The sequence below is a fragment of the Pontibacter lucknowensis genome (assembly GCF_900156415.1).
Classification (GTDB): Bacteria; Bacteroidota; Bacteroidia; order Cytophagales; family Hymenobacteraceae; genus Pontibacter; species Pontibacter lucknowensis.
The window spans coordinates 346,028-403,698 of sequence record NZ_FTNM01000005.1 but is presented as its reverse complement, the minus strand read 5'-3'; the positions used below and the strand labels follow the sequence as shown (position 1 = coordinate 403,698).

51 protein-coding genes (2 of these 51 running past the window's edge) are annotated in these 57,671 nt (G+C 50.1%); 19 read left to right on the top strand and 32 right to left on the bottom strand.

Annotated elements, in window-relative coordinates; translation table 11 throughout:
• From sov to BW972_RS16605, 14 genes are all read right to left on the bottom strand, one after another.
• Positions 1–3,003, bottom strand: the 5' portion of a protein-coding gene (gene sov, locus BW972_RS16670; RefSeq protein ID WP_076422981.1) for a T9SS outer membrane translocon Sov/SprA. The gene continues 4,128 nt to the left of window position 1, outside the view; the window shows 3,003 of its 7,131 coding nt (coding positions 1–3,003); the start codon lies at positions 3,001–3,003; its stop codon lies beyond the left edge, outside the window.
• A gap of 72 nt (positions 3,004–3,075) precedes the next feature.
• Positions 3,076–3,669 (bottom strand): Holliday junction branch migration protein RuvA, encoded by a 594-nt coding sequence (gene ruvA, locus BW972_RS16665; RefSeq protein WP_076422936.1) that lies wholly within the window; start codon positions 3,667–3,669, stop codon positions 3,076–3,078.
• The gene (locus BW972_RS16660; RefSeq protein WP_200805488.1) at positions 3,670–5,943 is read right to left on the bottom strand and encodes an NADP-dependent malic enzyme; all 2,274 of its coding nucleotides are present in this window, start codon (positions 5,941–5,943) and stop codon (positions 3,670–3,672) included.
• Between the two features lie 295 nt (positions 5,944–6,238).
• Positions 6,239–7,750, bottom strand: coding sequence for a lytic transglycosylase domain-containing protein (locus BW972_RS16655; RefSeq protein ID WP_076422935.1), 1,512 nt, complete (start codon positions 7,748–7,750; stop codon positions 6,239–6,241).
• A 6-nt stretch (positions 7,751–7,756) separates the two neighbouring features.
• Entirely contained in the window at positions 7,757–9,193 is a 1,437-nt protein-coding gene (gatA, locus tag BW972_RS16650) for an Asp-tRNA(Asn)/Glu-tRNA(Gln) amidotransferase subunit GatA (protein WP_076422934.1), read from the bottom strand.
• 1 nt (position 9,194) lies between these two features.
• A complete protein-coding gene (locus BW972_RS16645) occupies positions 9,195–9,407 on the bottom strand; it encodes a twin-arginine translocase TatA/TatE family subunit (RefSeq protein WP_007654420.1) in 213 nt (70 codons plus the stop codon).
• An 18-nt stretch (positions 9,408–9,425) separates the two neighbouring features.
• Positions 9,426–9,635 carry a Sec-independent protein translocase subunit TatA/TatB gene (locus BW972_RS16640; protein WP_007654419.1) on the bottom strand — a complete coding sequence of 70 codons (210 nt, stop codon included), beginning with the start codon at positions 9,633–9,635 and terminating at the stop codon, positions 9,426–9,428.
• Positions 9,636–10,364: 729 nt separating this feature from the next.
• The gene (locus tag BW972_RS16635) at positions 10,365–11,600 is read right to left on the bottom strand and encodes a murein hydrolase activator EnvC family protein (protein WP_076422933.1); all 1,236 of its coding nucleotides are present in this window, start codon (positions 11,598–11,600) and stop codon (positions 10,365–10,367) included.
• Between the two features lie 83 nt (positions 11,601–11,683).
• Entirely contained in the window at positions 11,684–12,427 is a 744-nt protein-coding gene (locus tag BW972_RS16630) for a lipoprotein insertase outer membrane protein LolB1 (protein ID WP_076422932.1), read from the bottom strand.
• Positions 12,420–14,189: a tetratricopeptide repeat protein gene (locus BW972_RS16625; protein WP_234986425.1), complete on the bottom strand. Its 1,770-nt coding sequence runs from the start codon at positions 14,187–14,189 to the stop codon at positions 12,420–12,422. The genes BW972_RS16630 and BW972_RS16625 overlap by 8 nt, the downstream gene beginning before the upstream one ends.
• 12 nt (positions 14,190–14,201) lie before the next feature.
• On the bottom strand, positions 14,202–15,209 hold the full coding sequence (locus BW972_RS16620; protein ID WP_076422931.1) for a sugar phosphate nucleotidyltransferase: 1,008 nt from the start codon (positions 15,207–15,209) through the stop codon (positions 14,202–14,204).
• Positions 15,210–15,351: 142 nt separating this feature from the next.
• A complete protein-coding gene (gene dut, locus BW972_RS16615) occupies positions 15,352–15,801 on the bottom strand; it encodes a dUTP diphosphatase (RefSeq protein WP_076422930.1) in 450 nt (149 codons plus the stop codon).
• 16 nt (positions 15,802–15,817) lie between these two features.
• Positions 15,818–17,311 (bottom strand): lipopolysaccharide biosynthesis protein, encoded by a 1,494-nt coding sequence (locus BW972_RS16610; protein WP_076422929.1) that lies wholly within the window; start codon positions 17,309–17,311, stop codon positions 15,818–15,820.
• Between the two features lie 101 nt (positions 17,312–17,412).
• Positions 17,413–18,195, bottom strand: coding sequence for an enoyl-CoA hydratase/isomerase family protein (locus BW972_RS16605; protein ID WP_007656829.1), 783 nt, complete (start codon positions 18,193–18,195; stop codon positions 17,413–17,415).
• A gap of 200 nt (positions 18,196–18,395) precedes the next feature.
• On the opposite strand from BW972_RS16605, the gene BW972_RS16600 reads away from it, so the two are divergent.
• Positions 18,396–19,355: a DUF3078 domain-containing protein gene (locus BW972_RS16600; protein WP_076422928.1), complete on the top strand. Its 960-nt coding sequence runs from the start codon at positions 18,396–18,398 to the stop codon at positions 19,353–19,355.
• A gap of 153 nt (positions 19,356–19,508) precedes the next feature.
• A complete protein-coding gene (locus BW972_RS16595) occupies positions 19,509–19,793 on the top strand; it encodes a hypothetical protein (RefSeq protein WP_234986424.1) in 285 nt (94 codons plus the stop codon).
• A 316-nt stretch (positions 19,794–20,109) separates the two neighbouring features.
• Here the strand turns inward: BW972_RS16595 and infB are convergent, their stop codons facing one another.
• The 3 genes from infB to BW972_RS16580 form a co-directional block, all read right to left on the bottom strand.
• The gene (gene infB, locus BW972_RS16590; protein WP_076422927.1) at positions 20,110–23,181 is read right to left on the bottom strand and encodes a translation initiation factor IF-2; all 3,072 of its coding nucleotides are present in this window, start codon (positions 23,179–23,181) and stop codon (positions 20,110–20,112) included.
• Between the two features lie 119 nt (positions 23,182–23,300).
• Positions 23,301–24,554 carry a transcription termination factor NusA gene (nusA, locus tag BW972_RS16585; RefSeq protein WP_076422926.1) on the bottom strand — a complete coding sequence of 418 codons (1,254 nt, stop codon included), beginning with the start codon at positions 24,552–24,554 and terminating at the stop codon, positions 23,301–23,303.
• A gap of 7 nt (positions 24,555–24,561) precedes the next feature.
• Positions 24,562–25,035: a ribosome maturation factor RimP gene (locus BW972_RS16580; protein WP_234986423.1), complete on the bottom strand. Its 474-nt coding sequence runs from the start codon at positions 25,033–25,035 to the stop codon at positions 24,562–24,564.
• 309 nt (positions 25,036–25,344) lie between these two features.
• On the opposite strand from BW972_RS16580, the gene BW972_RS16575 reads away from it, so the two are divergent.
• The 3 genes from BW972_RS16575 (at position 25,345) to BW972_RS16565 (ending at position 29,084) form a co-directional block, all read left to right on the top strand.
• Positions 25,345–26,475 (top strand): endonuclease/exonuclease/phosphatase family protein, encoded by a 1,131-nt coding sequence (locus BW972_RS16575; protein ID WP_076422924.1) that lies wholly within the window; start codon positions 25,345–25,347, stop codon positions 26,473–26,475.
• Between the two features lie 115 nt (positions 26,476–26,590).
• Positions 26,591–28,081 (top strand): cysteine--tRNA ligase, encoded by a 1,491-nt coding sequence (cysS, locus tag BW972_RS16570; protein WP_040574230.1) that lies wholly within the window; start codon positions 26,591–26,593, stop codon positions 28,079–28,081.
• Positions 28,071–29,084 carry a M28 family peptidase gene (locus BW972_RS16565; RefSeq protein ID WP_076422923.1) on the top strand — a complete coding sequence of 338 codons (1,014 nt, stop codon included), beginning with the start codon at positions 28,071–28,073 and terminating at the stop codon, positions 29,082–29,084. The genes cysS and BW972_RS16565 overlap by 11 nt, the downstream gene beginning before the upstream one ends.
• A gap of 45 nt (positions 29,085–29,129) precedes the next feature.
• Here the strand turns inward: BW972_RS16565 and BW972_RS16560 are convergent, their stop codons facing one another.
• Positions 29,130–29,795: a hypothetical protein gene (locus tag BW972_RS16560; protein WP_076422922.1), complete on the bottom strand. Its 666-nt coding sequence runs from the start codon at positions 29,793–29,795 to the stop codon at positions 29,130–29,132.
• A gap of 294 nt (positions 29,796–30,089) precedes the next feature.
• Here BW972_RS16560 and BW972_RS16555 point away from each other — a divergent pair, with 294 nt between their 5' ends.
• The 4 genes from BW972_RS16555 to BW972_RS16540 all read left to right on the top strand — a co-directional run bounded on the left by BW972_RS16555 (position 30,090) and on the right by BW972_RS16540 (position 34,217).
• A complete protein-coding gene (locus BW972_RS16555; protein WP_007657144.1) occupies positions 30,090–31,148 on the top strand; it encodes a class I fructose-bisphosphate aldolase in 1,059 nt (352 codons plus the stop codon).
• A gap of 172 nt (positions 31,149–31,320) precedes the next feature.
• Complete coding sequence (gene accD, locus BW972_RS16550) at positions 31,321–32,220, top strand: acetyl-CoA carboxylase, carboxyltransferase subunit beta (RefSeq protein WP_051017757.1); 900 nt, start codon at positions 31,321–31,323, stop codon at positions 32,218–32,220.
• A 251-nt stretch (positions 32,221–32,471) separates the two neighbouring features.
• Complete coding sequence (locus BW972_RS16545; protein ID WP_234986422.1) at positions 32,472–33,233, top strand: YiaD family glycine zipper/OmpA-like lipoprotein; 762 nt, start codon at positions 32,472–32,474, stop codon at positions 33,231–33,233.
• Between the two features lie 318 nt (positions 33,234–33,551).
• Positions 33,552–34,217: a YiaD family glycine zipper/OmpA-like lipoprotein gene (locus BW972_RS16540; RefSeq protein WP_076422921.1), complete on the top strand. Its 666-nt coding sequence runs from the start codon at positions 33,552–33,554 to the stop codon at positions 34,215–34,217.
• 65 nt (positions 34,218–34,282) lie between these two features.
• Here BW972_RS16540 and BW972_RS16535 read toward each other — a convergent pair whose 3' ends face one another.
• Positions 34,283–34,900 (bottom strand): DUF2238 domain-containing protein, encoded by a 618-nt coding sequence (locus tag BW972_RS16535; protein WP_234986421.1) that lies wholly within the window; start codon positions 34,898–34,900, stop codon positions 34,283–34,285.
• A gap of 134 nt (positions 34,901–35,034) precedes the next feature.
• On the bottom strand, positions 35,035–35,727 hold the full coding sequence (locus BW972_RS16530) for an MBL fold metallo-hydrolase (protein WP_007657132.1): 693 nt from the start codon (positions 35,725–35,727) through the stop codon (positions 35,035–35,037).
• 190 nt (positions 35,728–35,917) lie between these two features.
• Here BW972_RS16530 and BW972_RS16525 point away from each other — a divergent pair, with 190 nt between their 5' ends.
• On the top strand, positions 35,918–36,625 hold the full coding sequence (locus BW972_RS16525) for an endonuclease III domain-containing protein (protein WP_007657130.1): 708 nt from the start codon (positions 35,918–35,920) through the stop codon (positions 36,623–36,625).
• 71 nt (positions 36,626–36,696) lie between these two features.
• Here the strand turns inward: BW972_RS16525 and BW972_RS16520 are convergent, their stop codons facing one another.
• Both BW972_RS16520 and BW972_RS16515 read right to left on the bottom strand, forming a co-directional pair.
• On the bottom strand, positions 36,697–37,254 hold the full coding sequence (locus BW972_RS16520) for a hypothetical protein (protein ID WP_007657125.1): 558 nt from the start codon (positions 37,252–37,254) through the stop codon (positions 36,697–36,699).
• Positions 37,255–37,280: 26 nt separating this feature from the next.
• Entirely contained in the window at positions 37,281–38,180 is a 900-nt protein-coding gene (locus BW972_RS16515; protein WP_076422918.1) for a S66 peptidase family protein, read from the bottom strand.
• 167 nt (positions 38,181–38,347) lie between these two features.
• On the opposite strand from BW972_RS16515, the gene BW972_RS16510 reads away from it, so the two are divergent.
• Positions 38,348–39,880, top strand: coding sequence for an AbgT family transporter (locus tag BW972_RS16510; RefSeq protein ID WP_007657120.1), 1,533 nt, complete (start codon positions 38,348–38,350; stop codon positions 39,878–39,880).
• 94 nt (positions 39,881–39,974) lie between these two features.
• On the opposite strand, the gene BW972_RS16505 is transcribed toward BW972_RS16510, so the two are convergent.
• Together BW972_RS16505 and BW972_RS16500 are read right to left on the bottom strand one after the other, a co-directional pair.
• Positions 39,975–40,577: a porin family protein gene (locus tag BW972_RS16505; RefSeq protein WP_076422917.1), complete on the bottom strand. Its 603-nt coding sequence runs from the start codon at positions 40,575–40,577 to the stop codon at positions 39,975–39,977.
• 209 nt (positions 40,578–40,786) lie between these two features.
• Positions 40,787–41,179, bottom strand: coding sequence for a RidA family protein (locus tag BW972_RS16500; RefSeq protein ID WP_076422915.1), 393 nt, complete (start codon positions 41,177–41,179; stop codon positions 40,787–40,789).
• Between the two features lie 168 nt (positions 41,180–41,347).
• On the opposite strand from BW972_RS16500, the gene BW972_RS16495 reads away from it, so the two are divergent.
• Together BW972_RS16495 and BW972_RS16490 are read left to right on the top strand one after the other, a co-directional pair.
• Complete coding sequence (locus BW972_RS16495) at positions 41,348–42,331, top strand: radical SAM protein (RefSeq protein WP_076422914.1); 984 nt, start codon at positions 41,348–41,350, stop codon at positions 42,329–42,331.
• 126 nt (positions 42,332–42,457) lie between these two features.
• Positions 42,458–42,976, top strand: a complete 519-nt coding sequence (locus BW972_RS16490) for a gamma carbonic anhydrase family protein (protein WP_076422912.1) — start codon at positions 42,458–42,460, stop codon at positions 42,974–42,976.
• Positions 42,977–43,024: 48 nt separating this feature from the next.
• Here BW972_RS16490 and BW972_RS16485 read toward each other — a convergent pair whose 3' ends face one another.
• Positions 43,025–44,362: a hemolysin family protein gene (locus BW972_RS16485; protein ID WP_076422910.1), complete on the bottom strand. Its 1,338-nt coding sequence runs from the start codon at positions 44,360–44,362 to the stop codon at positions 43,025–43,027.
• Positions 44,363–44,551: 189 nt separating this feature from the next.
• On the bottom strand, positions 44,552–44,863 hold the full coding sequence (locus BW972_RS16480; protein WP_007657101.1) for a hypothetical protein: 312 nt from the start codon (positions 44,861–44,863) through the stop codon (positions 44,552–44,554).
• A gap of 403 nt (positions 44,864–45,266) precedes the next feature.
• Between BW972_RS16480 and BW972_RS16475 the strand changes: the two genes are divergently transcribed.
• Positions 45,267–47,507, top strand: coding sequence for a protein-disulfide reductase DsbD family protein (locus tag BW972_RS16475; protein ID WP_076422908.1), 2,241 nt, complete (start codon positions 45,267–45,269; stop codon positions 47,505–47,507).
• A 156-nt stretch (positions 47,508–47,663) separates the two neighbouring features.
• On the opposite strand, the gene BW972_RS16470 is transcribed toward BW972_RS16475, so the two are convergent.
• From BW972_RS16470 to BW972_RS16460, 3 genes are all read right to left on the bottom strand, one after another.
• Positions 47,664–48,272 carry a superoxide dismutase gene (locus tag BW972_RS16470; RefSeq protein WP_007655267.1) on the bottom strand — a complete coding sequence of 203 codons (609 nt, stop codon included), beginning with the start codon at positions 48,270–48,272 and terminating at the stop codon, positions 47,664–47,666.
• A gap of 89 nt (positions 48,273–48,361) precedes the next feature.
• Positions 48,362–48,811, bottom strand: a complete 450-nt coding sequence (locus BW972_RS16465; protein ID WP_262502671.1) for a nucleoside deaminase — start codon at positions 48,809–48,811, stop codon at positions 48,362–48,364.
• 101 nt (positions 48,812–48,912) lie between these two features.
• Positions 48,913–49,464, bottom strand: coding sequence for a hypothetical protein (locus BW972_RS16460; protein WP_007655264.1), 552 nt, complete (start codon positions 49,462–49,464; stop codon positions 48,913–48,915).
• A gap of 212 nt (positions 49,465–49,676) precedes the next feature.
• Between BW972_RS16460 and BW972_RS16450 the strand changes: the two genes are divergently transcribed.
• On the top strand, positions 49,677–50,108 hold the full coding sequence (locus BW972_RS16450) for a hypothetical protein (RefSeq protein ID WP_007655260.1): 432 nt from the start codon (positions 49,677–49,679) through the stop codon (positions 50,106–50,108).
• Between the two features lie 565 nt (positions 50,109–50,673).
• Entirely contained in the window at positions 50,674–51,090 is a 417-nt protein-coding gene (locus BW972_RS16445) for a GtrA family protein (RefSeq protein ID WP_234986420.1), read from the top strand.
• Here BW972_RS16445 and BW972_RS16440 read toward each other — a convergent pair.
• Positions 51,087–52,709 (bottom strand): glycosyltransferase family 39 protein, encoded by a 1,623-nt coding sequence (locus BW972_RS16440; RefSeq protein WP_040574021.1) that lies wholly within the window; start codon positions 52,707–52,709, stop codon positions 51,087–51,089. The two genes, BW972_RS16445 and BW972_RS16440, sit on opposite strands and share 4 nt — an antisense overlap.
• 122 nt (positions 52,710–52,831) lie before the next feature.
• Between BW972_RS16440 and BW972_RS16435 the strand changes: the two genes are divergently transcribed.
• The 3 genes from BW972_RS16435 (at position 52,832) to aspS (ending at position 55,712) form a co-directional block, all read left to right on the top strand.
• Positions 52,832–53,701 (top strand): glycerophosphodiester phosphodiesterase, encoded by an 870-nt coding sequence (locus BW972_RS16435; protein ID WP_234986419.1) that lies wholly within the window; start codon positions 52,832–52,834, stop codon positions 53,699–53,701.
• Complete coding sequence (locus BW972_RS19925) at positions 53,694–53,867, top strand: hypothetical protein (RefSeq protein WP_155800709.1); 174 nt, start codon at positions 53,694–53,696, stop codon at positions 53,865–53,867. The genes BW972_RS16435 and BW972_RS19925 overlap by 8 nt, the downstream gene beginning before the upstream one ends.
• 87 nt (positions 53,868–53,954) lie before the next feature.
• Positions 53,955–55,712: an aspartate--tRNA ligase gene (gene aspS / locus BW972_RS16430; RefSeq protein ID WP_076422904.1), complete on the top strand. Its 1,758-nt coding sequence runs from the start codon at positions 53,955–53,957 to the stop codon at positions 55,710–55,712.
• A 129-nt stretch (positions 55,713–55,841) separates the two neighbouring features.
• Here aspS and BW972_RS16425 read toward each other — a convergent pair whose 3' ends face one another.
• Positions 55,842–57,233, bottom strand: a complete 1,392-nt coding sequence (locus BW972_RS16425; protein WP_076422903.1) for an NADH-quinone oxidoreductase subunit N — start codon at positions 57,231–57,233, stop codon at positions 55,842–55,844.
• A gap of 29 nt (positions 57,234–57,262) precedes the next feature.
• Positions 57,263–57,671, bottom strand: partial view of a complex I subunit 4 family protein gene (locus BW972_RS16420; RefSeq protein ID WP_076422902.1) — the 3' end only. 1,052 nt of this gene lie beyond the right edge of the window; only the last 409 of its 1,461 coding nucleotides appear in the window; the start codon falls outside the window, past its right edge — the gene reads right to left on this strand; it ends in the stop codon at positions 57,263–57,265.

Genomic DNA, 57,671 nt, shown 5'->3' with positions numbered 1-57,671 from the left:
TTCGTTGCTTACGATCGGGTTGCCGTTGGCATCTTTCCGTCCGTTCGGTCCTGTCAGGAAAGGATCCATGAGCCAGAACTCCACATACTCCACGTTGGCGTTGTCAAAGTCTGTATCAAAGGTAATCTCACGGCTGATACCGCCCCAGTTCTTGCGTGGGTCGCCCTGCAGTCTGCCCTGTGCGTCCAGGTTGGGATTGTAGTTGTACTGCCCGCGCTCCCGTGGGTAGTAAGCCATATCGAAGGTATACTCATAGGCGTTGGCAATCTCACGGTCACGGCCAGGGAACACTTCGTAACGGGGAACAGGGCGCACATAATGGTTCCGGAGTTCTTCGTCGTTGATATTGCTCGGGCGCAGGCCTTCGCTGTCGCGGTAGAAGATCTGGTCGATAGTATACCAGGCCACACGGGCACGATTGTAGGCATGCTCCAGGCCATCCCCCTGCGCCAGTGGTGCAGGAGTGGCAGCTAATCGCCAGGTAGTGTTGTTGAAGCCCCCCAGACTAAACGGTGTTTCGGCGCCTTCAAAGTCATCCAGGTATGAGGTGCCGTCTTCGTTCACCGGCGACTTGGACGGTGAGGGTACCAGATGCGCAAACTCACCGCTGAAGGTCACGCTCGACGGCACTTTAGTCTGGATGAACGGAATCATATCCGTCATCTTCGTCAGGAAGCGCGACTCTCGGTTGAAATTCACGTCCAGACCATAAATTGTGTTGTTGGTTGGCTCGTCGCCGATACTCACGCGGTTGATGTAAGGCCGTTCGTTCAGGTGGAGCACGGTACCGCCCAGATTCAGGTCATTGTTCAAGCGGTAGTCAAAGCGGGCGCCGAGCAGGGTGCGAGGCTGAATATTGAGCAGTTCGGCTTTTTCATAGGTCACACGCAGGTCACTGGCAGAAGCGATGTAGCTTGGGTTCAGGATCTTGATGCGGCCCAGGTCATAGAACACCTGGTAGTCGGTGCCTTCCTCCAGGCGTGTGCCACCGGAGTATACCGCTACCGAACCCTCGGCGATACGGAAACCTGGCAGCATGATTTCGTCTGTGGAGCTAGCCTGGAAACGACCTTTGAGGAAGAACTTTGCCTTCAGTGTGTTCTGTTGGGCATCGGTCTGGGTCTGTTCGTAGAGCTCCTGAAATACGTAGCGTTCGATTAAATCCTGCCGTCCTTCAAATTGGCTGGCCAGGTATGAGCCAAACGGCTCCACCACCGGGAAGATGATGCGCCCGGTCTCGGGGTCAATGGTTATACCTTCCAGGAAGTCGAAGTTGCCATCGCGTGGTTTGTCATTGTTCGTATTCACGTTATCCAGGTTGAGCACCTCGATCAGCGGGATGTTCTGGATTGGGCTCGGCTCTTTCAAGCTCGTGATATCGACGCCTGTTTCGTCGTCTTTGTATACGATCTGAAGTTGGAAGTTCTGACGGTTCACCTGTGTCGCATCCAGGCTGTAGACGTTTTTCATCATCAGATCCCAGGTCGGATACTCCAGGGCCGGGTTGGTGGCCTTCAGCAACTTCATGTGGATAACCTGGTCGTCACGCAGGTTCTGATAGTCCTCCATCAGCTCACCTACCTTGTAGGTCTGGCCATTATAAGTATACTCAAAGGCTACGCCTAGTACCTGGTCAGGTAGCAGGGCTGTGGTAAGCGAGATATAACCCAGCTGTGGGTTGAACTTATACTCACGCGGGTCCAAACGACGGGCGCGCACATGTTCAAAGTCGATGGCTTTCTGCAGACCCAGGCTTCTCAGGTATGCGTCTACCTGGTCGTTGTTACGGGCGCTGGGGTTATTGGCGATCTGGCCATAAAGTCCGTTGGCATTGTTAGCGGCCGGAGCCAGTGGGTTGCGCTCAAACTGATTGCGGAATGGGTCCGCCTCCCCGAGGTCCATGTAAGCCACCATGTTACGCAGGTTCTCAGTGCCGCGGTTGTTGTTGGTCACGTACAGTTCCAATCGGCGAATCACGATACCGGAGTTCACCAACGGCAGGTTCTGCAAAGTACGGTCGTAGCGGCCCCTGAAGAATTGCGACAGGAAGAAGTGGCGGTCACGGTCGTAGTTGTCGGCCCTGATCTCGAATGGCTTGTTCTGTGCCCCGTTCTGGATCACCACTTCGTCGTTACGTCCGCGCACGTTGGCGGCAATGGTGGTTACGCCCAACCGGCCGAACTGAAGCTGTGTTTTCACACCGAAGAGGTTCTGGGCGCCGGTGATGAGGGAGTTGTTGAGCGGCAGGCTCACGTTACCGGCCTCTATCTTGCGAATGATCTCCTCCTCAAAGCCGGTATAGTCCAGCTTCATGTTGTTCTCGAACTCGAAGTTGGCGTTGTTGTCCCAGTTAAAGTTCAGGCGCATTTTCTCACCGATCTTACCCACCAGATTGAGCGAGATGTTCTGATCGAAATCAAAGTCACCGGTGCGCTGCTGTCGAAGGGGGATGGACGGGTTCTCGTTGCGGTTAAAGCGGGCTCCGAATTTCAGGTTGACATTACCGTTCGGCTGAATGTCCACAAAGTTTCCTCCGAACACGCGGTCAAACACCGGGCTGATGTAGATCTTGGGTACCAGGCGGCGACCGCTTACTACGCTTTCACCATCCAACCCAGCGGACTTGCTGCGCCAGTAATCGCGTATAGCCTGTTGGCGCTGGTAGCGTGAGTACTCCTCCCATGACATGGTAGATGGCAGGCGGTAGTCCAGTTCACCCATGCGCTCGTTGATGTTGTACTGCTGCAGGCTGTCGTCAAGCTGTATCTCAAGCTCAATATTAGACGGCTGACCTAGTAGCAGGGGCGAAGAGCTTGGCCGGGTGCCAAAAGGATTCCCAAGCCGATCGCTCGGCGTAAAAGTCGGGCGGCGACTTGGGATATAGGGTTGTAGTCGGGCAGAGTCCTGCGGAATGGTATCCTGTTGGAAAAAATCTGAAAAAATAAGGGTTTGAAACCTGCTGTGTGAACGCAATGCTGCAGCCTGCGACCACCATGCCAGCATAGTGATAGCAGCAACCGTAGCAAACAGCAGGCTGTTTTTTTTACTTTTCCAGATCAAGTTGGGCTCTACCGATTAAGAAGACTTTAAGGCAAATTTTATAAGTTCCTCTACGCTAAGGCTTCTGTCCTCCCGCTTGATGATTGCATCGAGCGTTTTCTCTGCCACGTTCTTGGCAAAGCCTAGTGTAACTAATGCTGATAACGCTTCTGCCCGTGACGTATTGTGTGCAGAAACCGGAACTACTGTGCTACCAGCCAACATGGTTTCTTTCTTTATTTTGTCTTTTAATTCCAATATGATGCGCTGCGCAGTTTTGGCCCCGATTCCCTTTACATGCTGAATCGTGCGAACATCTTCCCGCACTATAGCCTGCTGCACCTCGTCTACCGAAAGTGATGACAAAATCATAAGCCCCGTATTGGGTCCTACACCTGATATGGAGATCAGGTGCAGGAAGGTTTCCTTCTCGGCGGCCGTGGTGAAGCCATATAAGGTATGAGCATCCTCCTTGATGTGCAGGTAGGTATGCAACTTGCAGCGCTCTCCCTCTGGCAGCGACGAATATGTGCTGAGGGAGATCCTGATCTGATAGCCTATGCCATTGACGTCAACAATGACATAGGTTGGATCTTTTACGGCAAGCTTGCCATCAATGTATGCAATCATCTATATATGTTTATTATTATAGTTTTGAGCATCTACGACAGCAATGGCCACCATGTTAACGATTTCACGGATAGAACTGCCCAGTTGTAGAATATGCACAGGTTTGCGCATACCCATCAATACCGGGCCAATCGCCTCAGCACCACCTATTTCCTGTAGCAGTTTGTAGGCAATGTTGCCCGATGTAAGCGTCGGGAAAATAAGTGTGTTCGCTCCTTTGTCCGCTAGTTCGCTGAATGGATAATGCTCCTTCAGCAGGTGTCGGTTCATGGCCGTATTCGCCTGCATCTCGCCATCTATCATCAGGTCAGGGTAGCGCTGCTTTGCTTTGCGCACTGCCTCAGCTCCTTTGTTAGGTATGTCACCCTGTACCGAACCAAAGTTAGAGTACGACAATACGGCCATGCGAGGCTCTGTGTCAAAGAAACGAACAGCACGGGCTGTCAGGCCAATGATATCTACCAGTTCATCGGCAGTCGGGTTTACGTTTACGGTTGTATCGGCAAAGAAATAAGGCTCTTTTTTGCTCAGGATGATGTACATACCTGCCACTTTGTTTATACCTTCTTCAACCCCTATTATCTGTAAGGACGGTAGAATGGTTTTGGAATAGTCGCGGGTAAGACCTGAGATAAGTGCATCTGCTTCGCCGGTTTCGAGCATCATGGCACCGAAGTAATTGCGGTCGCGCATCTGGCGGCGGCTGTCAAACAGCGTAAGGCCTTTGCGCTGGCGCTTTGCGTAAAGGAGTTGGGCAAACTCTTCGCGCTTTTGCTCTTCTTCGTATGGGTCGATGATCACGCAGTCGTGCAGGTCCAGGTTGGTTTCCTCAATGATTGCGGCAATACGTGCTTTGTTGCCCAGCAGGATCGGGTTGGCAATGCGCTGCTCTTTTACGATCTGAGCCGCTTTCAGGATCTTGTAATGATCTGCCTCGGCAAATACTACCGTTTTCGGGTTCTTCTTGGCCTGGTTGGTAATACGGGTCATCAGCTTCTGGTCGATGCCGATGCGCTCCTGCAGTTCTGTCTCGTAAGCCTCCCAATTGGTGATCGGGTGCTTGGCGACACCACTCTCAATGGCTGCCTTTGCCACCGCCGGCGATACCGTGGTGATCAGGCGTGGGTCGAGCGGCTTAGGTATAAGGTAAGTGCGGCCAAAAGAAATGGTGTTGTCACCATAGGCCTTGTGCACCATCTCCGGAACAGGTTCTTTCGCGAGGTCCGCCAAGGCGCGCACAGCAGCTAGTTTCATCGCTTCGTTGATCTCAGTGGCGCGCACATCCAGTGCTCCTCTAAAGATATAGGGGAAGCCAAGAACGTTGTTTACCTGGTTCGGATGATCTGAACGGCCTGTTGCCATGATCAGATCCTCACGGGTTTCCATTGCCACGGCGTAAGGAATTTCCGGGTCTGGGTTAGCCAGCGCGAATATGATCGGATCGTTCGCCATCAGTTTCACCAGCTCAGGATCCAGCACGTTACCAGCCGAAAGTCCGATGAACACGTCAGCACCTTTCATGGCCTCAGCCAGGGTGTTGATTTTGCGCAGCGTTACAAACTGGGCACGGTAAATATCAAGGTCGTTACGCTCCGGACGGATGATACCGTCCTTGTCAAACATCACGATGTTGTCAAGTTTGGCGCCCAAAGCCACATAAAGCTTGGCGCAGGCAATGGCGGCGGCACCTGCCCCGTTCATCACGATCTGTACTTCTTCGATTCTTTTGCCAGCGAGCTCCAGTGCGTTCAGCAAAGCTGCAGCCGAAATGATGGCCGTGCCATGCTGGTCATCGTGCATGAGCGGAATATTCATCTGCTCTTTCAGCGCGTTCTCTATTTTGAAGCTTTCAGGAGCCTTGATATCCTCCAGGTTAATGCCGCCGAAGGTCGGCTCCAGCGATTTCACGATTCGGATGAATTCCTCAGGGTCGGTGCAATCTATCTCAATGTCGAATACATCTATACCTGCAAATTTTTTGAACAATACACCTTTTCCTTCCATTACTGGCTTAGAGGCGTCAGGACCAATATTTCCCAAGCCCAGTACTGCAGTTCCGTTTGAAATTACCCCTACCAGGTTTCCTTTTGCGGTATATTTATAAACATTCTCTTTGTCAGCGGCTATTTCTTTGCAGGGCTCAGCTACTCCAGGAGAGTAAGCCAGAGCCAGGTCATGCTGTGTGCTCAGCATTTTAGTCGGCACTACTTCTATTTTGCCGGGCTGGCCCTGCATGTGGTAGTTAAGTGCGTCCTCTTTGTTTACTTTGATCATGGTATGCGTTGTTGTGTTATCTCGTGTTATGTTCCCTCGCACTTTTAGCTTATGCCAATGAGGCGAAAGCTAAAAGCCAATTTGATAAGATTTTATGGTTTATCAAAGCCGTAATCGACAAAGATACGTTCTGAAAAACCTTCATCTATCAGAATATTGTGTTTTTTATCAGACAGCTGATAATCTGAAGCTGGCAACTGTGACGTATTGCAATAAATTGATAATACAAGCAGGCTATAAACGACGAAACACCCTTCAGTTGGAAGAGTGTCTCGCTGGTTTTATACCTATCAGCTTAACCTAGAATCAGCTGTTGCCCAGGTTTGATTGCGCTGTTTTTTAGTTTGTTCAGCTTCTTTATTTTTTCGACTGTCACCCCTTCGTGACGTTGGGAAATAGTCCAGAGTGTATCGCCTGGCTGCACATGATAGACGCGCTCTTGTTGAGTTTTACTTTGAGCTGGCTTAGCTTTAGCTGGTGCGCTGGTTGCTTTGTTGGTATTGTTTCCGGCAGATGCTAACAAAGCCGGACTTGCTTCCGGGGCGGGCTGCCATACCAGTAGTTTGTCCTGTACTCTGATAGAAGAACCATCAAGCTTATTCCATTCTTTCAGGTCCTCTATCGAGACACCATACTTGCGGGCAATACCGAACAGGTTGTCGCCACGCTGCACAACATAGGTTGCCTGCACCAAACTATCTTTAGAAGCTTCCTGGGCAGAGTTAGAAGCCAGCATAACTGGTGACTCGGCTGGCGGTGCAATATGTTTGGCAGGTGGAGGCGTTGGAGCCGCAGCTAACAAAATACAACTTTGCTCAGCAGCCAGCAACTTGGTCGCCTGTGCCGGAATGCGCAGCTTGTAATTGCGCATAGTAGCGGGGAGTGTCGTCTGCTTTAGCTCGGGATTTAAGGCCACCAAAGCCATGGAGTCTACATGAAGTTCGGTAGCCAGTTTTTTCAGGTCCAGCGCCTGGTTCACTTCCAGATAGGCATATTCAGGTGCATAAAGAATGGAATCAGAGAAGATATTATGCTCTGGTGCATACTTCATGGCGTAGATCACGGCAGTCATGGAAGGCACGTAGCTTCGTGTTTCCTTTGGCAGGTATGGGAAAATCTCCCAAAACGTCTTTTTGCCACCGCCTGCTCTTCTGATCGCTTTGTTTACATTACCCTGGCCACAGTTGTAAGCAGCCATAGCTAGTTCCCAATCGCCATACGTACGATAGAGCCTGCTCAAAAAGCGCATCGCCGCATCTGTGGACTTCTCTATGTCCATGCGCTCGTCAATGTACTGATCCTGGTTCAAGCCATACTCTTTGCCAGTTGACTTGATAAATTGCCAGGGGCCAACCGCACCAGCCCAAGAGGCTGCTTTCGGGTTCAGGCCAGACTCTACAATGGAAAGGTACTTGATGTCCTGCGGCATGTTGTACTTCTTCAGGTACTTCTCGTAGATCGGGAAATACACATTTTCGCGGGAAATCATGGTGCGCGTATACTTTCTGTTACGGACAGTGAAGTAGTCGATGTGGTTGCGCACAAATTTGTTGAACACCAATGGTATGTCAGCCTCAATACAGCTCAGCCTGTCCTGAATCACCTCGTCGGGCTCATAAGGGATGTACTCTACGAGCAGGGCCATTTCCTCTTCTGAAAGGAAAGTGGTGTCTGCTTTTAGTTTTCTTAAAGAATCCTCTGCTGTGTGCCTTTCGAACCTGATCGTATAGCCAGAAGCCTGGGCATGGAAAGCCCATATACTTCCAACCAGTGCTGCAAGTACTGTAAAGAGTCTAAACTGCATCATTATATTTTATGCTTCAACGGTTAGCTTGTCCAGTATGTAATTTGAGAAGGCCAGCAATTGCGGCTCCTCAAATGAGCGGGTCATTAATTGTAACCCGATGGAAAGGCCATTGGCATCGCGACCTACCGGAATAGAAATGGCAGGAACACCAGCTAGCGAGGCCTGAACCGTAAAGATGTCAGCCAAATACATGGCCAACGGATTCGCCGTATTCTCCTCTAGCCTGAAGGCTGTAGTAGGAGCGGTAGGCAATATAAGAAAATCATAATTTTGCAGCAACTCGTCCGTCTTCTCTTTTATGAGACGACGCACACGCTGTGCCTTGGTATAATAGGCGTCGTAGTAATCGGCACTCAGCACGAAGGTGCCCAGCATGATGCGGCGCTGTACCTCCGGCCCGAAGCCTTCGGCACGCGTTTTTTTGTAAAGGGAGGTAAGATCGGTTGCGTTCTCGCTGCGGAAGCCATACTTCACGCCATCAAAGCGACCCAGGTTTGAGCTGGCCTCCGCTGTGGTGAGAATGTAATAAGTAGGTACCATGAAATCCAGGTATGGGAATTCCACGGCTTCAACCTGGTGACCTGCGTCTTTGAGCATATCTATCACGCCCAGGATGCTTTCTTTTACCTCGGTGTCCAGACCTTCGCTCTCGAAGCAGTCACGGATATAACCAATTTTGTACTTTTTATCTGACTCCAGCATCTGACTGTAAGCAGGTACCGGGCGATGACTTACTGTGCTGTCATACTCATCGCTGCCTGCCATTACTTCCAGCAGCAGTGCTGCGTCTTCCACACTCTTTGAAATGATACCAATCTGGTCGAACGAGGAGGCATAGGCGATCAGGCCATAGCGGGAAATGCGCGAGTAGGTAGGCTTTAAGCCAACTACACCACAAAAAGAAGCAGGCTGGCGCACAGAACCGCCCGTGTCAGATCCAATCGAAGCCAAGCAAAGGTCTGCCTGCACGGCTACGGCCGAACCACCAGACGAGCCGCCCGGTACGCGGGTCGTGTCATCGGCATTAAGCGCAGGTCCGAATGAAGAGTTCTCGTTAGAAGCACCCATTGCGAACTCGTCACAGTTCTGTCGACCGATGATAATAGCATCTTCTGCAAGCAGTCGCTGCACGGCTGTAGCTGTGTAAAGCGACTTAAAGCCGTCAAGAATCTGGCTGGATGCCTGCAGGGAGTGACCTTCGTAAGCAAGCACGTCCTTTAGGCCGATTACCATACCTGCCAGTTTGCCGGCATGGCCTGAAGCGATTTTCTTGTCTACGGCGTCAGCCTGGGCAAATGCTTCGTCCTCGAATATCTCCAGAAAAGCATTTAGCTCAGGTTTCTGCTTAATGTTATGAAGGTAGTGCTCTACCAGCTGTCTGCACGAAAGTTGCCCGTTGGCAATATCGCTGCGAATGTCACGTAGTGAATGGTATGGTTTCAAACTATTCAGGCTTTTTTATGTCCTTGATGGAGCGTTCGAGCTCGTTCTGGATTTCGTTTTTGGCATCGTTAAAGCTACGGAGACCGCGGCCGGCAGAACGTGCCATGCCTGGAAGTTTATCGGCGCCAAAAAGCAGAAGTACTGCGGTTAGTACAACAAGAATTTCTCCTCCTCCCAGGTCTGCCAGGAAGAGGAGAATTGCACTAAGTATCATAAAGCGTTATGCCGGAAATTACTTTACAGGAGTATCCTTTGTTGAGTTTTCCAGATCGTCTTTGATCTCTTTGGTCGCATCTCTAAACTCGCGGATACCACGGCCCAGACCTCTTGCAAGCTCTGGAATGCGCTTTGCTCCAAAAAGAAGCAGAATCACCACAAGGATCAGGATTAACGAACCACCCCCAATGTTCTGGATAAATGCTAGTGTGTTGGTAAGTACCATAGTCTTAAAATTTTAAGATGAATTGCTGCAAAAATAAAGCTTATATTTTAATTAAACCCACATTTGGCTACATTAGTTTACCAGCATGTCAATATCTTGAATTTCGCGCTGGAGTTGTATTCTTGTGGGGCAATTATAATGTTATCAGGCTCTTTGCAAGTTGGTTGCAACTTCAGCTGGCCGAAGGCGTATAGATTGGCAAATAAATTTCAGATTCTCCCGCAGACGCCATGTTTCTGAGCTATTTTGGTATATCTTTTTCCCAAAATGGAAAAATGGTTTCCTTTGGAGGGAAAAATTGGGTTGTGCGATACATGACTTAAGGCTGATAATCAGCCAGTTGGTTCTTTTGATATTTTTGGCAAGCTACTTGTAATATGCCTTACGCAGCCGAATCGCACTGAATCACCCAACCGGGGTAGAAATGAAGTCGCAATCTAAGAAGAAAACAAATATTAAGTTTTTTTAATCTTCTGTTTGCAAGTGTAATTTAAAGGTTGTAAATTAATCCTAGAAATTTAACACCGTCCTTCCATACTGGGAGAAAGTGTCTGAATATAATTTTAAGTTTGTTTTCATAGCTTGGAAAGGCACCCTGCTTTGTAGGGTGTTTTTTCTTTATAGGGGTATAGAAAGTGAACCTATAAAGTAATTAGAAGCTAAAAAGCGCAGTGGACACCTTAAATGGTAATCCGCTGCGCTTTTTTTATGGCAGATATAACATGAGGTCTACTTTGGTCTGATCCAGCTTTCAGGGTTTAGATTGGTGTTGTTTTTCCAAAGCTGGAATTGAAGTTCAGTAGTGCCGTTGGCATCCGTGTACACTGTGCCAATTACATCTTTCGGCTTGACATCCTGTCCCTCTTTAACACTGACCGTACGCAGCTTGGCGTATACCACAAAGTACTCTCCATGCTGCACCATCACAATGTTATTCATGCCCGGCACACTGGCGACTGTTAATACCTTGCCCTCAAAGATTGCACGCGCAGGTTCTCCCTGGCTGGTCTGTATGTCGATGCCATTGTTTTGAGTGACCACTCCTTTTAGTACCGGGTGGTTGTGGCGACCGAATTTCTGAGATATAAAGCCACGATCCACAGGCCACGCAAGACGTCCCTTATTGCCAGCGAAAGATGATGAAATCAGGGCCGCCTCCGGGGTGAGGGTGATCTTGCTTGCGCTTCCGCTGGTGGCGCGGCCTTCTTCACGAGCAGCTCGGGCGGCACGGGCCATTTCTTCCTTCACAATATCGGCGATCAGGTTATCGAGCTTTTTAACTGCCTGCTGGCGCTGGGCCACTTCTCTCTTAAGCTGCTCTTCCTGCTTGCTCAGTTTTTGGATCATGCCATCCTGCTGGGTGCGGAGCGATAGTAGATTTTTGTTCTCCACCATCTGCTTGTCAAGCAGACTGCGTTTTTCTTCCCGCTGCGATTCCAGCGTACGGAGCTGGCCGGTGAGGGCGGCCTGTACCTTGTTTATCTGCTCCACCTGTTTCTTGCGGGCCTCAGAGTACTGCTGCAGATAGCGCAGGCGTCGCACCATCTGGTTGAATGAATCGGCTGCGAAAACGAACATGAGCTTGTTGTAGCTGTTGGCGGTTTTGGAGGCGGCGTATACCATGGTGGCATACTCAGCTTTCAGGCTTTCCAGGTCGGCTTGCAGCTCACCTACAATGCCTTCTGTTTCCTTCATGCCTGACTCTAATAGCTTTATTTCGCGTGAAATAGTGCTGATAACACCTTTCTGAACAGTTATTTTTTCCTGAATGGCATTGAGCTGGCCAATAGAAGCTTCTTTCTGCACTTTGGTTTGCTGCAGAATGCGGTTCGCTTCTTTGATACGGTTTAGGTTTTCCTTTTTCTCTTTCTCGAGCTGCGCCTTCGATTTTTGTTTCTGGGCTTGGGTAATCAGCGGCAACAGCAGAACGATCAGAAAAAAGGCTGATTTGTAAAGGGCCTTCATCAGAAATAGGGGTATACTACACTTAGCTTACAAATATGGCAAAACTAAATGGCTCGAACCAGAACCCCGAAGATTTTATTCGGCTAAAGGCGCTTGTAACCAGAAGGAACGCTGAAGGGGAACTCCAGTACATCTTCAGAAACGGTGACTTTACTGTGGTTCAGATTGAAATCAGAAATCTGGCCTGACTGCAGTATCTGGGCCAGCATGTTGTGCGCAAAAGGGACTTTGCCCAAAGGCTGAAAGCCCTCATACTGTACCACAATGCTATTGCCGGAAAGCTGGTCTTTTACGTTGAGCTGCTGCAGCTTCAGGTTTTCGGAGCTGATGAAGTAGTCGAAGAGCAGGTTCTGCCGCAGCTGCTGCACATGTTGCATCTGCCCCTGGTTAATTGCTTTTTCGGAGCCGTTAGCCTGGTAGTTGCCCAGCAAAATAGCCTGTACTACCTGAAAGTCAAGGGCTACATTAAACCGCTTGCTCAGGAAAGCATAGTCAGTGGCGGCGTACTCGCGCTGAATGCGGTTCATCATATGCACGGAGTCTGGCGTGAGCTTGATGCGGGCTGCTTCTATACCTAGCCCCGGCAGCACCGAGATCCAGATCACGCTGTCTTTCTGCATGCGCAGGGCATAGCCTGAGGACGTGCTCTGGCCTTTGTCATCAAAGGTAAGCTGGCCACGGGCATTCAGGTAAGTGAATTCCAGATTTTGGACGGTGACATTACCAACTGTTTCAGTGGCGGCGGTTGCGGCAGAAGGGATCGTTTCTTTTTTGCAGGCGGAAAACAGGACTATGCTCAAGAGGCATAGCAGAAGCTGTTTATTCATAGAGTTTCTTTTCTTTTATCTTTCTGTCAAGGAAAGCGGAGGCTTCTCCCTTAAGCTTGGCTTTTTCCCACTGCCTGACAGCCTCGTCACGCTTGCCGAGTTTGAATAGCACATCACCGTAATGCTCCACGATGGTAGCGTCCTCGGAATAGGCGATGGCCTGCTCCAGGTATTTCAGAGCGCCTTCGTAGTCATCCATCTTGTACAGCACCCAGGCGTAGGTATCCAGGTAGGTGGGGTTGGCAGGATGTTTCTCTACCAGTCGCCCGGCCATAGCTTTGGCTTTGGGCAGCTGCTCGCCACGCAGCGACAAAAAGTAGCTGTAGTTGTTAAGCACATGCTCGTTGTCAGGATCGTGCGAAAGAACAGCCTCATACGCCTCGTCCGACTTTTTATATTCTTTTATGGAGTTGTAAGCGTCTCCTAGCTGGGCATTGAATTGTGCCACCAACTCGGGCTCACTCGCTGAAAGGCGCTTGCCATGTTCCAGAGATTTGGCAGCACGGTCAAAGTTTTTCTCGATCAGGTGGCCGGTACCGTTATAGAACCAGAACACAGCCTGGTTCGGGAATAGCTCCAGCGCCTGTTCGGAGTGTTGCACCAATTCTCCCGATTCGCCCAGCTCCGCATCCAACAGCACGATCTGCTGCCAGATTTTGAAGTGAGAGTCATCTAACTTCACAGCCTTAATGTAATTGCCGCGGGCCGACTCCTTTTTGCCAATGATCGTTTGCAAGTCACCGGCAACGGCATAAGCTTTGGCCTCCTCAGGATGAGATGCTATGGTGAGGTCAGCCAACTCAAGGGCTATACCTTCCACTGCAGGGTTAGGCAATTGCCTGATAAAGTCAACCAGGATGCGCACTTTGGTGTCGATGTCGAGGTCGGTGCTGGCGAATGCGATCTTCACCTGGTTTTCAGACTCCTGCAAATCACCTTTCTGGCGATGCAGGTCCGAGAGCATCAGATGCGCAAACGGGTTATTCGGCTCAATGCGCAGGGCACGGTTGAGCGTTTCAATCGCAATGTCTGGTTTTTTGCTGGCGTTGTACAGCTCAGCCTGGGCCAGCAGGTACCGGATTTCGGTCGGGTTGGCCGCAATCAGTTTTTCACCTTCAGCCAAGGCCTTGCCGATATTTTTCTGGCGCAGGTATATCTGCTGGCGGTTCATGGAGAGCTGCTCCAGTGCACCGTACTTTTTCTCAATGCGGTCATAGGTCTTGAGCGCATCGTCATACTTAGACTGAGCCAGGTATAGCTCGGCTAAGCTGAAGAGGTACTGCTCCTGGTCGGGCACATTGCGCAGCAGATCATTGTAAGCCTGAGCCGCCTCGGTGTACTGCTTCTGTTCGGTATAAAGCTGAGCGAGTAACAGGTAGTAGTAGGGATTTTGATTATCGCTGGCGATGGCTGCCTGTGCAAAAGAAACGCCCGCTTTCGGGTTTTCCATCAGCATGTAGGTTTCGGCCAGCTTGTAATTGAGTGCCGCATTGCCTGGCGTTACGGCATATGCTTTCTGAAACTGACTAAGTGCCTGCTTGTAGTCCTCCAGCATAAAATATTTCATACCCTCCAGAAACAATGCCTCGCTCAGCAGCTTTTCCTGCTCGCTGGGTTCGGGCTGGGGCGCAGGTATGGCTACCTGTGCTGTTTCGCTCTTCTCCTTGCCCTTCTTTTTTTTCTTAGACTGGGCCTGGCTTTCGCCGGTCGCGACCAGTGCAAGGCAGCAAGTAGCGAGCACAATGTTTCTGAATCGGGTCATAAAATGGGTATGCTAATCTTTAAGCGTATTGTAGTCGCCAATACTTAGGTCTGACTGGCGTCCTTCATAGGAAACAAAATTACCTATCATTGAGTTTGCTATGTTCCCGTTTTTGATGGTTGACTCCTTCTGAACGATGGAATTGCTCAGTATGGACTCCAATACGCTGGTATTGTCTCCAATAGAAACGTGCGGGCCTACCACTGAATTGTGGATCACGGCATTCTCTCCGATATACACGGGTGGGATGATCACGGAATTCTGGATATCAGCTGACGCGGCTACCAAACCCTTCTCATCTTTGATATATTCTAAATAGCGTTGATTCGTGAAAACTGTTGCATTTTTATTGCCACAATCGAGCCATTCTGAGATAACGGCAGGAATAAATTTCGTGCCTTTGTTTTTCATGTTCTCCAGCGCGTTTGTCAGCTGGTACTCTCCCTTGTCCTTGATGTCGTTATCAAGCAGGTACTGCAGCTCGTTGCGCAGGTAAGCGCCGTCTTTGAAGTAATAGATACCGATGATGGCCATGTCAGAAACAAACTCCTGTGGCTTTTCTACAAAGTCGGTGATCTCGTTATTTTCGTTGAGTTTGATCACACCGTAAGGACGTGGGTCCTCTACGCGCTGCACCCAAATGGTGCCGTCAGCGTTTGTGTCAAGCTGGAAGTCAGCTTTGAACAGGGTGTCAGCAAATGCCACTACTACCTTTCCCTCCAGCGAGTCCTGCGCGCACATGATGGCGTGCGCTGTACCCAGGGCTTCTTCCTGGTAATAAATGCTGCCCTTGGCGCCTACCGATTCAGCGATAGCTTTCAGGTCACGCTCAACGGCATCACCAAAGTGACCAATGATGAAAGCCACTTCCTCGATCGGCTCGTGGCAAACTTTGGCGATATCCTCTACCAGGCGCTGCACAATAGGCTTGCCTGCTATCGGTATAAGGGGTTTAGGAACAGTAAGTGTGTGTGGGCGCATACGCTTGCCCATACCTGCCATAGGTACAATAATCCTCATAGCTATTAGTTTATGGATTGAAAAATGTAGCCAGACGTGTTGCCTGGCCACTATTGGTTTTGATTAATACTGTATTTTGAATGTTTGGTTTTAGCCTGCTTTAAAAAGTGGGTAAAGGCAGGCTATACCTGGGGTGTAAAGACTATTTCGTGCCTGTGCTGCCATAGCCGCCAGCACCGCGCTCGGTGTCTGTCAGCACCTCAGCCTGCGCCCATGCCACACGCTCGTAGCGCGCTACGACCATCTGGGCCACACGCTCGCCATCCTCTACCACAAATTCCTGATCCGACAGATTAACCAGCAGCACCTTGATCTCGCCGCGATAGTCTGCATCGATGGTGCCGGGACTGTTCACGATAGAGATGCCATGTTTGTAGGCAAGTCCGCTACGGGGCCTGATCTGCGCCTCGTGTCCTTCGGGCAGCTCAATAAACAGGCCCGTAGGTATAAGGGCACGCTGTAGCGGCTTAAGCGTAACAGGCGCCTCTAAGTTCGCGCGCAGGTCCATACCTGCTGAGTGCTCCGTCTGGTAAGAAGGGAGCGCATGCTTGGATTGGTTAATGACTTTAACCGGTAAGTTCGTCGTGTTCATCTATTAAAGATAAAGATTATTTTTTAGTTAGAAAGTAGGCCCACTCCCTGAACCAGACCACCGCCAGGAAAACGCCCGAAAGTGACAAGTGGTATCCATGGCGCAGCCAGAAGTTATCGATAGGCACCAGGAAGGCGGCCAGCACAAGTATCGTGGCAAATAAGATGTACCCTAGAATGGTCTTGACAGGGTAGGGGATCGGGTAGTGCACGTTGCCTAGCAGGTAAGTAGCCAGTGCCATACCCACATAGCAGATGAGCGTAGCAATAGCAGAGCCCATGTAGCCCAGCACAGGTATAAGCAGCAGGTTGAAAACGATGGTAATAGCGGCGCCACCGAAGCTGATATAAGTGCCAAAGTGTGTTTTGTCTGTGAGCTTAAACCAAACAGTCAGGTTATAATAAATACCCAGGAACAGGTTGGCCAGCAGGAGCACCGGCACCACCATCAGACCATCATGGTATTCAGGGCCAATGAGCAGGGCAAAATCCTCGAGGTTAGTGGAGATGAACAGGTAGATGAAGGCGCAGGCGATTACAAACCATTTCATGACCAGGGCAAAGGCCTTTGGCGATTCTTTTTCTTTAGCTTGTGAGAAGAAGAATGGCTCAGCGGCATAGCGAAAAGCCTGTATGGTGAGCGTCATGAAAATGGCCAGCTTATAGCAGGCACTGTATATACCTACGGCTGCCATGTTGCTAGTGCCCGGGTAAAAGCCTTCGGGCAGGTAGCGCTCCAGCAGAATACGGTCAATCACCTCATTTACCATACCTGCCAGGCCCATAAACAGGAGCGGCCAGGCGTAGCGCAGCATAGGCTTAAGCTGCTCCACATCCAGTTTGAAGCGGAAGATGCGCAGCTCTTTCCAAAGCATCGGTATAAGCAAGGCATTAGCCACCAGGTTGATCAGGAAGATGTAGCCTACTCCAAAGTCAGGGTTGTAGAGGGATGTAGCCAGCGGCTGAAGACTCGTGAGGTATTGTCCTTCGTAGATGTGCCGCAGCAGAACCAGAAAAAACAGATTGGCACCCACCGTCAGCAGGATGTTGGCCAGTTTAATGGAAGCGAACTTAATAGCTTTGTTCTGATGCCGGAGCCAGGCGAAAGGTATAGCCACTAGTGCATCGATCGCCAGTACCAGCGCCAGCCAAACGATGTACTCCCGCTGCTCTGGGTAGCCAATGTAATCTGCGATTTGCTGCGTAAAAAGGAGCAGTATACCTGTAAAGATCGTGCTGCTGACCAGAATAGCGCTCAGTACCCTGTTGTAAACTGCTTTCGGGTCTTGCTCAGGTTTATTGGCGAAGCGGAAAAAAGCCGTCTCCATGCCGTAGGTATACACGATGTTGAAGAAAGCCACAAAGGCATACAGGTACGACACCACCCCATACTCCTCGGGCAGGAACACACGGGTATAAACCGGTACAAGGAGGTAATTGAGCGCACGGCCTACAATACTGCTCAGTCCGTAGGCAGCGGTTTGACCGACCAGTTTTTTGGCTATGCTCATGCGTTTGTTTGGGGCAGGTAGGTATTAGTGTCAGCTGAAAAACACAGAACGCGCTATACCTGCTTTTTATGATAGGTATAGCGCGTTCTGAGGGTGTAGGCTTATGCGCCTTTGAATACAGGCTTACGCTTCTCCAGGAATGCGTTGGTGCCTTCAATGAAGTCCTGTGAAGAGCAGCAGCGGGCAAAAGAGTTCGCCTCCGTTTGATAGCCGTCTTCATCTTTGTCGTACACGGCGTTCACGCAGTCGATCACCAGGCCAATGGCAAGTGGTGCTTTCGACAGGATTTTGTTCATGATCTCCATTGCCTTTGGCATCAACTCTACGGCAGGCACCACATGGTTTACCAGACCAAGCGCCTTGGCTTCTCCGGCACCGATCATGTCAGCGGTCATCATCAGTTCCATGGCTTTGCCTTTGCCGATTAGCTGTGTCAGGCGCTGTGTGCCACCGTAGCCAGGTATAAGACCCAGGTTCACTTCCGGCTGACCAAAGCGGGCACCTTCGCTGGCAACACGCATGTGGCAGGCCATGGCAAGCTCGCAACCTCCACCCAATGCAAAACCATTTACGGCGGCAATGACAGGCTTGGTGCAGCGTTCGATCATGCTGAAAACTTCCTGACCGCGCTCTGCAAAACCACGGGCGTTCACTTCGCTTAGTTCAGAGATCTCCGAAATGTCGGCACCCGCTACAAAAGCTTTCTCTCCGGCGCCTGTAAAGATTGCTCCCTTCACAGCCGGGTCATCATAGACTTGCTGGATGGCAGCCTTAATCTCCTTAATCGTATCGATGTTGAGCGCATTAAGCTTGTCGGCACGGTTGATGGTGATCACCAGGATTCCGTTCTCAAGATTGAGCAGCAGGTTTTCGTATATAGACATAGTTTTTATCTCTGAGTAGATGTATAGATACCAGCAGCAAATATAGCAGTGATTTGCTTAAATCCCTAAAATGCAATCTGGCAATGGCCCAGTTCAACTCTCCTTGCTGCAAACTTTCCTTTTAACTTCGGTGCTCCAACATCGTTTTGTTATCTTTGTGCGGTTTAATCAGCATACTGCTCACTTTATACCTTATTTTCATGCTTAAGGCTTTATTGCGCAATCTATTACTTCCGCTTTTCATATTTAACATCACCATATTTTCAGCCACTGCACAGGACACCCTTGTCGACACAGTGGCCGTTCGCAATATCTGGGATTTCGGAGGAACCGGCACAGTCAACTTCAGTCAGGTAAGCCTGAGCAACTGGGCGGCCGGCGGACAGAACTCACTGTCAGCGCTGGGTATCCTGAACCTCTACGGCAACTACAAGAATGGGAAGCATACCTGGAACAATACCCTGGACCTCACTTATGGCACTGTGAAGCTGCAGGAACAGCGCCTCCGCAAAAGTGACGACCGGCTAGAACTTAACCTGAAGTACGGTAGGCAGGCTTCCAGCAAGTGGTTTTACACGGCTCAGCTCAATACCCGTACACAGATCAGCCCAACGTATACCTCGGAGCGAGACTCTGTCATTTCCAACTTTATGGCACCCGCTTTTGTGCTGGCCTCCATAGGTATGGACTACAAGCCTAATCCTAAGCTTTCAGTTTTTATTTCACCTTTTACAGGCAAGTTCACGGCAGTGCTCAACCAGCGCATGGCCGACTACGGCGCGTTTGGTGTAGAGCCTGCTCAGCGCGATTTGGAGGGGCGACTTATACCTGGTACAGGGGAGCGTCTGCGGGAAGAGTTCGGTGGTTTTGTGAATGTTCGCTTTCGCAACGAGATTTTCAAAAATGTAACGCTGCAGTCGAAGGCCGACCTATTTTCGAACTACCTCCGCAATGCCAAAAATATTGATGTGAACTGGGAGAACCTGGTGAACTTCAAGGTGAACAAATTCCTGTCAGCCAGCCTCTTTTTGCACATGATCTATGACGATGATATCATGATCGATGTAGACCGCAGTGGGGATGGTACATTGGATGGGAAAGGTCCTCGTTTACAGCTCAAAGAAACCATGGGAATAGGATTTTCTTACAAATTTGAATAGTAAACTTTTGTCCTGCACTTCTTGTTATTCACTAAAAATGTATACTTTAGCGTATAATGTACGTTGTATAGATACATTATCAAAAGTGGATTTATGAAAAAAGTCATATCGTTACTATTCTCTCTAGCTTTTTTCCTGTTTGTGTCCGATGCGATGGCACAGACATCAAGTTCATCGAGTACTTCCCTGAGTTCGGGTAAAGATGAGTTCTGGGGTACTGCCAAAGTACAGGAAAAAGGTACTACCGTTGATGCCGTGGGAGCACGTGCTTCAGGTTTGGATACACGCTGGAATGCCTATGAGAACACGAACCGTTCCCGCTTTACTAAAGACCGCATTAAAGGAAGCAAACGAATGGAAGCCATTCTGAAAAAAGAGAAAGAAATGCATCGCAAGCATAAGCGCGACAAGCGTCGTCTAGCTCGGATGTCCTTATAATCAGTTGCTGAAAAAACAACGAAAAAGCCCTGCCTGGTTTATCCGGGCGGGGCTTTTTTGTATCTCCTGAATCTGAGTTAGCTTACTGTTTAAGGGATGGATACTTTATTGATAGGTCGAACGGTTATACAATTTACAGGCTTTCAGTTTAGAAGGTAGAGTATCTTCCTCAATCAATCGATACGGGTATTGGAGGTATGCCGCATCAGGTTTAGCTCCTGTCAGGCAGGTATAAATGCATGCTTCATATTAGGTGCAAAACAAAAGGCTCCCGCTTTCGCAGGAGCCTTTCTTATGATAGATGAAGTTGGCTGTATTACAGCGTGCGCTTCACTTCTTTTTCTACGTAAGCTTCGATCACGTCACCAACCTGGATCTCGTTGTATCCTCTCAGGCTGATACCGCACTCGTAGCCCTGGCGTACTTCTGATACATCGTCTTTGAAGCGCTTGAGTGCCAGAATTTCGCCGTCGTGCACTACGATGCCGTCGCGTACCAGGCGTACTTTAGAGTTACGCTGGATAGAGCCGTCTGTGATCATACAGCCTGCAATCGTACCAACCTTCGTAATCTTAAACACATCGCGCACTTCAGCGTTACCTGTGATCTCCTCTTTCAGGGTAGGAGCAAGCATACCTTCCATCGCATCTTTCACTTCGTTGATCGCATCGTAGATGATAGAGTACAGACGAACATCGATCTGCTCCTGCTCTGCCAGTCTGCGTGCATTCTGAGAAGGTCGTACCTGGAAGCCAATGATAATTGCATCAGAAGCCGAAGCAAGCAGTACATCGGATTCGGAGATAGCGCCTACGCCTTTGCTGATGATGTTCACCTGCACTTCGGCAGTTGACAGCTTCAACAGGGAGTCAGAAAGTGCTTCTACGGAACCGTCCACGTCACCTTTTACGATCACGTTCAGTTCCTTAAAGGTACCGATCGCCAGTCGACGGCCAATCTCGTCGAGTGTGATGTGCTTACGAGTACGCAGGCTTTGCTCACGCTGCAGTTGTGCGCGGTTGCTTGCAATCTCGCGGGCTTCACGCTCCGACTCCATTACCTGGAATTTATCACCGGCCTGTGGGGCACCGTCAAGCCCAAGAAGCTGTACCGGAGTAGATGGACCAGCCTCTTTCATCTTGCGACCACGGTGGTCAGTCATCGCTTTCACTCTACCATAGTGAGAGCCAGCCAGTACCACATCACCAATCTTCAGAGTACCTGTTTGTACCAGCACAGTGGCTACATAACCACGGCCTTTGTCAAGCGATGCTTCGATCACGGTACCAACAGCTTTTCTGTCAGGGTTAGCCTTTAGCTCAAGGAGTTCAGCCTCAAGCAATACTTTCTCCAACAGGTCAGGTATACCAGCACCAGTTTTGGCAGATACTTCCTGCGACTGGTACTTACCACCCCACTCTTCTACCAGGATGTTCATCTGGGCAAGTTCCTCACGTACCTTGTCCGGGTTAGCTCCTGGCTTGTCAATTTTGTTCAGAGCAATGATGATCGGCGAACCAGCAGCTTGTGCGTGGTTGATCGCTTCTTTTGTCTGTGGCATCACCGAGTCGTCGGCCGCTACCACGATGATAACAACGTCTGTTACCTTGGCACCACGGGCACGCATGGCCGTAAAGGCTTCGTGACCAGGAGTATCGAGGAAGGTAACGGTACGTCCGCCTTCAGTTTTCACGCTGTAGGCACCAATGTGCTGCGTGATACCACCGGCCTCGCCAGCTGTTACATTGGCGTTTCGGATATAGTCAAGGAGGGAGGTTTTACCGTGGTCAACGTGACCCATGATGGTCACAATCGGAGCACGATCTACCAGGTCCTCTTCGTTTTCTTCAATGGTTACCTCAAGCGCCTGCTCATCTTCTGATGTGATGAACTCAACTGAGTAGCCAAATTCGTCCGCAATGATGGTGATCGCTTCGGCGTCAAGGCGCTGGTTGATGGATACGAACATACCCAACTGCATACATACCTTAATTACTTCGTTCACGCTCACATTCATCAGAGCTGCCAGGTCATTGGCTGACACGAATTCTGTCACACGCAGTGTCTTAGACTCTGCCTGCTCCATCAGACGGCGCTCTTCTGTTGCATCAGCAATAGCGGAGCGTTTCTCACGACGGTACTTGGCGCGGTTACCACCACCACCTTTGCCGCCGCTCAGCTTCGCCAGCGTAGCTTTGATCTGCTCCTGAATTTCCTTATCAGTAACCTCTGCTTTTTCAGCGCGAGGAGACGGAGCATTGCGTGGCCCACGACCTCCAGGTCCGCCGCCAGGACGTTGTCCCGGGCGATTGCCCTGGTAACCACTGCCTGATCCACCAGTATGCTGGATCGGGCGTGACTGCGGGTTGGCTGTGCCTTGTTGTTGTCCTTGTGTGCCGCCTTGTTCTGTACCGGCCACAATAATGCGCTTGCGCTTTTTCTTTTTACCGGCCTTCCTGTCATCGGAAGACGCTACCGGCTTAGTGCCTTTTCTACGTGTGCTGTCTGGCAATTCAATCTTGCCCAGTACCGTAAGGCCTTTCAGCTGGTCGGCTTTTGCTGTAATTGTTTCTATTGGTTCTGTTCCTTTTTCGACAGGCGTTGCAGCCGGTTGGTCCGGAGCCTGTGGTGCCGCTGCTTGCGCAGGAGCTTTTTCTGTTTCTATTGTCTTTTGTTCCGCAGCAGGGGCAGGAGGCGTTGCCGGCTGCTGTGGTTTTTCTTCAGTTTTAGGAGTCTCCGGTTTCGGAGCTTCTGCTTTTGGCGTCGCAGGAGTTTGTTCGGCTACTGCAGGCTTCTGCTCAGCAGCTGGTTTCTCAACCGGCGCAGGAGCAGGTGCTGGTGTAACAGGTTGCTCTGGCGCTTTCGGCGCAGGGGCAGTTGGCTGCTCTGCAGCTGGCGCCTTCGGCTCTTCCGGTTTTGCTGCTGGCTTAGGCACTGGGCGACCTTTTGCGTCCAGGTCTATTTTGCCTAGCACTTTTATACCTGGCAGCTTTGCCTCAACTGGTGCCTCGGCAGGCTGTTCAGGCGCTTTTGGCTCTTCTGGTTTAGGCTTGGCCTCAGGGGTTTCTGCTTTCGGCTGGTGCACGCTCTTGATCAGGATTTCCTGCTCAGGCTCTGTCGTTTTCTTAGGCTCGTGATGCGGCTCCGATTCCACTACCTGGTTGCTTTGTGGTTTCTTGCCGATGTTGAGTTCTTCCGCTTCAATCTTGTCTTGCATTGAAGAAGCGAACTCCTTAGCCAGCATACTGAACTGCTCTGCCGTGATTTTGGTAGTGGGTTTGTTTTCCACGTCAAAGCCTTTAGCAGAGAGGTAATCCACAATGGTAGCTGTACCAATGTTTAAAGTAGTTGCAACCTGTTTGAGCCTCCTGATTTTGTCTTCTGCCATGTTCTGATATGCTGTCTTTAATTTATTCTGTTAATATGCTATAGCTGCCTTGCAAGGTATAGAACTGAGCTCCGTTCCGAATTTCTTTCAAAATTACAGGAACGAAGCTCAACTCACAACTATTGATTGTCTTCTTCTTCCAACTCTTCGCGCAGGATAGAGAGTACGCTTTCGATCGTCTCCTCTTCCAGCTCTGTTCTGCGAAGCAGGTCTTCTTTTGAAACTGCCAGTACACTCTTGGCAGTGTCCAGACCGATGCGGCGCAGTTCAGCGATCACCCAGTCTTCGATTTCGTCTGTGAACTCTTCCAGGCTGATGTCTTCTTCGTATACCTCAGACTCTCTGAATACGTCGATCTCCATGTCTACCAGTTTGCTGGCCAGCTTGATGTTCTGACCACCCTTACCGATCGCAAGCGACACCTGATCAGGCTTCAGGAACACGGATACTCTGCCGTTTTCATGGTCTATCTTCATGCTGGTGATCTTAGCCGGGCTAAGGGCACGCTGAATGTATAGCTCCAGGTTGTCTGTGTAGTTGATCACGTCAATGTTCTCGTTCTCCAGCTCGCGCACGATACTGTGGATACGGGAACCTTTCATGCCCACGCAGGCTCCTACCGGGTCAATACGGTCGTCAAACGATTCTACGGCTACTTTGGCACGCTCGCCGGGCTCACGCACGATTTTTTTGATCGCGATCAGACCATCGTATATTTCCGGTACTTCGTTCTCAAACAAACGCTCCAGGAATGCTGGAGATGTACGGGAAAGAATGATCTTCGGATTACCGTTCACGATCTCAACACGCTGTACCACAGCACGCACTACGTCGCCTTTGCGATAACGGTCTTTCGGGATCTGCTCGCCTTTCGGAATCAGCAGTTCGTTCTCTTCCTGATCAAGTAACAGTACCTCGCGGTTCCATACCTGGTATACCTCACCTGAGATGATCTCGCCAACAAGGTCCTTGTACTTCTGGAACAGGAGTTCTTTCTCCATGTCCTTGATACGCTGGATCAAGGTCTGGCGGGCAGTCAACACGGCACGGCGACCGAAGTCCTCAAGCTGTATCTCTTCCGATACCTCTTCACCTACCTCAAAGTCAGGCTCTATTTTCTGCGCCTCTGATAGGGCGATCTTGTCATGATCCCAGATGTCCTCCGAGTTATCGTCCACGATTTCGCGGTTGCGCCAGATCTCGAGGTCACCCTTCTCCACGTTCAGGATGATGTCAAAGTTCTCGTCGGTACCCCACTTTTTGCGGATCATAGTGCGGAATACATCCTCCAGGATGCGCATCATCGTCGGGCGGTCTATGTTCTTGAATTTCGCAAATTCAGCGAACGACTCGATCAGGACTGAACTGTTCATTATTTTATCATTTAAAAGATATTACAACATTTGCTTTTACAATCTCCCCGAAAGGTATTTGCACAGGCTCATACGTTGCCTTTTTGCCTTTTTGTTTGATTTCTTCTGTCAGGTTTATACCTGTCTCGGTTACCTCTTCCAGCTTGCCGGTCTTCTCGGTTCCATCCTGCATTTTCAGTTTCAGGTTGCGGCCGATGTTTCGCTTAAACTGCTGCGGCTGGGTAAGTGGAAAATCCACTCCCGGCGAACTCACCTCCAGCACATAAGATACTTCCTCGCCATATGTCTCCGCGATCTTTGAATTGACGCGGCGGCTGATGGTAGCGCACTGGTCAATGGTGATGCCCTGCTCGCCGTCAGCCAACACGGTTATCTTGGGGCGCACTGCCGAATCAGACACTGCCACATCTACGATGAACAGGTCACTTTCCGGAAGGCTGTCTTCCGCCATAGCGCGAATACTTTGTGCCGTTATTGCCATATTTATTTAAAGAAAATAAAGAAGGGGACCTCGCGTCCCCTCATCTCCTTGGAAATAATGTCACAAATTTACTATAAAAACATTATATAAACAACAATATGTGTTTAAGTGCACTGTAATTATATGGTTTCTGGAGATTTCGGGCGGCATTTTTGTGGCTGGTGCCAGCTGCCGGAGGGGCTTCGGTTCTGTAACAAGCACAAGTGCTGGAAAAGTTCTGCAGATTAAAATCATTTTAGCCACCGCAAGTGAATATATTCTGAAGCGTAGCTTGATATTCCTACAAGCATAATTTGTAAGTTTGCCACCGTGGCAGGTACATTCAAACAAATACGCCGGAGAATCTGGCTGATCCTGAACATCCTGGTGGTGCTATGGCTACTGCTGGGAGTGCTGAGCATGCGCGTGCCACCCTACGAATTCTGGCCGGCCGGCTTTGTTGCTTTCTCTCTTCCCGGCGCTTTGGTGCTCAACTTCCTGTTCTTTATCTACTGGCTGTTGAAGCGCTCGTGGTATGTTTTTCTGCCACTAGCAGTAATTGGCCTTGGCTGGAATCACTATGGCCGACTGGTATCGATCACCTGGGACAAGGAGCTGCCCGAAGGTGCTAAAACCCTCGAGGTGCTGAGCTTCAATGTGCATATTTTTAACGCCTACGAAAGGATAGTAGAAGGTGTGCCGCGGGTGTCGGAAGAGATGGTGGATTGGGTCGCCACACATCCTGCAGATGTCTTCTGTCTGCAGGAGTTTTACAGCCGCGTCAACTCGACAGAGTATAATAATTTCAACCGGATCGGGAAGCGCTACAACCGGCATGTGTTCGCCTCAACTTACCAGGGCGATCGTGTGAAAGCCGATTTAGGTATAGCCATATTTTCAAAATACCCGATCGTCAGGGGCAATACGATACGCTTTCCGAACACGCCGGAGCGGAGCGCCAACCGAGCCGCCTGGGTAGACATCAATGTAAAAGGGGATACCGTCAGGGTGTACGCCGTACACCTGCAGTCCATGAGCATCAAGGCGGAGGATATCGAAAATACGTATTCGGCAATAGGCGATGAGGAGAGCTTCCGGAAGGAAAGCCGCAACCTGGCCCGCCGTTTGCGCATGGGTTTCCGGGCCAGAGCCATGCAGGTACAGCAGTTGCTCGACCACGTAAAAACATCACCTTATCCGGTCATTGTGACAGGCGATTTCAATGACATTCCGTTCAGCTATACCTACAGTCAATTGGTAGGTGAATTGAATAATTCATTTGAGAAAGCGGGCAACGGGGTAGGCGCCACTTACAACGGACCTTTGCCATTCCTGCGTATTGATAATCAGTTCTTCAGTGAAGGGCTGGAGGCATACGACTTTAAAACGCATTACGAGATGCCACTCTCCGACCACTTCCCCATCTCGGCGACTTATGTCATCAAGCCGAAAGAGGAGTAAGGGACTGAAGGTATAATTTTTTAGTTTTGAACTTTGGTTGGCCACCAGGGCTCACCAGAATAATCAAGTATAAACAGAAAGCATGCCCCTTGCGCATGCTGTGCATATCGATACCATGCAACACAAACTGAACCTGTACAACACGCTCACACGCAAAAGAGAACTGTTCGAACCGCTACACGCACCCTTCGTGGGAATGTATGTCTGCGGGCCGACAGTATACGGCGAGCCGCACCTGGGCCATGCCCGCAGTGCCGTTACCTTCGACGTGCTGTACCGCTACCTCAAGTACCTCGGGTATAAAGTGCGCTATGTGCGCAACATCACCGACGTAGGCCATCTCGAAAACGATGCCGACGAAGGGGAGGACAAGATCCAGAAAAGAGCCAAGTTGGAGCACCTCGAGCCGATGGAGGTCGTGCAGCACTATACCAATGTGTACCAGCAGGACATGGCGACACTTAATACTAAGTCGCCCGACATAGAACCGCGTGCTTCCGGCCACATCATTGAGCAGATCCAGATGATACAGGAGATACTCGAGAATGGCATGGCCTACGAGGTGAACGGCTCGGTCTACTTTGACGTGCCGGCCTATCACAAGAATAACAACTACGGCAAGCTGTCGGGACGAATCATCGAAGACCTGCTTAGCAATACCCGTGACACAGAAGGGCAGGGGGAAAAGCGTTCACCGCTTGACTTCGCGCTTTGGAAAAAAGCCTCGCCACAGCACATCATGCGCTGGCCTTCGCCGTGGAGCGACGGATTCCCGGGCTGGCACCTGGAGTGCTCGGCCATGAGCCGCAAGTACCTCGGCGAGACTTTTGACATACATGGCGGTGGGCTCGACCTGATGTTCCCGCACCACGAGTGCGAGATTGCCCAGAGCCAGGCCAGCCACAGCCACAGCGATGCCGCCCGCTACTGGGTGCACAACAACATGATCACGGTGAACGGGCAGAAGATGGGCAAGTCGCTGGGCAACTTCATCAACTTGAGCGAGCTCTTTAGCGGCAAGCATAAAATGCTGGAACAGGCCTACAGCCCGATGACCATCCGTTTCTTTATCCTGCAGGCGCACTACCGCAGCACCCTCGACTTTAGCAACGAGGCGCTGCAGGCCGCCCAGAAAGGTTATAGGAAGCTGATGAACGGCATGCGGGTGCTCGAGAAACTGGTATACCCGGAACAGCCCGGCACACCGGACGAAAAGCTGAATGAGGATTTGTTGAAATTGACGGAGGACTGCTTCCGCGGCATGAATGACGATCTGAACACGGCTCGCACCATCGCCTCACTCTTCAATCTGCTCAAGAAGATCAACAGCCTATACCTGGGGCAGCTACAGATCGGAACACTGACACGTGACACCTTTGATACCATCCGCACAACCTATACCGAACTGGTGAATGATGTGCTTGGGTTAAAAGACGAGCCGACCGCTGATATGGAAAATATGCTGGAACTGGTGCTCGGCTTTTACAAGGAGGCAAAAGAGAACAAGGCTTATGATAAAGTAGATGCCATCCGTGCCGAGCTGAAGAAGCAGGGCATCGTGATCAAGGATCTGAAAACCGGAATTGACTGGGCTTATGAAGAATAATATGAAGCTACTGGCCATCCTGATGCTGAGCGCCATGGGACTTAACAGCTGCGACTCTTCTGATAACGGAAGCAGTGGTGAACGCACAGCTACCACTGAGGTAGAAGAAGCTGTGGTGCAGGCACCAGAATTTAATGCGGATTCTGCTTATAACTTTGTAGATCAGCAGGTGGCTTTCGGACCGCGTGTGCCGAATACGGCAGCGCATTACAAAACAGGGGAATGGCTGATAGAGACGCTGCGCAGCTATGGCGCCGAAGTGCAGGTGCAGGCCTTCCAGGCACGTGCTTTTGACGGTACCATGCTCAACCTGCGTAACATTATTGGCACCATCAATCCCAATGCAACCAAGCGTGTGCTACTGGCTGCGCACTGGGACACACGACCCTTTGCCGACAAAGACGAGGAAAATCAGAACAAGCCCATCGACGGTGCCAATGATGGTGCCAGCGGTGTAGGAGTGCTGCTCGAAATTGCGCGTGCCATACAGGTGGCGGAGCAGAAGCCAGGTATAGGTGTGGACATCATCTTCTTTGATGGAGAAGATTACGGCCAGCCTGACGAGAGCGACTACCCATACCAAAGCGATACCTGGTGTCTGGGGTCACAGTACTGGAGCAAGAACAAACACAAGCCGAATTACAAAGCGAACTACGGCATCCTGCTCGATATGGTGGGTGCTGAGAACGCCAAGTTTGCCCGCGAAGGTACCTCCATGCAGTATGCCCGCAATATTGTGGACAAGGTATGGCGTGCCGGAAATCGCCTCGGTTACTCCGACTACTTTAAGTATGTAAATGCCCCGGCCATTACCGACGACCATTACTACGTGAACACCGTGGCCGGCATCCGCATGATCGATATCATCGAGTACAACATGGCAGATCAGGATGACTATTTTGGACCTTATCATCACCGCCATACAGACACGATGGACATCATTAGTAAAAACACTTTGAAGGCAGTGGGGCAAACTGTGCTGCACGTGCTATACAACGAATAAGGGTATACCTTACGAACAGAAAAGGCGCTCCCAAGAGCGCCTTTTTTATTGCCTTACAACAGCTGGTAACACATTGTCCTCGGCCATTTTCTGCACCGTGAGCTCAGCAAACTGGCTTGCGGCTTTGCGCAGGCTGCGGGGGCTGTGCGACTTAGATTGAGCTGACCATACCAGGCGGTCCGTGTTGACGTCGTATAGGTTTGTTTCGAGGTAGTATACCTTGTCTTCGGTGTAGTAGCCGGGGTCGTAAAGGGTAGGGTACCAGAAATTGTAGTAACCCCTGAAGCTACCATACCATACAAAACGTGACATCGGCCGGTACCCCATATTGCCGGGTACATAGCGTGTTTCGGTTTGCTCGTCTACCAGGGCGGCGGTCAGGATGGCGTCATGGCCGTTTTCCTTGATACGCTCTATGAGCAGGTTTACATCCGGTCCGGTTTTAGCGGTAGCAGATGGCGGGAACAAATCAATACTGCGGGTTGCCTGTATGCCTCTCATCTGCAACTGCGCCTGCAGGTCATTTTCCACTTCCTGCCGGGCCAGGACGTTATCGGTAAGGGCAGCCACCACTACCCGCTGGTAATTCTGTGCTTCAATTTCGGGACTTTTCCAGGATCCCATGATCTGGGTGGAAGATGAGCATGCCGCTATACCTGCCAACAAGAGCAGGAGTGGCAGCCAAGCGTTCCTGATAAGGTTGTGTTTCATGTTTTTGATGCTTAATCTGCTTATACCTAGTGTATTGTATAACGAGTAGCGGCCTCGGTTAGGTTTAAGAACTCGGCTATACCTGGAGTAGTTGGTGCAGGGGTAGTTTGGAGATATGAGACAGGTGAATTTAGTGCTGTAATTAGAGCAACATTTTGAGGTCGGAAACGGTATGTGGAGGCAGCAATGCGCCACTTACAAGAGTAGTTAGGATATTTTCTGAAGTATTCAAAAAGCATTATATATTTGTCCTGCAATTCAATACGTCCCTTTTATTAAAAACTATTTAAAAAAATGTCGTACGATAACATCGTTTCCTTACTAGGTTCTGAAGCGGAAAACCTGCTTCAGTATGAAAGCAAAACAATCTCCAAAGACCTGATCCATGCACCGGGCCCTGACTTTGTGGACCGTGTGTTCTCTCAGTCAAACCGTAACCCGCAGGTATTGCGCAGCCTGCAGCAGCTTTTCAACCACGGCCGTCTGGCTGGCACAGGTTATTTGTCCATCCTGCCTGTTGACCAGGGCATCGAGCACACCGCAGGTGCTTCTTTCGCCCCAAACCCTATCTATTTCGACCCAGAGAACATCATCAAATTAGCCATTGAAGGTGGCTGCAACGCCGTGGCGACTACCTTCGGTAACCTGGCGATGATGTCCAGAAAGTATGCGCACAAGATTCCGTTCGTGGTGAAGATCAACCACAACGAGCTGATGACCTACCCGAACAAGTATGACCAGATCATGTTTGGCTCTGTGGACGAGGCCTGGAACCTGGGTGCTACGGCGGTTGGTGCTACCATCTACTTCGGGTCTGAAGAGTCTTCCCGTCAGATCATCGAGGTGGCCGAAGCTTTTGAAAGAGCGCATCAGCTAGGTATGGCCACCATCCTGTGGTGCTATACCCGCAACAACGCCTTCAAGAAAGATGGTGTAGACTACCACGTAGCCGCCGACCTGACAGCACAGGCAAACCACCTGGGCGTCACCATCCAGGCGGACATCATCAAGCAGAAGCTTCCTGAGAATAACGGTGGCTTTAAGGCGATCGGCTTTGGCAAGACGCACGAGAAGATGTACTCAGAGCTTTCTTCTGACAACCCAATTGACCTGGCTCGCTACCAGGTAGCCAACTGCTACATGGGCCGTGCCGGTCTGATCAACTCAGGTGGTGAGTCAAAAGGAGAGTCTGACCTGGCAGATGCTGTGCGCACAGCTGTTATCAACAAGCGTGCAGGCGGTATGGGCTTAATATCAGGCCGTAAGGCGTTCCAGAAAGATATGAAAGTGGGAGTGGAACTTCTGAACGCGATTCAGGACGTATACCTGGCCAATGACATTACACTTGCTTAATCTGTAGCAGAACTGCTGATTATTAACTAATTTTACAGCCTGCTTTGGAGTAGCTCCTTTGTGAGTAATCCGAAGCAGGCTATATTTGTGCCCAAATCTGCCTGAAACTGGTACAGAGGAGTATGGCAGAACAACCATTTAATGTGCGGTACGCACGACCGATACGATTATGATGCCTTGGTTTAAACGAGTAGAAAAAGGAATTATCACACCGACAGAGGAGAAAAAGGAAACTCCGGACGGCTTGTGGTTTAAGTGCCCGGATTGCAAGACAGTGACTAGCATGACCGAGCACCGCAAAAACCTGAAGACCTGCGTGAAGTGCAACTACCACGACCGTGTTGGTTCAAAGGAGTATTTCGCCATCCTGTTCGACGACAACAAGTTTACGGAGATGGACGAGGATATGACCTCGGGTGATCCGCTCAACTTTGTGGATTCCAAGCCATACCCACAGCGTACCGCAGAAACCCAACGCAAGACAGGTTTGAAAGATGCTGTGCGCACTGCCTATGGTAAGTCCGGTGGCAAGGACATCACCATCGCCTGTATGGACTTTGCCTACATCGGTGGCTCTATGGGATCAGTGGTGGGTGAGAAGATTGCCCGCGCCATCGATCACGCCCGCAAGACGCGCACACCTTTCATGATGATCTCCAAGTCAGGAGGTGCCCGTATGATGGAGGCTGGCTTCTCGCTGATGCAGATGGCCAAGACTTCTGCAAAACTGGCGCTTCTTTCAGAGGAGAAACTACCTTATATCTCGATGCTTACGGATCCTACCACAGGTGGTGTAACGGCATCTTATGCCATGCTGGGCGACTTCAACATTGCCGAGCCGGGTGCGTTGATCGGATTTGCCGGTCCGCGTGTTATCAAAGAAACGATCGGAAAAGACCTCCCGAAAGGATTCCAGAGTGCGGAGTTCGTACTGGAGCATGGCTTTCTGGACTTCATCGTGGACCGCAAGGAACTGAAGCAGCGCCTGGTAGATCTGCTGGGCATGATCATGCCTGTTACAGAAGAAAAAAACGGAACAGCCAAAACGCAGAAAGCCGCCAAATCGGCATAAGCGGATTGGATTAAAATAATAGAGCAGAAAAGCCTGTTAGTATTGCTGACAGGCTTTTTTGGTGGTACTCAAACACGACAAAATATAAGCTGAACGGGTGCAAACAAACTTTTTCAGTTTAGGAAAGTAATAGTTTGGGTAAAGCACAATATTGTGCCTAAGTTTGGCATTAGTATTGCGAAAGCACAAATACTAAGAATAACTAATACTACTATCAACCAAAAACCATTTTTCAAATTTATTACAAGACTATGAAACTAGTAAAACTATCGTTGACATCGATGCTGGCTGTAACCATGCTGTTCACTTCCTGCCAGACTACACGTCCGACTACTTCTGGTACAGGCGACACCTCAACTACAACAGGTAACAGAACCGAAACTTCTACTACCGGCGAAGAGAAGACAGGTATGAATAAAACCACTAAGGGCGGTATTATCGGAGCTGGTTCCGGCGCTGTAGTAGGTGGTATTATTGGTAACCGCATGGGCAACACAGCGGCGGGTGCCATTATAGGTGCTGCCGTGGGTGGTGCCACAGGCGCCGTTATCGGTCGCCGTATGGACAAGCAGGCCGAGGAACTGGAGAAAAGCATGGAGAATGCGAAGATCGAGCGTGTGGGCGAGGCTATCCGTATCAACTTCGACTCGGGTATTCTGTTTGCCGTTAACTCTGCTGAACTGAGCGCCAATGCTAAGAAAGACATTGACGGCCTGGTAAACACACTTCAAAAATACGAAGGCACGAACATCATCATCGAAGGCCACACCGACAACACTGGTAGTCGTGAGTTAAACCAGGGACTGTCGGAGCGTCGTGCGCAGGCTGTTGCCAACTATGCCCGTACCCGTGGAGTAGACGCATCTCGCATGCAGGCGAAAGGCTACGCCTTTGACCAGCCGATTGCTGACAACACGACTGCGGAAGGCCGTGCGCAAAACCGTCGTGTAGAGATCATCATCATTGCAAGCGAGGAGCTGAAGAAAGCTGCCGAAAGTGGTGAGATAAAATAAGCTACAGGTATAGCACTTGTTCTAAAGCGCCTGCCGGGTATACCTGGCAGGCGCTTTTTTATGCAACATGTTTTAACTAAAAAACCTCTTAACAGGCTGCCAGCGCTGCCTGCAGGCTACTTTTGAATATTCTCCCGTTGGTTTACGTATATAGTTTGTCTAATGAAGCTGGTGTAGGGGTTTGGGCAACGTGCTGGTTAACAATTACTTGTGGTATAGGTTCTGTTCAACTGCTATATCCAGATACAACATTTTAACACATTTAGAGTATTAAGGGCTTAATCTGACAACTATAATTGAAAATTAAAAAACAAGAACATGAAACATATCAGAATTTATTTCCTGGCTCTAGCCGTAATCGGTTTCTTATTTACATCTTGTAATGCCAGTCGTACGGCCAAAGGCGGTGCTATTGGTGCTGGTGGTGGTGCTGTAGTAGGTGGTGTGATTGGTAAAGTAGCTGGTAACACAGCGGCGGGCGCCATCATTGGTGCTGCCGTGGGTGGTACGGCCGGTGCCCTGATTGGCCGTCGTATGGATAAGCAGGCCGAAGAGCTGCGTCGTGACCTGGAGAACGCTAAAGTAGAACGAGTAGGTGAGGGTATCAAAATCACCTTCGACTCAGGTATCCTTTTCGATGTGAATTCTGCTGAGCTTCGCCCAAATGCGCAGGCTGACATCCAGAAACTGGCAACTACGCTGAAGAAGTATGAAGATACGAACATCATCATCGAAGGCCACACTGACAACACCGGTAGCCGTGAGCTGAACCAGCGTCTGTCAGAGCGACGTGCTGAGTCAGTTGCGGGCTATGCTACCCAGCAGGGTGTTGCCCGTAACCGTATCACAACGCAGGGTTGGGCATTTGACCATCCGGTAGCTGACAACTCTACAGCATCCGGTCGTCAGGCAAACCGTCGTGTAGAGATCGCGATCTTTGCAAACGAAAAAATGAAGAAAGCCGCAGAACGTGGTGATCTGTAATTAATTAAGAATCAGTAGAAAAGCCGGCTATACCACCTCAGGTATAGCCGGCTTTTTTTGTTTGATTAATCTCTGTTAGTTGACGGAGCTGTGCGCTTGCGGAGCACAATGGCAACCCCGATGGCAATACTGGCTCCCAGAAAGGCGAGTACCATGTCCTTTTGTGCATCCCAGATATCGCCCTGCATTCCCAGGTAAGCCATGCCTTGCTCGTCCCCATCGTACACGAGGTCAGCCACGATCCACTCCACGATTTCATAAACAGCACTCAGCGACAGAACGAGCGATAGCGTGAGCACACTGCTCAGGAACACACTCAGGCTAAAACCACGTCTTGCAATTTCATAAATGGGATATGTGAGCAGTAAACCAAAGCCGAAGTGCACAATGCGGTCGTAGTGGTTGCGCTGGAAATTAAATTGCCCTTTCATCCACTCACCAAAAGGGTTGTCGGCATACTGGTAATAGCTGCCGTACACATGCAGCATCATGAACAGGAAAACCAAGGTATAGCTGGTATCGGTGAAGCGGAAAATATTGTAAAACGCAGCCAGTAAGATGACAACAGAGAGTGTAAGGGAGTTTTCGAGGAGCCAGTTGAGCAGGTCAGGTGTGGTAAAGCCTGTATATGCCAGGAAAGCTATGAAAGTACCCATGTAGGCCATGTGCAGTGGCCTGCGCATGAAAGGTAGCTTATGCTTAGAGCGAAAAGTCATTATGAACGTCATGTGCCAACTGGTTTTGTGCAGTATTGCAGCATTAACCTAAAATTGATACACATGTTTTGCCTAATTGGATACAAGCTTTTTGAAATGCTTTAAGCCAAAAGGTCTTTTTGGTAAAACACCAGCCTGATTGGGTTGTCCCCCGGGTTCTGGGTAGGGTCACAGTGGTAGCCGAACATTTCTACGCCGTTCATGTAGGGGAGCAGCTTTTTGTAAAAGGTATGGCCCGTGTTTTCGGGGTTGAAGGTAATGTCGTGATACACGCAGGTAGGCAGCGAAGGCATGCGACTCAGTTTGTCAAAAAGCACATCGGGTTTGCCAAGATCGCCTGAGTATACGATACGGTTTTCTTCCTCTTCAAAAATGTAGGCAAATGACTGGAGTCCCTCTGAGTGCAGACCATAGGTATCAACGGCCTTTATACCTTCGAAACGGTCAAGCGGAACGAACTCAGCGTACTTGTCAGGGTTCTTCACCTGTATTTTCAGGAACTCGTATACCTGCGCCTTGAACTGGTCTGTTGGGTACAGGATGGTTGGCTTTGGAGCTTTGTCTACTACATGCTTGTGCAGCAGCAGATTGGCCAGACTGCCGCAGTGGTCGTTGTGCAGATGTGTGAGCAGGATATAGTCTACTCGGTGCAGCAGGTTTTTGTGCACCAGCGTCTGGTATGTTGTAAAGCCACAGTCAATCAACACACACTTTCCCCGCACTGTCACCAAAGCGGCAGAGTTCAGATAATCGATGTCAAAGGCACCCCCTGTTCCTAAGAATTTAATTTGCATAAAATGAAAGCTAATGCCGTTTTGAGCTGAGACTACAGGTATAGCGGTAATTGGAACAATTTGTTCTGATATATTACAATTTTTCTGAATAAATGTTCTAACATGTACTTTGGTGATAATAACCCTATTAACGGCAGTAACGCCATTTGTATAAAACCGTTAATTATTACCGGGCTAAACCTGGCAAGAAATGGAAGGATACGAACTACCTGCTGAAGAAAAAATAGTGATAACGCACGAACTGCTGAACCAGGAGTATAAGCGTCTGGTGCTTGACCCACGCCGTAGCCATATGCATGAATTAATCTCGACCATGCTCTCGCACCGCACTAACCACGCCGATGAGCAGCAGGCCTACTATACCATGCTGGAGCGCTTCGGAGACTGGGAAGGCGTATTGAACGCCCCGGAGGATGAACTCGCCGACGCAGTGAGCACCACCCGCTACCCTTTGCAGAAAGCCCCGCAGATACAGCAGACGTTACGCATGATCAAAGAGGACAGAGGGGAGATAAACATTGACTTTTTGGCCGACCTGCCCATAGACGAAGCCATGGCCTGGCTAACTAGGCTACCCGGTGTAGGACCAAAAACGGCTACCTTGCTGCTGCTATTCAACTTTAAGAAACCAGTACTGCCCGTCGATACGCACGTGTTTCGGGTGAGCCAGCGGGTGGGCCTTATCGGTGCCAAGATTACAGCTAATAAAGCCCATGATGTGTTGCTGGAAATGCTCCCCAAAGATGCCACTGAGCTATTCAACTTCCACAAGCACCTGTTCTGGCACGGGCAGAAGGTATGTACCTGGTCCTATCCAAAGTGTGAAAAATGCGTGCTGAACGGGATTTGTAACTATTACAGCCAGGTAAGAGCCAAGGGAATTGATAAGGCAGCGTAATGAACGCTACAATCGAGGTACATGCTGCCTATTTCTCAGTATAGTTTACTCTGACCTTGCTTTAAGCGGAGCTATTCTATTGTTACGAGTTCAGTCACGATCTCCTTTTGGTTGCCAATAAACTTCTGCTTAAAGAAATTAACTGTTTGCTGTGACGATTCAACCGAAGCGGGTACATATTCACCCCTCTTTTCTGCTTCTGCTATTGCGCCAACTACCCCTTTGTTCTGGCGCATATCAGCCAATTCAACAGGTGTCCAGGTCAAGTAAATGTCGCCAATGTAATAGACCTTTTCAGGCTCAGTGAGATTGACTGAGATATAGTTGGGAGGTAAATTTTTATAGAACCCAATATTATCTCGGTATTCAAGCAGCGAAAGAAAATGATTGCCTAACGGGAGTTTCATGTAAAAATAGCCGCTTTCGTCCAGCCAGACGGTGTGCTTTCCCCAAAGCCGTTCATTAAAGTGCAGCACTATTTTTTCGCTAGCCAACGGCCGGCTACTATCCAGTGTAAGTTTTCCAAATACGATCGTTTCATTAGGTTTCGTATTAGCGGTTGTCGCAATTCTGCCTGTGCTGCAGCCTAAGCTAAAGAGAGCTAAAAAAAGTAAGATTATCCTATACATAAAGTGTGATTGGCCGGACTTTGCCGTTAGACAGAATAAACATACTCCAAGCTCGCCCCATTCTCCTCAACTTCCAGCTTCGCTCTTCTCCCGCAAACCAGTGCCAGATTATCCGGCTCGTGACCGGTTGGGAAGCCGTAGCAAACAGGGTAGTCATACTTGCCAGTGTGTTCGGCGATGATCTCGTAGGCGTCTTTGCCGAAAGGTATAGCATTGTCTTTCATGTCACTGAAGTGGCCCACTATAAGGCCTGCCAGGTCTTTTAGCTTACCGGCACGGTCGAGGTGAACCATCATGCGGTCGATGCTGTAGAGGTACTCGTCCACATCTTCCAGAAAAAGAATCTTGCCTTTGGTCGTGAAGTCGGAGCTCGTCCCGGAGACGTTATGCAGGAGCGCCAAGTTACCACCTATCAGTTGCCCTTCGGCTATACCTGTGCGGTTAAAGGTATGGGGAGCGGAGCTGTAACTCAGGTTTTCGCCGAAGAGAACGCGACGCAGACTCTCCAGTGCTTCTTCAGTGCCTTTCGGGAAGAGCAGGGGCATAATCCCGTGCACGCTTTCTATACCTAAACTGTGGATGTGGCAGAGGAGGGAGGTGATGTCGCTGAAACCTACGACCCACTTCGGGTGATTCTGAAAATGACTGAAGTCTACCTGATCAAGAATGCGGGTGGTGCCGTAGCCACCGCGGGCACAAATGATTGCCTTGATATCAGGGCAGTCGAGGGCCTGCTGCAGGTCCTGCAGGCGAAGAGCATCATCGCCGGCAAACACACCATATTGCGCCCCTACCGTAGGGCCAACTTCTACTTCCAGCCCCCAGCCTTTGAGTATGTCGATGGCAGCAGCTATTTCTTCGTGGCTGATAAGACGGGCAGTGGCGATGATGGCGATTTTGTCGCCGGGCTGTAGTGGTGTGATCATAGGTAAAGCAATTTTTGATGATAAACGAAGGTATGGCTTTTTGTTAAAATTTGCGAGGCTGCAAAATTTTGGGCAATTTCGGAACCCCGTTTGCTATGGCCTTGACTGCCCGGCACCTGTACCTGAACAGGCGCTGAGTGGGCGGGAACCTTAAACCAACCTTTTTTATGACGCAAATCAAGAAAAAAAAGTCAGGGATTGACAAGTTCCTATCCATAGTGGAGCGCATCGGCAACGCCCTGCCACACCCGGCCACGCTCTTTGCAGGCTTTGCGCTGCTCGTGATCATCCTGTCATGGGTAGCCAGTTTGTTTGACCTGGCGGTAACGCACCCGGGCACAGGCAAGATCATAACACCGGTTAACCTGCTCTCTACTGAAGGCCTGCACATGATCCTGACCCGCATGGTGACCAACTTCACCGACTTCGCTCCGCTGGGTACGGTGCTTGTTTCCTTGCTGGGTATAGGTATAGCCGAGGGCACGGGTCTGATCGGTGCGGTGCTGCGTCTGGTAGTGCTTTCATCACCCAAGCGTCTGCTCACCTTCGTGATCGTGTTTGCGGGTGTTATCTCCAATACGGCTTCTGAAGTGGGTTACGTGCTGCTGGTGCCACTGGCGGCGGTGATCTTCCTGGCGGCCGGCCGTAATCCGCTGGCTGGTCTGGCGGCTGCTTTTGCGGGTGTGTCGGGTGGCTACAGTGCCAACCTGTTGCTGGGTACCATCGACCCGCTGTTGGCTGGTCTGTCTACGGAGGCGGCACGTATCATTGATGCCGATTATACCGTGAATCCGGCGGCCAACTATTACTTCATGTTTGTTTCTACCTTCCTGGTAGCTGGTTTGGGTACCTGGGTGACTGAAAAAATTGTAATTCCGAGGCTGGGCGAGTACAATGGCGACGAAAAGCCCCAGAGCATCGACCGCCTGAACAGTCAGGAGAAGCGTGGTCTTCTTTACGCCTCCCTGGCTATCCTGGCTTCGATTGCCTTTGTATTGGGCGGTTTGCTGCCGGAGGATGGTTATCTACGCAACCCGGAGACGGGGGAGATACTTAATTCGCCATTCATGTCAGGTATAGTGGCCTTCATTTTCCTGCTTTCTGCCATTGGCGGTATCGCTTATGGTATAGGCGCCAAGACCATCAAAAACGACAGCGATGTGATGCGTGGCATGTCTAAGTCAATGGAGACACTGGGCTCTTATATCGTACTCGTGTTCTTCGCGGCACAGTTCGTGGCCTACTTCAACTGGACTAACCTGGGCCTGATTCTGGCCATTAACGGAGCCGATGTGCTGCAGACCATGGGCCTGAGCGAGATTCCGCTGATGATCATGTTCATTCTGGTGGCCGCTGTGATCAACCTCGTAATGGGTTCGGCCTCAGCTAAGTGGGCGATCATGGCACCGGTGTTCATCCCGATGTTTATGCTGCTGGGTTATTCGCCGGAGTTCACGCAGGTAGCCTACCGCATCGGCGATAGCGTAACCAACATTATCTCGCCAATGATGTCGTACTTCGCTCTGATCGTGGCCTTCATACAGCGCTATGACAAGAACGCAGGTATAGGCACCGTGATCTCGACGATGCTTCCTTACTCGATCGTGTTCTTTATCGGCTGGGTAGTGCTGCTGATTGTCTGGATTATAATTGGTCTGCCAATTGGTCCGGGTGCCGAGATGTACATAACGCAGCCTTAACAGGTATGCTGCTAAGCAGAACAGCCGGTGCAGGATATACCTGCACCGGCTGTTCTGTTTTAAAGTAGCTTGGTTGCTGCATAAAGGCTATGCCTTAAAACAGCTTCAGTCCCAAACTCAGCAAGATCTGTTCATTAGCCAGGTCATAGTTACTCTGTAAAGACGGATCTGAGTAATTGCGGTTGATGCGCTCGTAACGCACATCTACGGTCAGGCGCTGTATGTCGAGGCCTATACCTGCCTGATATCCCCAGTCAGAGCCTGACATAAAACTCTTAATACTCTGTCCCTCCTGGCGCGCGCTCAATAGATTGGAGGCAACCGGACCTGCCTGTATACGAACCAGGTTGGCAATGCTTATACCTGCCATAATGGGCACATCGAGCCGGTTAAATTTGATGTCGGATACACGGTTTGTAATGGAGGTATTGGGATTAGATTCCAGTCGTCCGCCGGTTTGCGTGAAAATAGCTTCAGGCTGAATAAAAAAGCCCAGGATATTAACGCGGGCAAAAGCACCGGCATGGTAACTGGTTACAGATTCCTTGTTGGCGTACTCAGCGGGGTTACTGGTGACATCGTGTACACTTACACTCGAGGAGCCCACGCCAGCCTTCAGACCACCGGTTAAAAACTGTGCCTGTGCCGCCGTACTCAGGGCGACCAGCGCAAATATAGTTAGCACTAAATTTTTCATAGCTATAAGATTAGTTTCAAGATTTTATACCGAAGCCAAATCGGCACAGGTATAACGAATGATCAATAGCCTTTTAGTACGTAACCGTGTGAATATAGGGTATTCAGTATTGAATTATGGTACTATTCCTTTGTTTTGCTGGCTGTTAATGTGGGCTGCCATCCTGTGGTCCAGTCACTACACCAGGTATAGCACTTCGGTTAATTGGGTTAACCTTCTGAGCTCAGAATCGCTGTGACCTCAATTTCCACGAGCTGCTCCGGCTTGATCAGTGCCCGCACTTCTACCATGGTTGAGGTTGGCTTGATGTTGCTGAAGAACTCACCGTGAGCACGACCGACAGCCTCCCATTGGCTGATGTCAGTCACATAGATACGGGTACGCACCACCTGCTTCATCGTAGCGCCGACTTCTTGCAGCGCCTTCTCTATCTTCTGTAGAATGTACCGGGCCTGCTCGTAAGCATCGCCTATACCAATCACCTGATCGCCCTCAGTAGCCGTAGTGCCCGCCACCTCCACTATATTGCCGACACGCACAGCACGGCTATACCCAATAATATCTTCCCACACAGCGCCAGAAGAAATGTTTTGTCTTTTCATAGAGTTTAGAAAGTTAAAGAGTTTAAGAAATTAGGAGTTAGAAAGGCATACCTGTGCACGATTTAGCCATGTAACCATTTCCATTCTCAGGTATTTTAGCATCCAACCTCCTTCTATACCTGATACTCCGGCAGAATCCTTAATTTTGAGTGAACAACTCTCTACCAGATGCGCCTGAGATCGAAACCTGTGCTTTGCAACTATTACGTTACGTACCGCTGTAACGCAAAGTGCTCGTTTTGTGACATCTGGGAGAAGCCTTCGCCTTACATAACGCTGGAGGACGTGGCACAAAACCTGCATGACCTGAAGCGGCTTGGGGTACAGGTGATTGACTTCACGGGTGGCGAGCCCTTGCTGCACCGTCAGATCGATCAGATGTTGGGTATGGCACACGACATGGGTTTCATCACCACGCTCACCACCAACGGTATGCTCTATCCCAAACTGGCAGAACGGCTGAAAGGCAAGATAGACATGCTGCACTTTTCGCTGGACTCGGCTCACAAGGAAGTGCACGACACTGGCCGTGGTGTGGCCTGCTATGATTTCGTGATGGAATCGATACAGGTGGCGAAGTGGCTAGGTGAGCGTCCGGATATTTTGTTTACAGTGTTTCGTCACAATCTGGACCAACTGGAGGAGGTATACCGGACCATTACGCAGCCCAACAAACTCATGCTTATCATCAACCCGGCCTTTGAGTACAACGATGTGGCCGTGGGGGAGCAGCTAACGGAAGAAGAACTGGATTACCTGACGGCCTTCGGAAAGCGTAAAGGCGTATACCTGAACGAGGGTTTCGTACAGCTGCGTCGCGACGGAGGAAACAGGGTAGCAGACCCGGTGTGCAAAGCGGCCAGCACCACACTGGTCATCTCTCCGGAAAATGAGCTGGTATTGCCTTGCTACCACCTGGGCACCAAAAGTTTCCCGATTCAAGGCAAACTGGCTGAGCTATACCTGAGCCAGGAGGTGGAAGAACTGAAGCAGTTAGAGGGACGGTTACCGGCTTGCGAGGGCTGCACCATCAACTGCTACATGCAACCCAGCTTTGCCGTAGAAATAAACAAGTACTTCTGGAAAGCCCTGCCCAGCACACTCAAATATAACCTGAGCAAAGGGACCTGGAAGCGGCTTTTGAATGGTTGAATTGTTCTATTGTCTGAATCAGGATTAAGATCCGTGCATGATTCGGACAGGCCGTGGCCTGTCCCTGCGAGGGTGTACTTATAAAACTCTTTAACTCTCAAACTTCTAAACTTTCTAACTTAAAATATGCCAGTTATACTTCCTGTGAAAGGTATAAGCCCACAGATGGGCGAAGATTGCTTTGTGGCTGAGAATGCTACGATCGTGGGCGATGTAGTGATGGGCCGCGAGTGTTCCGTATGGTTTAATGCCGTGATCCGGGGCGATGTAAATGCGATCCGGATTGGTGATAAAACCAATATTCAGGATGGTGCCGTGATCCACTGCACTTACCAGAAAGCCGCTATTACCATCGGCAACAACGTGTCGATTGGCCATAATGCTATTGTGCATGGCTGTACCGTGGAAGATAACGTTCTGATCGGGATGGGAGCTATTGTGATGGACAATGCGCTCGTGCAGAAGAACTGCATCGTAGCGGCGGGTGCCATTGTGCTGGAGAACACCGTGTGTGAGTCGGGATTTATTTACGCCGGTATACCTGCCAAAAAGGTGAAACAGCTGAGTCAGGAGCAGATCGATGGCCTGGATAAAGTGGCCAATAACTATGTGATGTACAGCGGCTGGTTTACTAATCCGGAATGATAGTAGCAGAAAAACAAAGGCCATACCGCACAGGTATGGCCTTTGTTTTTAATAGGTTGGCTCCTCTGTTTGCGGTTCTATTTGGGATCGGAAGTCATCTCTAATAGTGAAGAGTACCCATTCCACACGGCGGTCAGACTTTTCCAGTACCCGGATCGCATACTCATTGAACTCCGCCACCTCGTTTGCATCCTCTGGTATGTGGCCGTAGATCATGGTCACAAAGCCGCCAACCGTTTCATAGTCCTCGCCTTCAGGCAGCGCAAAGGGCAGGTAGTCGTTCGCGTCTGACACAGGGGCGGCGCCATTGACACGGTATTCAAAGTCGCTCAGGCGCTCCACAATAGGCACCTCCTCGTCGTATTCGTCCTGAATTTCGCCTACCAGCTCCTCGATGATGTCTTCTATGGTCACGATGCCCGACACACCGCCAAACTCATCGGTTACGATGGCCATGTGCATGTGGCGACGCTGGAACTGTTGCAGGAGGCGTGGGATCTTCTTCGTCTCCGGAACGAAATAGGCCGGACGCATCAGCTTTTCAATGATAATCGGCTCACCCAGGCGCATCAGGCTCAGGATATCCTTGACATAGAGCACCCCCACAATGTTATCGATGGAACCGTCGTAAACTGGTAAACGTGAGTAGCCTTCCTCAAAAATCAGCTCCATCAGTTCCGGCTCGGGGATGTTCACATCAATGGCCACCATGCGTGTGCGGGGTACCATGATCTGCTTCACCATGCGCTCGTTAAACTCAAACACGTTCTCGAGCAGCTCGTGCTGGGAGTCAACAAGCAGTCCGCCCTCTGCACTTTGTTCAAAAAGCAGGCGCAGTTCTTCAGGGGAGTGTACCTCGGAGCCATGCACGGGACGAATGCCCATAGAGCGCAGCACCAGGTTGGCAAAGCCGTTGAGTAACCAGATAAAAGGCCTGAACAGGTAGTAGAAAAAGCGGAGTGGCAGCGTAATGGCCAGTGTAGTGGCTTCAGAGCGCTGAATAGCCAGTGACTTTGGCGCCAGCTCGCCGAATACGATGTGAAGGACAGTGATGATGGCGAAAGAGATCGGAAGGGCTATTTTGTGGGCCAGTGCCTCACTGCCCTGGAAGCCAAAGAAATTCATCACATTAATCACGATCTGGGCAACGACGCTTTCGCCGATCCAACCCAACCCGAGCGATGCCAGGGTAATGCCAAGCTGTGTAGCCGACAGATAGGCATCGAGGTGGGTGAGCATGTGCTGGGCCAGCCTGGCCATAGAACTGCCAGCCTGCGCCCGAAGTTCGATTTGTGAAGCACGCACCTTCACGATCGCAAACTCCGCCGCCACAAAAAAGCCGTTAAGCAATACCAGAAATATAGTGAGTAGGATGTTTAGAATCATAGCGTGTTACGGCGCGGTTTGCTTCCGGCTGCGTAAAATTAAGCTAAAATACGTGGTTTTACTATATATGTATGTGCTATTGGCAAGAATACATGCAGCTGGCATCGTGGCACAGGCTTGCAGGGCCTTGTCTTAAAACAAGAAAAGGTGCCACAGGGCACCTTTTCTTGTTGATACATCTTCAGGTGGTTAGTATTGAACCTGCATGACGGGTGCCTGGGCGGTGCTGAACAACTCGCGGGCATTTTCCGGCGAAAGGAGGGGCATGAAGATAGCCTTAGCCTCTGCTTCGGAGATCATTCTATAAACATGCTCTGAAGAAGTATCGAGGAAGGGATTGCAGAAGGAGTAAATAAATTCGTCTGAAAAAGTACGGTATACAATATGAAAATTGTGTTTCTCGTCGCGCACAAGTTTGATCGCCTTGAAAGTAAAATCAAGTTCTTTGCCGCAGACAGTTTTGATAGTGGTGAATTCCTTTGGCTGAAAGTCTGTATTCATAGTTTTGAATGTAGGTTTTGTAAATAATCCAGTATAAAATATACGTTTTGGTAGCTCTTAAAATTCCCTGTCTGGCCAAAGAAGCTCTTTATATCCGTGAACGGCATGGAATAGCGGGTGAGAGTCAGAGTATTGGCTACCAGAGGCTTAGTATGCGTGCATACGATAATGGAACGTTGGTTTATAAGTGAACTAACAGTCTGAGAGTCTGTTTAGAAACTACCTGCTGTTAGTTTCTGTTATTTATAGCATCAGGACCGGCATTTGAGGGCAATAGGTTGTCATCTGTCTATTAGGTTGGATCGATGCAGCCAGACAGATGGGGCTTTCGATCAAAATCTCTACTTTTGCAGTGAGGCTTTCGGGCTTCCTTGATCTTAATAAATTAACTAGATATACCCTTATGAGAAATAATTTGAGGCTGACGCTTCGCCTTCACTGGCTGTTTGTGGTCCTGTTGACCTTTGCAGCACAAATGGTGCAGGCACAGGTGCTGAAGCCTGCTTCCTGGAGCTACGATGTTTCCAAAAAGGAAGTAAAAGTAGGCGATGAAGTCGAACTCATTTTTAATGTCAAAATAGACAAGGATTGGTACCTCTACTCTTCTGACTTTGACCCGGACCTGGGCCCGATGGTGACGGAGTTTAGGTTTGCCAAGCACCCTTCTTACCAGTTGGTGGGCAAGATCAAACCCATCAATCCGAAGAAGAAATATGATGAGCTGTGGGAAGGGGAGTATACCTATTTTGTGGGCACAGCTCAGTTCAGGCAGAAGATCAAGGTGCTGCAGCCTGATCTGGTAGTCAAAGGCTCTTACGAATACCAGGTATGTACTGATATTGACGGCAAGTGCATTCCGTTCGATGATGACTTTGCCTTTACCAATGCCCAGATAAAAGTAACAGCAGCCACTGGAGCCGCTACGCCTGCTACGGTGCCGGTGGAGACATCGGCTGCAGCGCTGGAGAAGTCCCCGAAAGAAGCTACCACCCAAGCCACAGCCCCCGATGGACTCGATACTTCTCTCCCGGAGACGGTGCGAGAGGATACGGCGCTTATGGAAACAGAGTCTCTTGAAGTAGCCGCATTTGGCGACACTGCTGCGACCGGTTCGGGTGATGTGGTAACACCGGCTCTTACCGGGGAAACCGGTGAGGCAGAGGATGCAGAAAGCCTATGGAAATTCATGCTGGTTGCTTTTGTCTTTGGTCTTGGCGCCTTATTGACTCCATGCGTATTCCCGATGATTCCGATGACGGTGAGCTTTTTCACTAATGGTAGTGCCAACCGCGGGCAGGCTATTTTCAAAGCGCTTCTCTATGGCTTCTCTATCATTGCCATCTATACCCTGGTGGGTACGATCGTAGCCAGGTTGTTTGGAGCCGATGGTGCCAACTTCATCAGTACACACTGGCTGCCCAACCTGATTTTCTTTGCCGTATTCATTATTTTCGCCATGTCCTTCTTTGGCATGTTCGAGATCACACTGCCTAGTTCCTTCCTGACAAAGGTAGACGCACAGGCAGACAAAGGGGGAATTATCGGTGTGTTCTTCATGGCATTCACGCTGGTGCTGGTGTCTTTCTCTTGCACAGGCCCCATTGTGGGCAGTATTCTCGTGGCGTCCGCCGGAGGCGAAACGGTGCGCCCGGTAGTGGGTATGCTGGGCTTTTCGCTGGCTTTTGCGCTGCCTTTCACGCTCTTCGCTGTTTTCCCTTCATGGCTTAACAGCCTGCCTAAATCCGGTGGCTGGCTGAACTCCGTGAAGGTGGTGCTGGGCTTTATTGAACTGGCGCTGGCGCTTAAGTTTTTGAGCATCGCCGACCAGGTATACCACTGGGGCATTTTGGATCGCGAGGTATACCTGGCCCTCTGGATCGTTATCTTCACACTAATGGGCTTCTACCTGCTAGGCAAGCTGAAGTTTTCACACGACTCTGACCTGAAGCATATTGGGGTACCGCGCCTGTTTTTGGCAATCGCCACGTTCGGCTTTGTGGTATACCTGATACCTGGTTTGTTTGGCGCTCCGCTCAAGGCCCTGTCAGGTTACCTGCCTCCGCAGTCCACTCACGACTTCGACCTGAATGCCATTGCGCGCCAGAGTGGTGGAGGTAGCACAACCACAGCAACACTGGCTGGCAGTCAACTGTGTGAGACGCCTAAATACGGTGATTTCCTGCACCTGCCGCATGGCCTGCAAGGCTATTTTGACCTGGAGCAGGCCAAACGCTGTGCTGCCGAGCAGGGCAAACCTATCTTCATTGACTTCACGGGCCATGGCTGTGTGAACTGCCGCGAAATGGAAGCCAACGTGTGGTCGGATCCGGAGGTGCTGAAGCGCCTGCAGGAAAACTATGTGATAGCGGCCCTTTATGTGGATGACAGAACAGAATTGCCTGAAAGTGAGTGGTACGTGAGCGAACACGATGGGAAAGAAAAGAAAACCATTGGCAAGAAATACGCCGACTACCAGATCACGAAGTTCAATGTGAACGCGCAGCCCTACTATGTGCTAATGGACGAAAATGAGAATATGCTGGTAGAGCCAGTGGCTTATGACCGAAGCGTAGAAAATTTCGTGAAGTTCCTCGACGCAGGCGTAGAGGCTTATAACAAGCAGAAGCAGGTCGCGAAGAAGTAACGGTAGACCTCACAGTGTCTTCCAGGCCTGTGAGTGTCTTGCCCCCGATACGGGAAAATACAGGCTTTCACAGGAACTACGCACACTGTGGGGGCAGAAACAAGAAAGCCCCACCTCTTGAGGTGGGGCTTTCTTGTATGAAGTATCAGGTATACCTTACTTCGCTTCGTTGTAGCGACGGGTTACTTCTTCCCAGTTCACCACATTCCAGAACGCGTTGATATAGTCCGGACGACGGTTCTGGTAGTTCAGGTAGTAAGCGTGCTCCCATACGTCAAGACCCAGGATTGGCTGACCGCCGCATCCTTCAGCGAATGACATCAGGGTGTTGTCCTGGTTTGGTGTAGAGCAAATCTCCAGCTTGCCGTCTTTTACGCAAAGCCAGGCCCAGCCAGAGCCGAAGCGTGTAGCTGCAGCCGCATTGAACTTCTCTTTCATCTGGTCAAAAGAACCAAAAGCAGAGTTGATGGCATCAGCTATCTCGCCTGAAGGCTGACCACCGCCGTTTGGAGAAAGGATCGTCCAGAACAGGTTGTGGTTGTAGTAACCACCACCATTGTTGCGAACGGCTTTGTTGTCTTCTTTTACATTGCGCATGATCTCCTCAATGCTCATGTTCTCCATCTCAGTGCCCGCAATTGCCTTATTCAGGTTGTCGGTATATGCCTGGTGGTGCTTCGTATGGTGGATTTCCATCGTGCGCGCATCAATATGTGGTTCAAGCGCGTCATAGGCGTAAGGTAGTTTCGGTAATTCGAAAGCCATAGTTTTATGTGGTTTTATGTGTGAAAAAATAGCATGCGTACAGATTTATAGGTGTACGTATGCATTTGAAATGTGAGTTTCAAAGATAGTTATTTTCTTTTGGCTGCAAAGAACGAAGCCATCAGTTCGGCGCACTCCTGCGCCATAACACCACTCACCATCTCCGTTTTGGGGTGCAGCAGATTTCCTACCCGTCTGTAACCACGCTTCGGTTCAGGTGTTCCGAACACTACCCGCTTGAGCTGTGCCCAGTAGCTGGCGCCAGCGCACATCACACAAGGCTCCACGGTCACATACAGGGTGCAGTCGTGCAGATATTTATTACCCAAGTACTCGGCAGCGGCGGTGAGGGCCAGCATCTCGGCATGGGCTGTTACGTCATTCAGCTTTTCGGTCTGGTTGTAGGCTTTGGCAATGATACGGTTGTTGCTCACGACCACGGCTCCAATCGGAATCTCCCCCTCTTCGAAGGCGTAAGTTGCCTGTCGGTAAGCCTCCTGCATAAAGTGATCGTCGCTGTGTATAGAAAGTAAGTCCACAGGTATAAGTGTATTGGTGTTTGCTTTTGCACAAGATACAAAAAAAAGCCCCTCCGGGAAAGGAGGGGCCTCAGTAACCAGGTATAGGGTTTAGTTCGCTTTTACGTTTTTATTCTAACTGAGCCCATAATCTCGCGGGCTGTGTCCTGCCAGTTGTTCTTCATCATAAATGGCATGTGCATAGAGAAGACCATCAACTGATTACCCTGCACGGTGTACTGCATGATGCTATACTTCTGCACCGGTGACAGGTGACTGCCAGAGCGCTCATCGGCCATCACTGATACAAACTCAAACACAATGTAATCGCGGCCATTGATCGTGGCTACTTCATCTCTGATAAAATCCACCTTCGTGAAGCGCTCCAGCAGGTTAGCCTTGTACACATCGCGAAGCATTTTCAAGTCCTGAGCGCCAAACTGCGACCGCTTCTGTGTCATGCTGAAATCCACCTGGCCATTGGGGCTGGAGTAAACGGCCACAGGTCGGTTGGCTGCCGGGTACTTGCGGGCAATACCATCGTCAGGGAGCGGCGTAAAGTCGCGGGGCAGCATGATGCTGACCTCCTTGGTGATCTGGGTTTTCTTAAGTTTAGTATCAGCCAGGGCTACGCCGGCAATCAGGATAATAGCTAAAAAGGCTAAGTAGCGCATGTTCATAGGGTTGTTCGGGCAAAGGTATCAAATAATAAGGACTGTGATAGACAGTAGCAATTATTTTGCCAAAGCTGCAGCAGTGCCTGATCAGAGCGTGCGCTCTGTGGTTTTATATCTTCTGTGGGTGAATGACGTTAAAAATGAAACAGCTGAGTTTAGCGGTATAATTCCAGCTGCCTGAAATTAAATATCATGTAAACGTAAAAGCTATGTTAGGAAACATCATCAACAGCGTAAAAGGACAACTGACTGGCGAACTGCAGGACAAGTTCAATATTGACTCAGGACAAGCCAACCAGTCCGTGGATCTGGCTAAGGACCATGTAACGGAGGGCCTGAAGAAAGAGGCTTCGGGGGGAGATGCCGGGGGGATCATGAACATGCTGAAAGGTCAGAAAGCGCCTCAGGACAGCCAGGCCATGAACAGTACCATCCAAAACTATATAGGGGATCTGACTTCTAAAGTAGGTATACCGGAGTCTGTGGCAAAGCAGGTGGGGCCCTTTGTCGTGTCCTTTCTGATGAACAAGATCGGCGGCAACGTCAACAGCCAGTCGGATCTGATGGGGATGCTGGGCGGTGGATTGACCGATAAACTGCCCAAAGGCATGGGAGATAAGCTCGGAGGGCTTTTTAAATAAGCTACAGGAGGGCCGAAATAAGAGAAGCCATACCTAGTAGGTATGGCTTCTCTTTGGTTGTGTTGTTGTGTTTTTTGGTTGCAAGTCGGCAACTTACTTACATCTCACCTTAAACAAGTGTACCTATAATTGCCGGAGCGGGGAGCTCCAAAGCAATATTTTTAAGTCAGTTATCAAAAACTGAGTCGTGTTTTCAATGATGACTTCTTAACCGTGCCAAGTCCTAAAAAGTTTAACAGTAGTAAAAAGAAAAGTCGGGAATCACTTCCAGTACAAACTGCTCCGATATGCAACAGTCGTACTGCGTTTGTGAGCGCGGCGCGAATATAGCATAAAAATTCTATCAGAAAACCATGTCAGGTACTAGGGGAGTGGTATTCTAAGCCAAGGTTTTGCAGGGCTATACCTAAGCAACACTAAGTAAGCAGCTTAGTCAGATATATCAAAATATACTATACAAATAGATGTAATTTATCGACTAAAGCTGTCTATGCTTCGCTTAATTGAAGTTGTCACTATGTACTAAAGTTCTTAATTTTACCTGCTAAATCGTAGGTTAAATCAGTTGCACACTCCAACTGCCGGCATGTCCGAAGGTATAGGCGCTTTCTTTCTTAAATTCCTGAAGTTTGGCTTGGTAGGCTTTACCGGTCTTGTCATTGATTTTGGTGTGACCTTTCTGGTGAAGGAGAAGCTGCGCTGGAACAAGTATGTGGCTAACAGCCTGGGCTTCATCCTGGCCAGCATCAACAACTACATCCTCAACCGCCTCTGGACCTTCCATAGCATGGACCCTGAAATCGGTTGGCAGTTTTCCAAGTTCCTGCTGGTGGCTGTGGCCGGGTTGATCATCAACAACCTGATCGTATACCTACTGACCGAGAAGGTTAAACTCAACTTCTACATTTCCAAATTTATCGCCATTGTGGTGGTGTTTATCTGGAACTTCCTGCTCAATTACCTCTATACCTTTACCCGCTAATTCTGGTCTTGGACGCGGTAGATGCGCACATGTTCGTCTTTGTGCACACGCGGGTTCAGGAAGTGCAGCACACGGTCGTAGAGCGAAGGCGTGATAGTCGTTTCCAGCTCCAGTGCAGGGTATAGGCTATTAATGCGTTGCATGCGCTCTTCCATGTCTTTCTGGCCCACCACTATAACATAGTCTGGTTGATAAGGATAGAGGCTCAGCTCTGTTTGCAGGCTGTCCAGCGACTTTTCCCCGTTCAGGCTGTAGGTCATCGCAAAATCCTGTGGAAGCGGCTTACCGGCCTTGTACTCGTCCCAGTCGCGCTTGTAGTTGAAGTGGTACTCGTGAAACTCGGCTGCCAGGCGGTTCAGGTAATAGAGTGGCGGCTGCTTCATGGATGAGTTGCCAAACTCGAGCAGTACCGCATCCATATCCTGCTTTTCAGACAGGTATACCAGCGGTGCTATGCGGCTCTTTTTGGTATAGGTGAAGGACATCGCCACGGCTACCACTATGTTGAGTATCCAGAAAAAAGCCCAGCTGGCTGCGAGCAGCTTTTTGCGTCGCTGCCAGAACTTAGCTGTACGCACGAAGTCCTGCCAGCCGATGACGCCCAAAATCATGATAAGCGGGAAAAGCGGTAAAATGAAGCGCTCCTGCTTGTTCGGGAACAGTGAGTGTACTACAAAAAACAGCAGCCCGGCCCAGAAGAGCATAGGTGCCAGCCTGGCCGTGCGGCTGTAGCCCAGCAGCAGGTATACGCTGATGGGAGGGACCATGAAGCCCAGTATGGTCAGCAGGAAACGGTATACCGGTCCGGTGCTGTAGTTGTAAGCATTGTCGGCGTTGTAGAAGAAATAGGTGACTACCGAGTGGAAAGGATAGTCGAAGAAGATCAAGTCAATGGTGCCCTGGATCAGCGTGGCCATGAGTACAAAGCCCAACGCCAGCCAAATGATATCCTTCCACTGACGACGGTAAAGCAATACCAGTCCGGCACCGCCTAAAAAGAGTGCTGCATGATAACGGAATACAAAGGCCAGTGCAAACAGCGCCCCTGCCCACAGGTAATGCCAGTTTCTGTTGCGGTCATCCTGCTTCAGCATGAAATAGAAGGCTGCCAGGTAGGGTGGGATGCACACCATCTCCACAAGGTTACGCACACTCATGAAGGGCATAAACCACATAAGCGCCAGCATCAGGCCCACAATGCGAGCATTGGCCTGGTTGGAAAGCCGCTCTGTGATCTTGTATCCGTAATACACGATCAGCAGCGAATACAGGCCGTGCAGCACCCGCACAAGGGTCATTTTGGTATCCGGGTTCGTGATGCCAATGCTCTCCATCAGGTAAAACAAACCGTAGTGTATACCTGCATAAAACATACTGTGGCGCGGCGGCATAGGCTCGTGCAGCCACGATGGTAAGCCATAAAGCCAGTGCTGCGCAATCGTGATCACGTCGAAGTGATCGTCGTGAAAGGCAAAGCCCTTTGAAAAGAAGGCGGCCACCATGCGGATGACAAAGGCAATCAGCATAATCAGCGACAGCGGCACCATGAGCCTGTTATGGACGCCAACCTGATCAGCAGTCATGAGCTTTTCAGGAGCGGTTTGGGGAGAGAATGACATACAGTAATATTAGGTAATGTGGATTGACCTTTGATTTTTTAAGAAAATCCGTTCCAAAGTTAAAAGATATACTCTTAAGTTTGTGTATGAATTTGACTGAGCCGAAGAACAAAACACCTTTTTTGGAACGCAAAAGCACTACCCTTTTGATTCTGGTTTTAGGTATAATCACGCTGGCATTGAGTGTGTATAATATCCTGCAACCCGAATCAGGCATTTACTCCCGCAATATTCTCGTGATAGGCCATGCGGGCTCAGGCTTTTTCTCCCCCTTGAACCCTTACAATCCGCTCCCCGCCAACAGCATGGCTTCTATTGTGAAAGCCATGGAAGAGGATGGTGCTGATGGAGTGGAAGTGGATGTGCACGTGAGCCTGGACGGCGTGCCGATTCTCTACCATGACAATACGCTGGAGACGATGAGTGAAGGTGTAGGTATCATTGCAGACTTGCCAGCTGCTGAAGTGGTTGGTACCAGGTATAAGGGAGGAGTGTTATACGACCTTTTCCACAGTGAGAATATCATTACGATGGAAGCCATGCTGCAGCGCTTCCAGACGTACCCGGAGCTACCCTACCTGCACATCGATATCCGGAACCAGGACCCAAGCCGTAACACCTTTTATGCCGAGTCAATCCTGACTTTGCTTCGTAAATATAACTACCCTGTTGAAAAACTGACATTTATTTTCAATCAGCCTGCCATACTGCACGCGGTGCAGGAACTGGAGCCGGAAGCAGAGCTGATGCTGGATGCTGGTGAAGACTTCGACCTTTCGGCGCAGGAAGCACTGGACAACAGGCTTCATGGTGTGACTGCCAATGGAAAACATGTGAACCGAGAGCAATTACTCAGGGCGAAAGCGCGGGGTTTGCAGGTGGTGCTGTTTGGGGGCAAGTCGAAAGGGAGCATCGCCAATATGCTGGAGATGGAGCCCGACGCCATTCAAGTGAATAACGTGAAGCGTATGCGCTCGCTTTTAGATGACTAACAGGCAGGGCTATCCCACCAGCATCATCAACAAGGCGAGTAGTATAATAGCTAAGGCGATGTTTCGGAAAGTGAACAAACTGCGTTTCATGGTGGTGGCTCTTGTTTCAGGTAATTCCAGTTACAGGTATAGTAACGTGTTTGGCAATACCTGGGATTTGTGTTAGAAGATTATACATGCTGAAGGCTTGTTTTCGAGGCATGGCAGTGAAACAATTATTACTTTTGCACTACATCATAACAAAACGACATTTATGCTCCGGACACATACTTGCGGTGAACTAAGAATAGATAATGTAGGTGAAGAAGTTGTACTGACAGGCTGGGTACAGCGCCTGCGCGACAAGGGCGGCATGCTTTGGATTGACCTGCGCGACCGCTACGGCATCACACAGCTCACGTTTGAAGACGGTGTAACACCCGCCCACTTATTTGAAGAGGCCCGCAGTCTTGGCCGCGAGTACGTGATCAAAGTGATCGGCAAAGTGATCGAGCGCTACTCCAAGAACGACAAGATCCCAACCGGCGACATCGAGATTCATGCCTCCAAAATAGAAGTGCTCAATGCGGCCAAACTGCCTCCGTTCATGATCGAGGACGAAACAGACGGTGGTGATGACCTGCGCATGAAGTACCGCTACCTGGACCTGCGCCGTACGCCTGTGCGCCGGAACCTGGAGCTGCGCCACCAGATGATGCGTGCCGTGCGTGCATACCTGGACGAGCATTATTTCATTGAGGTAGAAACTCCGGTGCTGATCAAGTCGACGCCGGAAGGTGCCCGCGACTTCGTGGTGCCAAGCCGCATGAACCCTGGTGAGTTCTACGCCCTGCCACAATCTCCGCAGACCTTCAAGCAACTCCTGATGGTTTCTGGTTTCGACAAGTACTACCAAATCGTAAAGTGCTTCCGCGACGAGGATTTGCGCGCTGACCGTCAGCCAGAGTTTACACAAATAGACTGTGAGCTTTCATTCGTAACCCAGGAAGATATCCTGAACACCTTCGAAGGCCTGATTCGTCATCTCTTCCTGAAAGTAAAAGGCGTACACATTGCCAACCTGCCACGCATGACCTATGCTGACGCGATGAAGTTCTACGGTTCTGATAAGCCAGACACCCGTTTCGACATGCGTTTTGTGGAGCTGAACCCGCTGGTGAAGAACAAAGGCTTTAAAGTATTCGACGATGCCGAATTGGTAGTAGGTATAAACGCCAAAGGCGCTGCCAGCTACACCCGCAAGCAACTCGACGAACTGACTGATTTTGTGAAGCGTCCGCAGATCGGAGCTACCGGCCTGGTATACGCCCGTGTGCAGGAAGATGGCACCGTGAAGTCATCTGTAGACAAGTTTTATACCGTAGAGGACCTGCAGGCCTGGGCTACTGCTTTCAATGCTGAACCAGGCGATTTGATTCTGGTATTGGCCGGAGGCAGAGACAAGACACGCAAGGCCCTGAACGAACTGCGTCTGGAGATGGGCGAGCGCCTTGGACTGCGTGACAAGAACGTGTTCTCGCCACTGTGGGTAGTAGACTTCCCGCTTCTGGAGTGGGATGAAGACAGCAACCGATTCCATGCCATGCACCATCCCTTCACGTCACCGAAGCCAGAAGACCTGGAGCTGATCGATGACCGCCCGGGCGATATCCGCGCCAATGCCTATGACATGGTTATAAACGGTGTGGAAGTTGGTGGTGGTTCTATCCGTATCCACGACCGCCGTCTGCAGGAGCAGATGTTCCGTTTGCTAGGCTTTAGCAACGACGAGGCCAAAGCGCAGTTTGGCTTCCTGATGGACGCCTTCGAGTACGGTGCGCCGCCACACGGTGGCATCGCCTTCGGCTTCGACCGCCTGTGCTCCCTCTTCGGTGGCTCCGACTCCATCCGCGACTACATCGCTTTCCCGAAAAACAACTCAGGTCGCGATGTTATGATAGACGCACCATCACCGATTGCCAATGCGCAGTTGGATGAACTGCATATCAAAATGAAGAACCTGCCTTCGTAAGGGATAGGTATATAGAAGTATGGGAAAGGCTGTCCGATAAGGGCAGCCTTTTTATTTTACTACCAGATAGGAACAAAAAAACGGCTACCCTTTCCAGAGCAGCCGCTTCCAATATCAGTTCGCTATACCTTACAGCACGTCGCTCAACAGAGCAGGCGCTATACCTAGCAGAATCGTCAGAGCAGTAATGATAAGCAGCATCACATTCATAAAGCTGGTTGAGCGGATAGTCGTAGCGTCTTCAGCAACTGGGTGCAGGTACATTGCGATAACCACGCGGAAGTAGTAGTACACACCCACAGCAGCCAGAATCACCGCTACCACAATCAGCCACATCATATCCGGGTTTTCGATCAGGGCAGAGAACACGAAGAACTTGCCGAAGAAACCAGCCGTGAGTGGTATACCTGCCAGCGACAGCATGGACACCGCTACCGAGAAAGCCAGCAGTGGATTTGTTTTGCCCAAGCCGTTGAAAGCTTCGTAGTTCTCGTTCTGACGCTGTCTTGATACCAACTGCAGCACACCGAATGCGGCGATAGAAGCAGTGGAGTACGCGAACGAGTAGAACAGGATAGCAGAAGTAGACAAATTGTTGAAAGCAAGCAAAGTCATCAGCAGGTAGCCTGCGTGCGAGATACTGGAGTATGCCAACATACGCTTCATGCTTTGCTGTACCACGGCGCCTACGTTACCAATCAGGAGCGTCAGCACGATGATGGCTACCAGTGTCGGCATCCAGCTACCGTACGAAGCGGCAAAGGCGGCGTCCATCAGTTTATAGAAAGCGGCTACACCAGCCGTTTTCACAACCGTTGACATATAAGCCGTCCATACCGTTGGGGTACCTTCGTACACGTCAGGTGTCCAGAAGTGGAAAGGAGCGGCAGAAACTTTGAAAGAGATACCGATGATAATCATCAGCACACCCAGCATGAACATTACGTTGTTCGCACCGCCTGTGCCCATGGCTTCAGCTGAACCGGCAATCTCCGCGATGTTGAACGTGCCGGTGGCACCGTAAATCATCACCATGCCGAAAAGTAGGATGCCTGTGAAGAATGAACCCATCAGGAAGTACTTCAGGGCCGCTTCTGCGGAACGCAGACTACTCTTGTCGCTGCCCGCAAACACGTACATGGCAATAGAGAGAATCTCTATACCTACAAACAGCATCAGCATGTTGTTGTAGCTCACCATCATGATGGCGCCTACCAGCGAGAATAGAATCAGGGCGTAATATTCACCAAGGTTCTCGTCGTTGCGGGTAGCAAAGTGCTGCGTGAAAGGGATAATCAGGAGCGTGGACAGTACCATGATGCCCGTGAAAGCCACCGCGAAATTGTCGATGGTGAGCATGTTGCTGAAGTAGCTCTGGTTCTGGTCCCAGTCGAAGAGGTTAATGCCGAATACAACCGCCAGAAACAGCAGCGCCATCGGTAACAGGACTCTTTTAGATTTCAGGAAACCCGCGAAGAGGCTTATAATCCCAAATCCAGATAGAAGTATAATCGAAATCATGTCGTTCTAATTTTCTTTTATCGTGCGGACTATCGGTTGATAATGCTCAGCAGCTGTCCAACCGCAGGCTCTGAAATGCTCAGGAACGTGTTCGGGAACAGACCAATCCAGAAGACCATAATCACCAGCGGAATCAGTACGGCTTTCTCGTGGAAGGTCAGGTCAGCGAAGCCTTCGGTGGCTTCTGACTTCGTGCCGAACATCACGCCCTGGAACATACGCAGCATGTATACCGCACCCAGAATGATGGTCAGGCCGGCCACAGCGCCGAAGTAGTGGTTGTACTGGAACACGCCCGACAGCAACAGGAACTCCCCGATGAAGCCGTTTGTGAGCGGAAGCGCCACAGAACCCATCAACAGTGTCAGGAACATGATAGAAAGCGCCGGCGTGGTCTGGGTGATACCGCCCAGGTTGGCAATCTCTCTCGTGTTGGTT

What these genes read in the sequence shown, in the direction of transcription:
- cysS (WP_040574230.1), top strand. Translation starts at nt 26,591, where the DNA reads ATGCAACACAAACTGAACCTGTACAACACGCTCACACGCAAAAGAGAA.
- nusA (WP_076422926.1), bottom strand. Translation starts at nt 24,554, where the DNA reads ATGAACAGTTCAGTCCTGATCGAGTCGTTCGCTGAATTTGCGAAATTC.
- BW972_RS19925 (WP_155800709.1), top strand. Translation starts at nt 53,694, where the DNA reads ATGACTAACAGGCAGGGCTATCCCACCAGCATCATCAACAAGGCGAGT.
- accD (WP_051017757.1), top strand. Translation starts at nt 31,321, where the DNA reads ATGCCTTGGTTTAAACGAGTAGAAAAAGGAATTATCACACCGACAGAG.
- BW972_RS16460 (WP_007655264.1), bottom strand. Translation starts at nt 49,464, where the DNA reads ATGCGCTACTTAGCCTTTTTAGCTATTATCCTGATTGCCGGCGTAGCC.
- BW972_RS16490 (WP_076422912.1), top strand. Translation starts at nt 42,458, where the DNA reads ATGCCAGTTATACTTCCTGTGAAAGGTATAAGCCCACAGATGGGCGAA.
- ruvA (WP_076422936.1), bottom strand. Translation starts at nt 3,669, where the DNA reads ATGATTGCATACATTGATGGCAAGCTTGCCGTAAAAGATCCAACCTAT.
- BW972_RS16500 (WP_076422915.1), bottom strand. Translation starts at nt 41,179, where the DNA reads ATGAAAAGACAAAACATTTCTTCTGGCGCTGTGTGGGAAGATATTATT.
- BW972_RS16630 (WP_076422932.1), bottom strand. Translation starts at nt 12,427, where the DNA reads ATGAATAAACAGCTTCTGCTATGCCTCTTGAGCATAGTCCTGTTTTCC.
- BW972_RS16655 (WP_076422935.1), bottom strand. Translation starts at nt 7,750, where the DNA reads ATGATGCAGTTTAGACTCTTTACAGTACTTGCAGCACTGGTTGGAAGT.
- BW972_RS16560 (WP_076422922.1), bottom strand. Translation starts at nt 29,795, where the DNA reads ATGAAACACAACCTTATCAGGAACGCTTGGCTGCCACTCCTGCTCTTG.
- BW972_RS16640 (WP_007654419.1), bottom strand. Translation starts at nt 9,635, where the DNA reads ATGGTACTTACCAACACACTAGCATTTATCCAGAACATTGGGGGTGGT.
- BW972_RS16480 (WP_007657101.1), bottom strand. Translation starts at nt 44,863, where the DNA reads ATGAATACAGACTTTCAGCCAAAGGAATTCACCACTATCAAAACTGTC.
- infB (WP_076422927.1), bottom strand. Translation starts at nt 23,181, where the DNA reads ATGGCAGAAGACAAAATCAGGAGGCTCAAACAGGTTGCAACTACTTTA.
- BW972_RS16595 (WP_234986424.1), top strand. Translation starts at nt 19,509, where the DNA reads ATGGCACAGACATCAAGTTCATCGAGTACTTCCCTGAGTTCGGGTAAA.
- BW972_RS16620 (WP_076422931.1), bottom strand. Translation starts at nt 15,209, where the DNA reads ATGAGGATTATTGTACCTATGGCAGGTATGGGCAAGCGTATGCGCCCA.
- BW972_RS16545 (WP_234986422.1), top strand. Translation starts at nt 32,472, where the DNA reads ATGAAACTAGTAAAACTATCGTTGACATCGATGCTGGCTGTAACCATG.
- BW972_RS16425 (WP_076422903.1), bottom strand. Translation starts at nt 57,233, where the DNA reads ATGATTTCGATTATACTTCTATCTGGATTTGGGATTATAAGCCTCTTC.
- BW972_RS16605 (WP_007656829.1), bottom strand. Translation starts at nt 18,195, where the DNA reads ATGTCTATATACGAAAACCTGCTGCTCAATCTTGAGAACGGAATCCTG.
- BW972_RS16535 (WP_234986421.1), bottom strand. Translation starts at nt 34,900, where the DNA reads ATGCGCAGGCCACTGCACATGGCCTACATGGGTACTTTCATAGCTTTC.
- BW972_RS16470 (WP_007655267.1), bottom strand. Translation starts at nt 48,272, where the DNA reads ATGGCTTTCGAATTACCGAAACTACCTTACGCCTATGACGCGCTTGAA.
- BW972_RS16540 (WP_076422921.1), top strand. Translation starts at nt 33,552, where the DNA reads ATGAAACATATCAGAATTTATTTCCTGGCTCTAGCCGTAATCGGTTTC.
- BW972_RS16505 (WP_076422917.1), bottom strand. Translation starts at nt 40,577, where the DNA reads ATGAAAAATTTAGTGCTAACTATATTTGCGCTGGTCGCCCTGAGTACG.
- BW972_RS16475 (WP_076422908.1), top strand. Translation starts at nt 45,267, where the DNA reads ATGAGAAATAATTTGAGGCTGACGCTTCGCCTTCACTGGCTGTTTGTG.
- BW972_RS16555 (WP_007657144.1), top strand. Translation starts at nt 30,090, where the DNA reads ATGTCGTACGATAACATCGTTTCCTTACTAGGTTCTGAAGCGGAAAAC.
- BW972_RS16530 (WP_007657132.1), bottom strand. Translation starts at nt 35,727, where the DNA reads ATGCAAATTAAATTCTTAGGAACAGGGGGTGCCTTTGACATCGATTAT.
- BW972_RS16485 (WP_076422910.1), bottom strand. Translation starts at nt 44,362, where the DNA reads ATGATTCTAAACATCCTACTCACTATATTTCTGGTATTGCTTAACGGC.
- BW972_RS16645 (WP_007654420.1), bottom strand. Translation starts at nt 9,407, where the DNA reads ATGATACTTAGTGCAATTCTCCTCTTCCTGGCAGACCTGGGAGGAGGA.
- BW972_RS16635 (WP_076422933.1), bottom strand. Translation starts at nt 11,600, where the DNA reads ATGAAGGCCCTTTACAAATCAGCCTTTTTTCTGATCGTTCTGCTGTTG.
- BW972_RS16495 (WP_076422914.1), top strand. Translation starts at nt 41,348, where the DNA reads ATGCGCCTGAGATCGAAACCTGTGCTTTGCAACTATTACGTTACGTAC.
- BW972_RS16440 (WP_040574021.1), bottom strand. Translation starts at nt 52,709, where the DNA reads ATGTCATTCTCTCCCCAAACCGCTCCTGAAAAGCTCATGACTGCTGAT.
- BW972_RS16510 (WP_007657120.1), top strand. Translation starts at nt 38,348, where the DNA reads ATGACGCAAATCAAGAAAAAAAAGTCAGGGATTGACAAGTTCCTATCC.
- BW972_RS16610 (WP_076422929.1), bottom strand. Translation starts at nt 17,311, where the DNA reads ATGAGCATAGCCAAAAAACTGGTCGGTCAAACCGCTGCCTACGGACTG.
- BW972_RS16660 (WP_200805488.1), bottom strand. Translation starts at nt 5,943, where the DNA reads ATGATCAAAGTAAACAAAGAGGACGCACTTAACTACCACATGCAGGGC.
- BW972_RS16525 (WP_007657130.1), top strand. Translation starts at nt 35,918, where the DNA reads ATGGAAGGATACGAACTACCTGCTGAAGAAAAAATAGTGATAACGCAC.
- dut (WP_076422930.1), bottom strand. Translation starts at nt 15,801, where the DNA reads ATGAACACGACGAACTTACCGGTTAAAGTCATTAACCAATCCAAGCAT.
- BW972_RS16450 (WP_007655260.1), top strand. Translation starts at nt 49,677, where the DNA reads ATGTTAGGAAACATCATCAACAGCGTAAAAGGACAACTGACTGGCGAA.
- BW972_RS16515 (WP_076422918.1), bottom strand. Translation starts at nt 38,180, where the DNA reads ATGATCACACCACTACAGCCCGGCGACAAAATCGCCATCATCGCCACT.
- BW972_RS16600 (WP_076422928.1), top strand. Translation starts at nt 18,396, where the DNA reads ATGCTTAAGGCTTTATTGCGCAATCTATTACTTCCGCTTTTCATATTT.
- aspS (WP_076422904.1), top strand. Translation starts at nt 53,955, where the DNA reads ATGCTCCGGACACATACTTGCGGTGAACTAAGAATAGATAATGTAGGT.
- BW972_RS16520 (WP_007657125.1), bottom strand. Translation starts at nt 37,254, where the DNA reads ATGTATAGGATAATCTTACTTTTTTTAGCTCTCTTTAGCTTAGGCTGC.
- BW972_RS16565 (WP_076422923.1), top strand. Translation starts at nt 28,071, where the DNA reads ATGAAGAATAATATGAAGCTACTGGCCATCCTGATGCTGAGCGCCATG.
- BW972_RS16625 (WP_234986425.1), bottom strand. Translation starts at nt 14,189, where the DNA reads ATGACCCGATTCAGAAACATTGTGCTCGCTACTTGCTGCCTTGCACTG.
- BW972_RS16580 (WP_234986423.1), bottom strand. Translation starts at nt 25,035, where the DNA reads ATGGCAATAACGGCACAAAGTATTCGCGCTATGGCGGAAGACAGCCTT.